Origin of the sequence: Paraburkholderia fungorum (assembly GCF_046026025.1) — a bacterium.
GTDB lineage: Bacteria > Pseudomonadota > Gammaproteobacteria > Burkholderiales > Burkholderiaceae > Paraburkholderia > Paraburkholderia fungorum_E.
The window spans coordinates 57,672-114,148 of record NZ_JAQQFL010000022.1 but is presented as its reverse complement, the minus strand read 5'-3'; the positions used below and the strand labels follow the sequence as shown (position 1 = coordinate 114,148).

Below are 56,477 nucleotides of genomic sequence, written 5' to 3'. Positions count from 1 at the left end.
CGCCGCGTGCTGGCGGTCAAATGCGGATTTGAACTGACGGACTTGCAGGTAACGCGACTGGAGAAGATTTTGCAGCGGCTCGGCTATTCGTCGGAGTAGCAAAGCCGCTGCGGCGGCGGTTTATTCGTTACCGCCACCGTTGCCACCATGATTGCCGCCGCCATGGTTGCCACTGTCGCCGCCACCCGTGCCGAACAGACGCCGGCGGCGCGTTACCACTACCGGACCGTCGGACGTGCTGCCGCTACGATCAGGCGCGGGGCGATCCGAGGCCGGCGCGCCGTACGACTCGCGCGGTTCACGCGGTTCGCGTGGCTCACGGTGGTCGCGCGGCTCACGCGAGCCGTGCGGGCCACGCGTGGTGTGCTCACCGTGCGAAGGTCGCCCGGCGCGCGGTGCCGGACGTGTACCGGTGTCGAGCTGGATCGTCGAGATCGCGCGCTTGTAGATGCCTTGCAGGCCAACAGGCGTGCGCAGCATCACCAGATACTGATCGAACGACTCGATGCACCCCGTCAGGCGAATGCCGTTGACAAGGTAGATCTCAACGCGCTTTCGTTCTTTGCGCGCAGCGTTCATGAAATCGTTTTGCGGATGCGATTCTGCGGAAGCCATGGACAATTCAGGTTAGTAAAACGGTTGTTCGCCGCGATTCTACCCTGTGTGGGGGCGGAACGCCTCGTCGGCCGAACTGCGTCCACTATAACGGCTTGCGCGCACATAAGCATCTGATAACTATTAGCTGTAACGTTGAGTTACGAATCTGCGGACGAATAACGTCGTCTTCGGCCACGTTCGAGCGCGTCCGGTGGGGATGGCGGAAAAAGAACGGCCTGCCGCTACCGTGTGTGGAATAAATCGCCGCCCGCGCGCGTTAATCCAGGCATGGCTGCACCGCATATCGCACGCGGCCGACCGGATCCCCGGCTCGCAGGCACCGGCCTCGCGCTCATCAGGAGACTCACCATGAAAATATCCAGGATCTTTTCCGCTGCTTTCGTGCTGTTGGCGCTCGCGCTCGGCTCGCTCACAACGAGCGGCTGCACCTCAGCGGCGACCGACAGCGGCGCCTCGGGCACGAGCGGTAACACAGGCAGCGGCGGCGGCTACTGAGCGTTGCCGCGCCGGGTGAATTTCGAAGCCGAAGTGATTTCGTGGCTCCCGCAGCTGCGCCGCTACGCGCGTGCACTGACGGGCGACCGCGCCTGGGCCGACGACCTCGTGCAGGATACGGCGGAGCGCGCGCTCGCTCGCTGGGCGGCGTTTCGTCCGAACAGCAACCTGCGGGCGTGGCTCCTGACGATCCTGCGGCACCTCTACATCGATCAGTTGCGCGGCCGTCGCGAGATTGCCGTCGACGACGAAAGCGCGCCGTGGCGCAATCTCGAAGCGCCGCATGGCGAGGTCGACGGTCTGGTGTTGCGCGATCTTCAGCGCGCGCTGTATTGCCTGCCGGTCGAACAGCGGGAAGTGCTGCTGCTGGTTTGCGTGGAGGAACTGTCTTATCAGGAAGCGTCGAAGGCGCTCGGGGTGCCGATCGGCACGGTGATGTCGCGGCTGTCGCGCGCGCGGGAACACATGCGCGTGCTGATGACGGAGGGGCCGCTCGAAGGGGGCGCTGTGGGGTTGGCGCGTAAAGTCCCGCCGCTGAAAGTAGTGAGAAATCCGTGATGAATAACGACCACGATTCCAGCCTGCCTGAGGGGCCCGATCTGCGAGCGCTGTCAGCGTTCGTCGACGGCGAGTTGCCGCCTGCCGAACACGCCTCGATCGAGGCGCAACTGACCCGGCAACCGGAAGCCGCCGCGCGGGTAGCCGCGTGGCGCGCGCAGAAAGCGGCGCTGCGGGCGTTGTGCGGGGCGTCGCCGGGCAATCGCGAGCGCGGCGGGCGTGAGGGGACTACGGAGCAGAGCGGCGCCGGCGAGCCGGCCTTCATCGTGGTGCGGCGGTCCACACCGTGGTGGCAACGCGTCGGCCTCGCGGCGTGCTGGCTCGCGGCCGGCGCGGGTCTCGCGCTCGCCTTGGGGCCGCTCGCACCGCGTCTGACGGGTGGGGCATGGAGCGGGCTGGGCGGCCAGCCGCCGAGCTTTGCCCAGCGCGCCGACATTGCCTACGCGGTCTACACGCCCGAGCGGCGTCATCCCGTTGAAGTCGCCGCGAACGAGGAAGAGCATCTGGTCAGCTGGCTGTCCAAGCGGCTGAACCGGCCGCTGTCGGTGCCGTCGTTGCAGGAGTACGGCTACTCGCTGGTGGGGGGGCGGTTGTTGCCCGGCGAAGCGGGACCGGCCGCGCAGTTCATGTACGAGAATCGCGGCGGCGAGCGGCTTACGCTGTATATCACGGGCATTTCTCGCGACGAAACCGCCTTCCGCCTGTTCCGCGACGGTAACCGCCGGACCTTCTACTGGGTCAACGACCGCATGGGTTACGCCTTGTCCGGGCCGATTGCGGAAGACAAGCTGCGCTCGATCGCCATCGAGGTGTGCAGCGCACTGGGCGGCAAACCGGAGACCTGGCAGTAGCGCCGGAAGCACGGCAGGCGCTTCGTCCCGGCAAAAGGCCCGCTAGACGATCTCACGGCAACACGCGGTAACACAATCGCCTTGCACTCGCGTGCGGCGTCGGAATAGCACCGCGCGGCGTTTCGTTTACTCGTTGCCGGACCCTGTTCTCCCGCGCTCGCATCTGCGCCGGGACGGCACGGTCTCGTGCGAGGCGAACCGACGGGGTCTTTACGGTGTCGACGCGCATCTTGCGAGTCGTAACGCCGGCGCGTCGAGGTAGCGAAATCATGCGTACTTTTCATCAATCCGGCGCCAGGCTGTGTTCCGGCGTAGCGTGTCTGTGCGTGTGCGCCGTTTGCGCGGTGCCGGTCGAGGCGCAAACGGACGCGAATGCGCCGTTGAACGATGCTTCGACGTGCCGCTTCGTCGTGGGCCAGACAGAGATCGACGGTGTCGTCCAGCAGGTCGGCGGCCGGGCGTGCCTGCAGCCGGACGGCAGCTGGCAGATCGTCGAAGACGATACCGGCGCGCTGGCCTTCGGCCCGGCTCCGGTGTATTACTACGATCCATGGTACTGGGGGCCGCCGGTGTTTTTTGCTGCCGGTGTGTCGATCATATTCGTCGACCGCTTCCATCACTTTCATCACATGGACCACGTGCGTTATGGACACGGATCATTTGGAACGGGGGCACACGGAAACTGGCATGGCGGCACGCCGATGCACGTGTGGAGCGGCATGTCGCACGGCGGCATGGGTGGCGGTGGCATGCACCGCTAGCCTGCCGTTGCCGACCTGCGTGCCCGCAAGGGAGACATCTTGACGCGCAACCTGCCGCCGAAAGTGTCTGCCGCCGGGTTCGATCGTGCGCTGGCCGCCTGGCGCTCGATTCTCGGTGAGCCGCAGGTGATCACCTCGGCCGCCGGGCTCGCCGCGTATCTCGATCCGTTCGCGCCCGGCGAGCGCGAAGCGTTTTCGGCGTCCGCCGCGCTGCTGCCCGCATCCGTCGACGAGATTCGCGCGGTATTGCGGATTGCCAATCAATTTCGCATTCCGCTATGGACGGTCTCGACCGGACGCAACTTCGCGTACGGTGGCGCGGCGCCGCGACTGGCGGGTTCGGTGGTGCTCGATTTGCAGCGCATGAACCGCATCATCGAGGTGAACGAGACGCTCGCCTACGCGCTGGTCGAACCGGGTGTCAGCTACTTCGATCTCTACGCGCATCTGCGCGAACACGGCTACAAGCTCTGGGTCGATCCGCCCGCGGCGGGTTGGGGCAGCGTGGTCGGCAACACGCTCGAACGCGGCTTCGGTTATACCGCGTACGGCGATCATGCGGCGGCGCAGTGCGGCATGGAGGTGGTGCTCGCCAACGGCGACGTGCTGCGCACCGGAATGGGCGGAATCGAAATCGGCACCGCGTGGCAGCTTTATCAACCGGGCTACGGGCCTTCCTTCGACGCGATGTTCATGCAGTCGAACTACGGCATTGTCACCAAGGTCGGCGTCTGGCTGATGCCCGCGCCGCCCGCCTATCTGCTCGGCGAAATCCAGTTTCGGCACGAAGCGGATCTCGAAGCAATTGTCGATATCTTGCGGCCGTTGCGGCTCAACGAAACGATCCGCAATCACGCGGTGATCGAAGGCGGTTTGCGCCGGGCCGCGGGTTTGTCGGCGCGTCAGCAATGGTATGAAGGCAAAGGCGCGATGCCCGAGACCGCGGTGGCGGCGATGCTCGAAAAACTGAATGTGGGCCGCTGGAATCTGCATTTCGCGCTGTACGGCGCGCCCGAACTGGTCGACGCGAACTATGCGATCGTCCAGCGCGCATTCGCCCGTGTGCCGCAGGCGAAACTTTCGGCCGCTCGTCATGCGGGCGATGCGCAACCCACCGCGGGTGGCGATCGCAACATGGCCGGCATTCCGGCGATGAGCGCGTTTCGCATGCTCGACTGGCGCGGCGGCGCGGGCGCCCATGTGGACTTCGCGCCGGTGTGTCCGGCGACCGGACGTGACGCGCTGCGCCAGTACACGATGGTCAAGACGCGCGCGGCGGAATACGGCTTCGACTACTACGGCGGCTTTACTGCGGGGGTACGTCATCTGCATCACATCTTCGCGGCGATTTTCGACCGCGACGACGCGAACCAGGTCGAGCAGGCGGGCGCATTACTGCGTTCGCTGATGAGCGACGCGCGCGCCGCGGGCTACGGCGAATATCGCGCGCATCTCGCCTATATGGATTTCGCCGCGGCGCAGTACAGTTTCAACGACGGCGCGTTGCTGCGGCTCTCGGAAACGATCAAGGACGCACTCGACCCGAACGGCATTCTCGCGCCGGGCAAGCAGGGCATCTGGCCGGCGGCGTGGCGCGACCGGCGGGGTTATACCTGAGACCATGGACCGACGCGCTTTCATGATGACCGGCGCATGGCTTTCGACCGCGGCCGGCGGGGCGTGGCCCTGGCTTGCGCATGCAGCCGCTCGCCCCGATACGCTCGCCGTGATCGATCCCACCCTCGCGAATGGCCCCGCATTCGCTAACTACGTCGCACAGATGAAGCTGCCCGTCTTCGAAACGGGCGACGACATCGGCGTGCTCTGGTACACCACACTGGCGCTGCGTCTCAGGCAAACGCCGGCGCAATCGTGCGCGTCGCTGATCGGTCTCACTCGGCCATCCGATTACTTCGTGCTCAGGGAACTTGCCACTCGCGTAGGCCACATGGTCGAGCACAGCAGCGAGCAGGGCGCGGGGCCCGTTGCGCATGTCGCCTTCGCGCTGACACCGCGCCCTGTCCGTTTGCGCTAGAACTTATAGGCTTTGTTGTTGGGATCGAAGGTCGAATCGTCGAAGGTTTTCGGCGTGATGCTTTCGAAAACAATCTTCTCGAAGAGCTTGCCGTCGTTGTTATAGGACTCGACCGTGCGGAAGTACGGATGCCGCAGATCGAACCCGAGGGTTTCTTTCTTCGCATAGAACTGCGGCTGGCCGGTCGGCGTTTCGAAGGTGAAGGCCACCACGCGCACGCCGTCGATCGTTTTCACTTCCACCTGGGTCGAGCGCGGCAAGCCGGCCTCGATGTACTTCCTGCCTTCGGAAAGATACTGGCCGGCAATGTACTCGGTGCCGAGATCGCGCACCTGGTGGTTCGATTGCGCACGGGCGAGCGCGCCGTTGAGCGAGGTCCACAGCGGCATCACGTTCATGATGCCGCCGAGGTGGCCATACATTTCGTCGGTGCGCCTGGATTCGTCGTAGATGATTTCCTGACCGGCGTGCGCGCCGTCGGGCAGCCACTTCGCGTAGATTCGCAGCGGATCGTGGGCGATGCGCACCAGCATGTGATCGGGCTTGTCGGGCCACTGGCCGTGAATGCGTTCCGAGCGCGACATGACGAACTCGTAGGAGGGGTAGCCGTTCGGTCCTTCCTTGATATAACGCGGCAACGCGAGCGGGTCGAGCGACTGGAACAGGGCGACCAGTTGCGCATCGTCGAGCTTCTCCATGGCGCCGCTTTGTTGCGCGGCGCGCAGCCACTTGACCTGCTGATCGAGCGTGAGCTTGCCGACCTGCGAGGACGGCGTGGTGGGGGCCTTCACGGCCCTGGCGGTGTCGGGAGCGGGCGGCGTGTCGTCGTTCTGCGCGAACGCCGGCGTCGCGAACGTAGTGACTCCGGCAACCAGCGCGCCGATCAGCAGTCCGCGCGATGAACGCGCGCGTAATGAAGCAGTCAGGGACACACCCCATGTTGTGGTCGCCGACGCAAAACGGGCAAGACGCATGAAGGCCGGTGGGCGGTTCGAATCTGCGGACATGCTGTGCTTCATGAATCTCTCCGAAAGATGGCGCCGCGTGTGGTATCGCGCGCCTTGCCTGTCAGGCAGGTTTTTGCTTCGCGAGTTCCTCGTCGCGCAGCGCGCGGCGCAGAATCTTGCCGACATTGGTTTGCGGCAGCTCGTCGCGAAACTCGACGAGCTTCGGCACCTTGTACCCCGTCAGGTTCTTGCGGCAATGGGCGATCACCTGTTCCGCGGTGAGCGACGGATTGCGCTTGACGATAAAGACCTTTACCCGCTCGCCTTGCGCCGCGTCGGGCACGCCGATTGCGGCGACTTCGCGCACGTCCGGAAGCGTTGCGATCACGTCTTCGACCTCGTTCGGATAGACGTTGAAGCCCGACACCAGGATCATGTCTTTCTTCCGGTCGATCAGTCGGATGAAGCCGCGCGAATCCATCACGCCGATGTCGCCGGTGGCAAGCCAGCCGTCGTCGTCGATCACCTTGGCGGTTTCTTCCGGGCGATTCCAGTAGCCTTTCATCACCTGTGGCCCCTTCACGCACAATTCACCCGCTTCGCCGATGTTTGCCCACGTGCCATCGTCTTTCTTGAAGCGCACTTGCGTGGACGGCGCGGGCAAACCGATCGAGCCTTCGAAGTCGCGCAGATGGGTCAGATCCACCGGATTCATCGAGACGATCGGCGAGCACTCGGTCAGCCCATAGCCTTCGATAATCGGCTTGCCGGTCACTGCCTTGAAGCGATCGGCGACCGACTTCTGGGTGGCCATGCCGCCTGCCATCGCGAGCTTCAGGTTCGAGAAGTCGCGCTTGCAGAATTCCTCGTTGTCGAGGAACGCGTTGTAGAGCGTATTGACCGCTGTCATGCCGGTGAATTTCTCGTGACGAATGATCATCATCACGCGCTTCATGTCGCGCGGATTGGCGATCAGAATATTGCGCCCGCCGAGTCCCATGAAGATCAACGCATTCACGGTCAGCGAATAGATGTGATAAAGCGGCAGCGGTGTGAGCACCGTTTCGATCTCGCCGCTCAACTGGCCCTCGGACCACGCCTTCGCCTGCAACAGGTTGGCGATGATGTTCTTGTGCGTGAGCATCGCGCCTTTGGCCACACCGGTGGTGCCGCCGGTGTATTGCAGGAAGGCGATGTCGTTGTGCGTGGGGTGCACGGGCGTCAGCGGCCGCGTGTAGCCGATCGAGAGCGCGTCGAGCAGCGGCACCGCTTTCGGCAGGTTGTACGGCGGCACCATCTTCTTCACGTGGCGCAGCATGAAGTTGAGCAGGCGTCCTTTCAGATTCAGGCCGTCGGCGAGCAGATCGCCCAGACCCGTCACGATCACGTTCTGCACCTTGGTGCCCGGCAGCGCGTCTTCAACGGTCTTCGCGAAGTTCTCGAACACGATGATGGTTTGCGCGCCGCTGTCCTTCAACTGATGCGCAAGCTCGCGCACCGTGTAGAGCGGATTGACGTTGACCACCACGCCGCCTGCCTTGAGCACGCCGAACAGCGAGACCGGATACTGAAACGTGTTTGGCAGCATGATCGCGACGCGCTCGCCGGACTTCACACCAAGGCCTTGCAGATAAGCGGCGAACGCAGCCGCCTTGCGGCCGAGTTCGCCGTACGTCATGTTCGCGCCGACGCTCACATACGCAATGCGCTCGCGGAACTGCGCAATGCATTCGTCGAAGAACTGCACGAGCGATTCGTACTGGTTGACGTCGATCTCACGCGGTACGTCGGCCGGATACGACTCGTTCCAGATGCCGTCCGTGTTGGGCGCGTGATTCACCGCCAGACCAGGCGTCTGACCAGGGGGCTGACCAGGGGGTTGGTCTGGCGCATTCGCGGGCGCAGCGGACACGGTGGCGGACGAAAACTGGGCTTGCGTGGGCTGGGTCATCGGTCGTCTCCTGAAGCCGGGGCTTCATCTGTTTGTGTGCTGGTTTTGCAGCCAGTCATGCAGTAATCAGAGCAGCAATCAATGCGGTCATTGCAGCAAGCTTCGAAACAAGGCATTCATTGACGCACGTGCAGTGCCATGTGCGACGCTCAGCGTTCCAGAATCTCAGCGTTCCAGAATCGCCACCACGCCCTGGCCGCCTGCCGCACAGATCGAGATCAGCCCGCGCGCGGTGCCGGCCGGTTTGTCGAGTTGCGCCAGCATTTTCGCGAGTCCGGCAACGATGCGTCCTCCCGTGGCCGCAAAGGGATGGCCGGTGGCGAGCGAGCTGCCGTTCACATTCAATTTTGCCCGGTCGATCGCGCCGAGCGGGCCGGCTATGCCAAGCTGCGTGCGGCAATATTCGTCATCCTGCCACGCTGTGAGCGTGCACAACACCTGCGCGGCGAACGCTTCGTGAATCTCGTACAGATCGAAGTCCTGCAAGCTGAGCCCGGCGCGCGCCAGCATGCGCGGCACGGCGTAAGCGGGCGCCATCAGCAGGCCTTCTTTTTTATCGAAGAAGTCGACGGCGGCGGTTTCGGACCAGCTCAGATACGCGAGTACCGGCAGCCCATGTCTGGCCGCCCATTCCTCGCTTGCCAGCAGGACGGCGGAGGCGCCGTCGGTCAACGGTGTCGAATTGCCGGCAGTCAGCGTGCCGGCGTCGCGATCGAATACCGGCTTCAGGCCGGAGAGTTTTTCGAGCGTCAGGTCGGAGCGCAGATTGTTGTCGCGCGCAAGGCCACGGTACGGCGTCATCAGATCGTTGAGGAAGCCGCGCGCATACGCCTCGCTGAGCTTGCGGTGGCTGTCGTAAGCGAGCACGTCCTGCGCTTCGCGCGAGATATTCCAGCGCTTGGCCATCAGTTCGCAGTGCTCGCCCATTGAAAGGCCGGTGCGCGGCTCGCCGTTACGCGGCAACAGCGGTTTGAAAAACATGCCTGGCCGCAGTTTGGCCAGCGCACCGACGCGTTGACCGGTGCTCCTGCCGCGATTCGCTTCGAGCAGGATCTTGCGCATGCGTTCGTTGACGCCGATCGGGGCATCGGACGTCGTATCGACACCGCCCGCAATGCCCACCTCGATCTGCCCGAGGGCGATCTTGTTGGCGACCAGAATCGCCGCTTCCAGCCCGGTGCCGCAAGCTTGCTGCACGTCGTAAGCCGGCGTTTCCCGTGCGAGCGTGGTGGACAGCACCGATTCGCGGGTCAGGTTGAAGTCGCGCGAGTGCTTGATGACGGCGCCGGCGGCGACTTCGCCGAGGCGTTCGCCGTGCAGGTTGTAGCGGTCGATCAGGCCTTGCAGCGTGAAGGTCAGCATGTCCTGATTCGACGCGGTCGCGTAAGCGGTGTTCGAGCGGGCAAACGGAATCCGGTTGCCGCCGACGATGGCGACGCGGCGCACGGCGGGCTGCGGGTTGGACATGCTCGGCTCCTTTGGGTCGTTCCCTGGTTATCGGATGGTGCGAATGATGCGTACGACACGGCCGGTGTGACGGGCCGGTAAGGTTTTGTTGCGTCGACGTGTCTGCAAATTCAACAACGATTCGCAGGCGGCTTCCATTCCATGCGGGGAGGAAAACATGCGCGTGCTTGTGTGCATCTGCGGATCGGTCATAGCAGCTTCCACTGCATACGGCCACGCAGATGCGGTTTTTCTCCGGCAATGTCACGTACCTCGATGTCGCGCTCGATCAACGAAGGCGAGGCGCTCCACAGCGACGCTTCGCCCGGCAGCAGCATCGGCAATTTGAACTCGGCGGACAGCGTGGCTTCGGCGAGCGGCTTTGGCGGTTGCAGCGCGGCCGCGGCGCGCGCCAGCGTCCACATGCCATGGGCAATGGCGCGCGGAAAGCCGAACACTTTGGCGGACAGTGCGCTCAGATGAATCGGGTTGTAGTCGCCGGACACGCGCGCATAGTCGCGGCCCAGTTGCGACGGCAATTGCCAGCGCGAGATGCGTTCCAGCGCGACGGGTCCGGGTTCCAGCGAATCGAGCAGGCTGCCGCTCGCCGGCACGCCGCGTTTCAGATAGATGCTGTCGCCGTCCCACACCGCTTCGCCGCGGCGGTACATGCGCGTGTGCAGCACGAACACCTGGCCCTTGTCATGGCGCAGCAGCGCGCCGAACTCCACCTCGACGCGCAACATGTCCTTGTAAGTGAGCGGCCGCCGCAGCCGCACGTGGTTCGCCAGATGCACGAGGCCAAGCGCCGGCCAGGGAAACGCCGGGTCGGTCAGCATCAGCAGATGCAGCGGGAAGGCGAGCAGATGCGGATACGTGAGCGGCACGCCGTGCTCGGGGATGAAGCCGCAGACCTGCGAGTAACGCCAGATCGACCCGGGGTCGAGGGCGACCGCGGGGCGCACGAGGCGTAACGCCGGCAGGTGCGTGTCGCGCCCGCGTTTGACGATGCCGGACAACGCGCGCCCATACAGCTTCGCCGGCGCGGGCAACGGCTCGATGACGACGGTCTTCGGACGGCCCGCGCTCGCGGCGTGAGCGCTCCGGAACGGATCACCCGGCTCAGCCATGCTCACGCTCCAATCAGGCTTTGTCCGCACACGCGCACGATCTGGCCGCTCACGCCCGCCGATCCCGGATGCGCGAACCACGCGATGGTCTGTGCCACGTCCACCGGCTGGCCGCCCTGGCTCATCGAATTCATGCGGCGGCCGGCCTCGCGGATGGTCAGCGGAATCTTCGCGGTCATCTGCGTTTCGATGAAGCCGGGCGCGACCGCGTTGATCGTGATGCCGCGCGCGCGCAGATGCGGCGCCATGCTTTGCACCCGGCCGACCACGCCCGCTTTCGAGGTGGCGTAATTGGTCTGGCCGAGATTGCCGGCAATGCCGCTGATCGACGACACCGCGATGATGCGGCCACCGTCGCGCAGGATGCCGGCCGCGAGCAGGGTGTCGTCGATCCGTTCCTGCGCGGACAGGTTGATGTCGATTACGCTTTGCCACGCGGCGTCGGTCATCTTTGCGATGGTTTTGTCCTTGGTAATGCCGGCGTTGTGCACGACGATATCCACGCCCTGTTCGTCGAGCGCCGCCGCGATCTGCGCGGGTGCCTCGGGCGCGGCGATGTCAAAGGCGAGGGCGGTGCCGTTCAACTGGCGCATGGTCGAATCGAGCGCTTCGCGCGCCGACGGGATGTCGATGCCGATCACGTGCGCGCCCTGGGCCGCGAGCACGCTCGCGATCGACGCGCCGATGCCGCGCGCAGCGCCGGTGACGACGGCGCGCCGCCCCGCGAGCGGCTGGTTCCAGTCGAACGCGGGCAGCGTAGTGGTATCAGCCCCGGTGCCGGCGAGCACGCCGACGCGCACCACCTGGCCCGACACATACGCGGAGCGCGGCGACAGAAAGAATCGCAGCGTCGCTTCGATGCCGTTCTCGGCGCCTTGTTCCACGTAGACGAGATTCGCCGTAATGCCGCGCCGCGCTTCCTTGCCGAGCGAACGCGTAAGGCCTTCGAGCGCGCGCTGCGCGGTCGATTGACGCGGGCTCGCGCAAGCTTGCGGCGGCCGCCCCAGCACGACGATGCGGCCGCACTTGCCGAGCGAGCGCAACGTGTCGTGGAAGAAGCCGTGCAGCGGTTCAAGCTGACTGCTGTCTTCGATGCCGCTCGCATCGAACAGCAGGGCGGCGAGCTTGCCGTGCGAACCGGGCTCCGCCGCCTCGAAACGGCCCGTCATCAGACCATGGCGATTCGCGAGCGGCACCCATAGCCCCGCGCTTTCATGCGCCACGCTGGTCATGCCCACGCTCGCCACGAGATTCGCGAGCGCGTCGAGCAGATGCGGTTCGCGGCCCGCTCCGATCGCGATCAGGCCGTCGAACTCGGGCTGGTCCGCGCGATAGCGGCGCAGTACCTCAGGCTTCGGTAAGCCCAGCGAGCGCGCAAGGCGCGCGCCGAAGGGCGAATTGACGAAGTTCAGATAAGAGTCGTTCATTGTTTTCGTTGCTCCGCTGGCCACGCCTGAAGGACGCCCACCTGAGGGACGTCGGACAGGTGTCAGTGTGCACCCAGTTTGGGGCATCTGCGTGTGCCCCGTCTGGATGTTTTTTTAAGGTATTCAGGCCGCGAGTTCCAACGTTTTTTCGAGCGCGTCCTTGCGCTTCTGCAAGTTGGCGAGCATGTCGAAGTCGGGTGGGAAGTCGTCGACCTGCACGACTTGCGCGCCATACCGTGCGTAGTCGTCCAGTACGCGGCGATCGTCGGCATCGATCAGGCCTTTCTGCTGGGCGGCTTCCGTCCACGCGGCCAGTTGCGGCAGGCTTTGCGGCATCGGTTCGAGCAGGCCTTGCTTGACCGCTTCACGCAGTTTCTGGTCGATCTGCGTGAAGCGCGGGTTCAGCTCGAACACGAGCTCGCCGTAGCCGAGCGCATCGACGTCCGGATGCGGCACGTACGAGTCGGACACGAGACGGTTGCGTGCCGCGCCCGGCGTTTGCATCAGTTCCGCGATCTCGGTGCCGAGACGATCGGACGGTTCGCGGTGCGGCAGACCGAATGGAAAGACGAGCGCGCGCACCAGACCCGCGGCGAGGCGGTTCGGATAGTTCGCGAGCACGCCGTCGAGCGCGTGTTGCGCCTTGTACAGCGAGTCTTCGACGCCCCAGCGCACCAGCGGCAGATCTTCTTCCTGACGGCCTTCGTCTTCGAAACGTTTGAGCGTCGCGGAGATCAGGTAGAGCTGCGAGAGCACATCGGCGAGACGCCCCGAAATACGTTCGCGCCGTTTCAGGTCGCCGCCGAGTACGAACATGGAGACGTCGGCGAGCAACGCGAACGCGGTGGAGATCCGGGTCGCCGCGCGGTAGTAGGGTAGCAACGGCGCATACGCCGTGCGCGGCTTCGCGATGAACGCGCCGCCGGTGACGCCATAAACGAAACTGCGCACCACGTTGGAAAGCGTGAAGCTGACATGGCCGAAGAAGGCGGCATCGAAATCGCGCAGCGCCTTGGCGCGATCCGTTTCGCGCGTGGCCTCCATTTCCTTCAGCACATACGGATGACAGCGAATCGCGCCCTGGCCGAAGATGATCAGGCAACGCGTGAGAATGTTCGCGCCTTCCACGGTGATCGCAATCGGCACCTGCTGATAGGCGCGCGCGAGAAAGTTCGACGGCCCCATGCAGATGCCCTTGCCGGCGGCGACGTCCATACCGTCGTTGATGACCATGCGGGCGCGTTCGGTGATGTGATACTTCGCGATTGCCGAAATCACCGAGGGTTTTTCGCCGAGATCCACCGCGTGCGCGGACAGGCGGCGCGCGGCGTCCATCACGTAGAGATTGCCGCCCATGCGGCCGAGCGCTTCCTGCACGCCCTCGAATTTGCCGACGGCGGTGCGGAACTGACGGCGAATCGCGGCATAGGCGCCGGTGCCGCGCACGGCGATTTTCGCCATTCCCACATTCGACGACGGCAGCGAAATCGCGCGGCCCGCCGCGAGACATTCCATCAGCATGCGCCAACCGTTGCCGACCTGGGCGCGGCCGCCGATCACCCAGTCGAGTGGAATGAAGACGTCTTTGCCCGAGTTCGGGCCGTTCTGGAACACCGCGTTCAGCGGCCAGTGACGGCGGCCGATGTTGACGCCCGGATGATCGGTCGGAATCAGCGCGCAGGTGATGCCGGGTTCTTCATTCGAACCGAGCAGGTGGTCGGGATCGAGCGCGCGGAACGCAAGGCCGAGCACGGTCGCGATCGGGCCGAGCGTGATATAGCGCTTGTCCCACGTGACGCGAAAGCCCAGCGTTTCGCGGCCTTCAAAGGTGCCCTTGCAGACGATGCCGACGTCGGGAATCGCGGCGGCATCCGAACCCGCGTAAGGGCTCGTCAACGCGAAGCAGGGGATATCGTCGCCGCGGGCGAGGCGCGGCAGATAGTGGTTTTTCTGCTCTTCGGTGCCGTAATGCATCAACAGCTCCGCGGGGCCGAGCGAGTTCGGCACCATCACCGAAACGGCGGCGGCCGAACAGCGCGTGGAGAGCTTCATGATGACCTGCGAATGCGCGTAAGCGGAGAACTGCTTGCCGCCGTACTGCTTCGGAATGATCATGCCGAGAAAGCCGTGTTCCTTGATGTATTGCCAGGTTTGCGGCGACAGGTCCTGCCACACCATGGTGGTCTCCCAGTCGTTTGCGAGATCGCACAGGTGCTCGCATTCGACGTCGAGGAACGCTTGTTCCTCGGCGGAGAGCGTGGCCGGGCCGTAGCCGAGCAGCGTGTCCCAGTGCGGGCGCCCGGAGAACAGTTGGGCGTCCCACCAGACGGTGCCGGCTTCGATGGCGTCGCGCTCGGTCGGCGACATCTCAGGCAGGATTTTGCGGAAGATGTCGAGTACGGGTTTCGTGAGCCATGTACGGCGCAGCGGTTTGAGCGTGAGGACAAGCGCGGGGAGCACGAGCACGATCGCGAGCAGCGTTGTCGCCACCGGACCTGCCGCTCCGCTGACATGCGCGGCCGCTACCCAGACGATCATGAAGGCAAGCCACCATGCGGCGCGCGCCTGAAAGTAGACGAGCGCGAGAGCGGCAATGACGAGTACCAGGTTGAACCACGACATGACGTTTCCTCCTGTTTCGATGGTGCGTGCGAACGCCTCCACGGGTCGCGGACGGCTCGCGTTCTATTGATCTTCCAACTGGCGGTGTTGCTGCTACGTCGCGTGCACGGGGCGCGTTCGCGTTGCGCCCCTGCTGCGTTTTTCGTGTCGTTTTTTCAGTTCGACAGCGTGACGTTGTTTAGGTGCGGGACTTGGACGTGCTGCTCGGCAATGCGCTATTCATTCATGTTTTTGCACGCGGACGGCCCATCGCGGCGCCGCCCGCATCTGCTTCAGCTCTATTCAGGCCGTGCCGTGCAACGCGGGCTGAAACGAACTCGCCTCAACGTCGCCACCGCGGCGCTCACCGTCCGAGACTGCCGGCGCCGACGCTTCGAATCCGCCAGATTCACTCGATCCGCCCGACGTCTGTTGCGTACCTGCAAACCCTGCAGCAGGATTTGGGCCTTCTGTCTGGCCTTCGGTTGCGCTATCGGTGGCGTCGCCCAGCACGGCGGCGAAGGTGGCCAGTTGCGAGCCGTCGGGCAGAGGCGCCTTCAGCGCGGCCACCATCAGCGAAGCGAGACGCGCGATCAGTTGCAGGTCGTTCATCGACTTGCCTTGCGAGAACTCGGAAATCAGGCTGTCGGTATCGGTGCCGGCCAGCACCCCGGACAGCGCGCCGATCGCGAAGTGCAGACGCCAGCCGAGCTCTTCACGCGGCAGATGCGGCAGCGCACGCTGGAAAGCATCGAAAAAGCGCACTGCCACCGACTCGTAGTGCGCATTCAGAAAGTCCCGAATAAACGCCGACGGATCGGTATAGGCGCGCCCCAGCAGGCGCAGAAACGCCTTGCCGCCGACGCGCGGATCGCGCGACAACCGCAGCGCGGGAATGAACATGGCGCCGAGCACATGCTCGCAGGTCAGACGCGTGCCGAGCATGGCGTCGAAGCGGTCGAGCAGCTTGAGCCGCTCCTGGTTGAGCCGGTCGAGCCGACGCGCCAGCATCGAGTGAATCAGGGATTCCTTACTGCCGAAGTGATAGTTGACCGCCGCGAGATTCACTTCGGCCCGCGAAGTAATCTGGCGCAAGGACATGGCCTCATAGCCGCATTCGATGAAGAGTGTTTCGGCGGCGTCGAGGATGCGGGACTTCGTGTCGCCGGCGTGCCGGCCTGTTGTGCGAACTGCCATTTTGCGTCTCCCAGTTGCCGGGCATCCGGCCCGCAAACAAGCGATTCAAATGACTATTTGAAACAGTCGTTTTTTTCAGGATAAAGAAGGATGAGGGCTGCGATCAAGAGCTCAATGTGGACTAACTCCTCTAGAAGACCTGACGAAGGTCCGTCTTTCCAATGCGCGCAGGCACGTCAAACCGCGCGGAAATAAAAAAGGCCGTTCCGATCGAAATCGGAACGGCCTCGTATTGCTTGCTACCTGTGTTGGCCTTGCGTTCTGTGTTGCCCTGGCGCCGCTCGTGGGCGGCGCTCATTTGCTCAGTGGCGGTTCGAGCCCGCCTTTGCGGCTATTGTGCCTGATAACGCGCCGGCGAAATAGCTGTTTAGTTCGAACGCTTGAAGCTACGCCGCGACCTGTTTCGCCGACTGCGTCATGTCGATGCCGCGGCGCTCACGACTGAACGGAATCAGCACCGCGATCGCCACTGCCACGATACCGATCACGACAGCCATGATCAGCGCGTAGTTATTGCCATGCGCTTCGGCGGCGCTCGCCTGCAGCGGGCCGTTGACCGACGCGATCAGATTGCCGAGCTGGTACACGAGGCCCGGGAACGTCGCGCGGATTTCATCGGGCGAGATTTCGTTCAGGTGCACCGGAATCACGCCCCATGCGCCTTGCACGGAGATCTGCATCAGGAAGGCACCCGCCGCGAGCAGCACGGGCGTCGTGGAGAAAGCCCACAGCGGCAACACCGGCAATGCGATCAATGCAGCGATAAAGATCGCGCGCTTGCGGCCGATCTTCTCCGAGAACCAGCCGAAGAACAGACCGCCGCAGATCGCGCCGATGTTAAGCGTGATCGTGATGAACGACACCGTATGCGCGTCGAATCCATGCTGCACGCGCAGGAAGGTCGGATACAGATCCTGCGACCCGTGCGAGAAGAAGTTGAACGCCGTCATCAGCACGATCGCGTAGAGCGACAAGCCGATGTTCTGTTTGAGCGTAGCCACGAGACCCAGACGCGTCTTCTTCTCGAGCGTCTTGAAGGCGGGCGACTCCGGCACATGCGCCCGCACGTACAGCACGAGCAAGGCCGGCAGCACACCGACGAAGAACATGCCGCGCCAGCCGATGTATTGATAGAACACACCGAACACGACCGAGGCGAGCAGGTAGCCGCTCGGATAGCCGGCTTGCAGGAGACCCGAAACGATGCCGCGCGATTTCGGCGGCACGGTTTCCATCGTCAATGCGCCGCCCACGCCCCATTCACCGCCCATGGCGATACCGAACAGGGCGCGCAGCACGAGCAGGGTGGTCAGGTTGGGCGAGAAGCCGGACAGCAATTCCAGCAGCGAGAAGCACGCGATGTTGACCATCAGCGTGGGACGACGGCCGTATTTGTCGGCGAGCCACCCGAAAATCAATGCGCCGACCGGGCGCATGATCAGGGTCAGCATAATGCCGAAGGCGACCGTGGGGATTTTTGTATTGAACTCCGCCGCGATATCTTTCAATACGAACACCATTAGAAAGAAATCGAATGCGTCCAGAGTCCAGCCTAGATAGGCCGCGATCGTGACGTTTCTCTGTTCCCGTGTCCAGCTCATTGATTGTTCTCCTGAGTCTCCAATAACCCGTGTTTGACGACGGGTGGCTCTGCAGCCCCATGTGCCCTGTGCTGTGGGCTTCGAGCGAGTGTACGCCGAGCGTTAAACGCTTGCATGATTGAACCCGCATTTATCCGTATTAATCCCTGGAGCGAATTTCAGGCTGAATGTCGCTGCATGGGAAATGTTTGCTAAATGTAATTATTGTATTAATTGCGTCTGAATCGATGTCGGTTATTTGTAATATAAATTCAGTACCCACGAGCCCTAGTCCATTCAATCTGATTGGCCGATTTCGAGTGCGGGTGAGTGCGGATAGAGGCGGCCCTCGCGGGATTCAGGTTGGCGACGGCGGATGCCGGCAGGTATAACAGCGGCTCGCGGCATTCGCGCCGCGCATACGGGGAGACCGAAGAATGACAATTCCGCATCTGTGCCTGCTCATCGTGGTGGTGCTACCGTTCCCGTGGATCATGCTCGCGAAGGTCAGCAAGCGCTACGACAACGGCACGCCGCGCACGTATCTCGCCGGCCTCGAAGGCTGGCGCGCGCGTGCTTACGCCGCGCATCAGAACGCGTGGGAAGCACTGGCGATGTTCACCGCGGCGATCGTGGTCGCAGGGCACGCAGGTGGGACGAGCCCGTGGATCAACTGGCTGGCGATGACGTTTGTTGTCGTGCGCGTATTGCACGGCGTGCTGTATGTGGCGAATCTGGCGTCGTTGCGCTCGCTGGTGTGGTTCGTTGGTGTCGCGTGTGTTGTGTCGATGTTTTTCGTATCAGTGAACTAAGGGAAGGCGAGCAGCGGGGCGGCGCCGGCGGACGCGCGCCGTCGGCTTGCACGATTCCGATAGCTTCAGGCGCTTAGGGTTTTCGCTGCGGGAGCTGGATGCGCGCAACATATGCAAATAACGCATTAGTCGAGCAGAAAAATTAATTGGATTCATGTTGCGGCGCGGAATAAGATGACTGCCATCCCATTAATGTCGCCGGTCCCGACGCGCCATGTCACTCAAATCACTCATTTCAGCGCCTGTACGGCGCGCGCAAAAACCGCTTGCGGCAATGGCCGTGGTCACGTTGCTGACCGGCATTGGCGCCGGTCTCGGCGGAATGTTGCTCGCCTTGCTGCTGCACGGCATTCAGCACCTTGCCTACGGCTACAGCGCGACGCACCTGATCAGCAGCGAAAGTTTTCTGCAAGGTGTCACCGGAGCCGAGCCTGAACGCCGCCTGCTTGTGCTGACGCTATGCGGTCTCGCGGCGGGGCTGGGCTGGTGGGCGTTGTATCGCTTCGGGCGGCCGCTCGTGAGCATTCGCCAGGCCGTCAAGTCCGACGATCCGCGTATGCCGATGCTGAGCACGATCGTGCATGCGTTGCTGCAGATCGTGACCGTGGCGCTCGGCTCGCCGCTCGGACGCGAAGTCGCGCCGCGCGAGATCGGTTCGGTGCTGGCCGGGTGGCTGTCGTATCGCGCGGGCTTGTCGGTCGAGCAGAGCCGGATCATGGTCGCATGCGGCGCCGGTGCGGGTCTGGCCGCCGTCTACAACGTGCCGCTCGGCGGCGCGGTGTTCGTGCTCGAGGTCCTGTTGGGCACGTTCGGCTGGAAGGCATTGGTGCCTGCCGTGGTGACTTCGGCGGTGGCGGCGCTGGTCGCGCAATCTGGCCTTGGCAACGAGCATCAATATCTGGTGCCTTCGCTGACGGTAAGTACAACGCTGATCGTCTGGGCCGTGGTGTGCGGGCCGATTTTCGGGACCGCGGCGTGGGGTTTCACTGAAGTGACGAAGCGCGCGCGTGCCCAGGCGCCGAAGGACTGGCGTTTGCCGGTGTTGTCGCTATTGAACTTCGCGATCATCGGCGTGCTGGCGATGCACTTTCCACAGTTGCTCGGCAATGGCAAAGGGCCTGCGGGACTGGCGTTCGATGGCAACCTGACGATCACGCTCGCGGCCATGCTGCTGGTGCTGAAGGTGGTGATTACCGTGAGCAGTTTGCGCGCGGGGGCTGAGGGCGGTCTGCTGACGCCAGGGCTTGCGAATGGCGCGTTGCTGGCGATCGTGCTCGGCGGCGTCTGGAGTCTGTTCTGGCCGGGGGCTTCGTTGGGCGCGTTTGCCGTTGTCGGTGCGACGGCGTTTCTGGCCGCATCGATGCAAATGCCGATCACAGCCGTGGTGCTCATGTTTGAATTTACCCGGGTGGGCCACGAGTTCCTGATTCCGGTTCTGTTTGCCGTCGGCGGCGCCGCGTTGAGTTTTCAGGCGTGCGTGAAGTGGGTGCCTGCGCTGCAGTTGGGCTCTGGTTTCAATTGGGGTGGGGCGGGCAAAGCCCGCTAGACCTTCTTCGCACCTGCTGCAAAGAAGAGATCGCACGATGGATGGTCAGGCAGCGTGTTACAAGGGACCCTCAGCGTGAGTCCCTTGCAGGGCTCACCGAACCAAAAAGCTGATCGAGCTCGTACATCAGCAGGAACGTGCACCCGGTCATGCTGCGGAATCCTCGCTCGATCGTTCCCGTTTCCGCCACGCCGACGCATCCGCACGCGAGCAGCCGGCCGTTCCAGGTCACTTCGCCCTCCAGCACATAGATGAACTCCGGACCCGTGTGAAGGTGATCGGGAAACGCCGCGCCGGGTGAGAACCTCACGAGCTGCATTGCGCGGCCGTTCGCCTTGCCCAGGTTTTTCACTTCAACGCCCTTCGCGAGTCTTGACGGGTTCCACGGGACGTCGTTCGAATCGCTCCAGCGAAATTGTGGTCCTGCCGATGGATCATGAGTCATGTCGTCTCGCCTTTCCGCCTGCGTACGCACAGTTATATGCGGAAACGATGCAGGAAAACACCAGGGTCGCGACCGACGCTCGCCAGTATACTGGCCCACTGCCAGACGCCATCACTTCAGGAAAGCCGGAACGCGTCAGGTGAAGCGCCGTTCGTCGGACTCAACTGGAGGAAGGCAAAAATGAAGCGCGTCGTTTCCCACTATCTGGTTGCACTGGCAACGTTCGTTGCCTGTTCATTCACAGGCGTGGCGCACGCGGATGCCGCGCATCCCGTCGTCGCGTTGCTGCCGGGTGTCACCGATCCTTTCTACTTCACGATGCATCGAGGCGCCGAGCGGGCCGCGAATGAAGAGCACGTCCAGTTGTTATTCCAGGTGCCCAAGGCATGGAACACCACCGAGCAGGTGCCGATCCTCAAGGCGTTCATCGCCAAACGCCCGGACGTCCTGCTGGTTTCGCCGGTCGACAAGCAGCAATTGATCGGACCACTGAAAGAAGCGGCTGACGCAGGCATCAAGATCATCACGGTCGATACCTATATCGGCGATGGTCACTATCAAACCGGCAAGGGAGACGCTGATTTCCCGCTGTCCTACATTGCTTCGGATAACCTGGAAGGCGGACGCGTGGCGGCGCGCGCGCTCGCCAAGGCCATCGGCGACAAGGGGACGGTCTATTGTGAAAACAACAAACCCGGCATCTCCAGTACCGACGCGCGCGCCGAGGGTTTCCTCGATGAAATGAAGAAGCATCCGAACATCAAGGTGCTGCAAACGCAATATAACGAGGACGACGCGAACCGCGCCGCCTCTCACGTTGCCGCCGTGCTCGCGCGCAACCCCGACCTTGCCGGCGTGTTCGGCGCCAATACCTTCTCCGGCAGCGGCGCCGCCCAGGGCGTCAAGGCGGCCGGCAAGCAGGGCGTGGTCAAGGTCGTCGTGTTCGACGCCGTGCCAGGCATCGACCAGCAGATCAAAAGCGGTCTGGTGGATATCGCGATCGCGCAGCGTCCGGATGAGATCGGCTATTACGGCGTGAAGTTCGCGGCGGACCTGATTCGGGGCAAGAAGATTCCGGCACTCAAGAGCACGGGCTTCGTGGTGCTCGACAAGACCAACATCGACCAGCCGGATATGAAGCAGTACATCTATTCGAACTAGGCAAGCGCTGTTAAATGAGGACAACTCCCCGTGCGCGCGGCTGCGCGCACGCGGGCGCCACGCCCGATCACTGCCGATTTCCCGGACGATTCGATGGACAACTCACGGCTCGACAGGCTCGCACTGGTCAGCAAGGTCTGGCCCTGGCTTTTCCTTTGCGCGTTACTGGTGTTTTTCGAAGTCTGGGCGCGAATCTCGGATCATCGCTCGTTCATCTTCAACGCCTACAACCTGCAGTCGATCGGACTTGCTGCTAGCGCGCCACTCCTGCTCGCGATCGGGCAGACCTTCGTGATCATCACGGCGGGCATTGATCTGTCGGTGGGATTCGTCATGGGACTGGCCGCCGTGTGTGTCGCGCAATTTACGCTATTGGGCAGCGGCTCGCCGTGGGTCCTGCTGTTTTCCATTCCACTGACTGTCGCGGTATGTGCGATTCCCGGGTTCGTCAACGGCGTGCTGATCGCGCGGCTCGGCGTACCGGCCTTTATCGGCACGCTCGGCATGTATGGTGTCGCCCGGGGCGCGGGCTTTCTCGCGGCCGGCAGCGGCATGACCGTGGCGGTGGACAATGCCGGACTCGTCTGGCTCGGCCGCGGCTGGACGCCGGTGGTGTTGACCGCCGTGTTGCTGATCGTCATGCATTGGGTGCTGTCAAAGACGCGATTCGGCCAGTACACCTATGCAATCGGCGGCAATCCACAGTCGGCGATTCGCGCCGGAATCAACGTCAGACGCCATCTGCTGGTGATCTATCTGATCGCCGCCGCGTTTGCCGCGATCGGCGGCATCGTCTATACGGCCCGCTTTGCCGCGGGCGCCGCGAACGCCGGGGAGCCGATGCTGCTCGACTCGATTGCCGCGGTCGTGATCGGCGGGGCGAGTCTGTTCGGCGGCACCGGCAATGTGATCGGCACGCTGATTGGCGCGTTGATCATTGCGGTGATCGAGTTCGGACTGGTATTCATCGACGTCAACGCGTTCTGGCAATTTATTGTGGTCGGCATTGTCATCATCATGTCGGTGCTGATCGATCAATATAAGGAACGTCTCGGAGGCGCGCAATGAGCACGCCGATCCTCGCGGCGCGTGACATCTCGATCCGCTTCGGCGGCGTGGAGGCGTTGCGGCGCGTTTCGTTGCAACTGATGGCGGGCGAAGTGTTGGCGCTCGCGGGCGACAACGGCGCGGGCAAGTCAACCCTCATCAAGATCATCTCCGGTGTCTATCACGCTGACGCCGGCCACTTGCTGTTCAACGGCACACCCTTGCAGTTGCGCGATCCGCAGGACGCGCGTACCCAGGGGATTGAGACGATCTACCAGGATCTCGCGCTCGCCGACAATCTCGATGTCGGGAGCAACATCTTTCTCGGGCGCGAACCGACGCGCCGCCAATTCGGCCTTCAGGTGATCGACCGGCCGCACATGGCGAAGGTCGCACGCGAAGTGCTCGAGCGTCTCGATATCGTGATTCCCGAGCGCAAGCTCAGCGCGCCAGTGAAGATGCTCTCGGGTGGCCAGCGCCAGGCGATCGCGATTGGCCGCGCGATTTACTGGAATGCGCGCGTGCTGATCATGGACGAGCCGACCGCCGCGCTCGGCGTACCCGAACAACGTAAGGTCATGGAATTGATCGCCGGGCTGAAAGCGCAGGGCGTGTCCGTGATTCTGATTTCGCACAATCTCCACGACATCTTTGCGATTGCCGATCGCGTGGTCGTGTTGCGGCGCGGGGAGGTGGCCGGCGAACGGCTCGTGGCGGACACTAACGGTGACGAGATCGTGCATCTGATGGTGGGCGACACCTACGCGAACGCGCGCGGATCGGCTCACTGAGCGCCACGTCCGACCAGGGCCAGAGCCGGGGTCGGCATGGCGGCTTGCGCGTGTGCATCCGGGCAGGTCCGCCGCTGCCGCTCAGGCCGTCCGTGCAAACTGGTTGACCGGATAGTCGAGCCCGAGATGCTCGCGCAGCGTCGCGCCTTCGTAATCGCGCCGATAGGCGCCGCGCTCCTGCAGGAGCGGTACCACCTTCGCCGCGAAGTCGGTGAATGCCGTTGGCGTACCGCCGCGTACGATGAAGCCGTCGGTCGCACGCGCCTCGACCCACGCCTGCAGTCCGTCGGCGACCTGCTCGGGCGTGCCGGAGAAACTCGGTCGCGGCGTCGCCGCTTCGAGCGCGACTTCACGCAACGTCAGCCGACGCTCGTAGGCGCCGCGTTTGATCGCGTCGGTGGTGCTGCGGAACTGGTTGCTGCCGAGTTCGCCGAGGTCGGGAAACGGCGCGTCGAGCGGATACTGCGAGAAGTCGTGGTGATCGAAGTAGCGGCCGAGATAAGCCAGCGCGTTGTCGATCGTCACCAGCCGCGCCGTTTCCTGGTAGCGCGCCTCGGCGTCGTCGGCCGAATCGGCGACGATCAGACTGATTCCCTGGAACACTTTCAGACTGTCCGGCGCGCGACCGTGCGCGGCAAGCCGCTTCTGCACGTCGGCATAGAACGCCTGCGCGAGCGGAATCGTCTCCTGGCGCGTGTAGATCGCATCCGCATGCTCGGCCGCCACGGCCTTGCCGTCCTCGGACGCGCCTGCCTGGAACAGGATCGGGCGACCCTGGCGCGAACGGCCGATGTTGAGCGGCCCCGCGACCGAGAAGAACTCGCCGCTGTGGTTCAGCGTGTGGAGCTTGTCAGGGTCGAAAAAAACGCCGCTCGCCTTGTCGCGGACGAACGCGTCGTCTTCCCACGAATCCCACAGTCCCTTCGTTGCGCTAAGGAATTCTGACGCGATCCGATAGCGCAGCGCGTGCTCAGGATGTTGGTCGCGCGAGAAATTTTTCGCGGACCCTTCCAGCGGCGACGTGACGACGTTCCAGCCGGCACGGCCGTCGCTCAGATGGTCTAGGCTCGAAAACTGGCGGGCGACCGTGAACGGATCGCTGTATGACGTCGACAGCGTGCCGACGAGGCCGATCCGTTCCGTGATCGACGCGAGCGCCGACAGCAGCGTCAGCGGTTCGAAGCGGTTCAGAAAGTGCGGAATGGATTTCGCGTTGATGTGCAGGCCGTCCGCGACGAACAGCAGATCGAACTTCGCGGCTTCGGCCTCGCGTGCGAGTTGCTGGACGAAACGCACGTTGATGCTTGCATCGGCGACGGCGTCCGGGTGCCGCCAGGCCGACATGTTGCCCGATGCGCCCTGGATGATCGCGCCGAGATGAAGCCGGCGCGGCGACGCGGTGGTGGAGGACTGGCTCATGATGGACTCAGGGGGAGAAGAGTGGGGGCGTTACGCGAGTGCCGCGTGCGGCGCCCGCTCGGGAAGACTCGGCAGCGCGTCGAGCAGCGACGCGGTGTACGGATGCGTGGGCGCGCTGAACACGCGCTCGACCGGCCCGGTTTCGACCACGCGGCCGTGCCGCATCACGATGATCCGGTCGGCGACGTGATGGACGACGCCGAGATCGTGCGAGATGAACAGCATCGCGGTGCCGTGTTCGGCCTGCAGGTCCGCCAGCAGATCGAGCACCTGCGCCTGGATCGACACGTCGAGTGCGCTGACCGGTTCGTCGGCGACCAGCAGCGCCGGGTTCGGTGCGAACGCGCGCGCGATCGCGACGCGCTGCCGCTGGCCGCCTGACAGTTCGCGCGGATAGCGGTCGTAGCAGCCGGGGCCGAGCCGCACTTCATCGAGCAGTTGCAGCACGCGGCGGCGGCGCGCGTCGCCACGCACGCCGGTGGCATCGAGGCTCTCGCCGATGATCTGGCCGACCGTGTAGCGCGGATCGAACGAACTGTAGGGGTCCTGTGCGATCAACTGGAGACCGGCGCGGCGACGGCGGCGTGCGGATTCGGACAATGTGCTCCACGCTTGGCCGTCGAGCGTGACTTGTCCGCGGTCCGGCGCGAGGAGGCCGAGCACGATTCGCGCGACGGTCGACTTGCCCGAGCCGGATTCACCGACGATGCCGAGCGTCTCGCCTTTCGCGAGGGTGAACGACACCTCGTCGACCGCGGCGGGCGCATCGGGCTGCGCGCCGTAGCGTTTGGTCACCGCTTCGACTGACAGCACCCAGGCTTCCCGGGCGATCCGTTTTTGCGGCAGCGGAATTCGCTCGGCGGCCGGCGGGTTGTCGGCGGACCGGGTGTCGGGCGCGAGCCGGAAGCCGCGCGACGCGGGCCCCGGGATCGCGGCCAGCAACTGCCGCGTGTACGGATGCGTGGGCGCGCTCAGCACCTCGTGCGTCGGTCCCTGCTCGACCACACGGCCCGCGCGCATCACCAGCACGCGGTCGGCAAGGTCGGCGACGACCGCGAGGTCGTGGCTGATCAGCAGCAGCGCGTCGCCCGCATCGCGGCGGGCGCGCAGCAGCGCCAGGATTTGCCGCTGGACAGTCGTGTCGAGCGCGGTGGTCGGTTCGTCGGCGATCAGCAGCGAGGCCCCGCCGGCGATTGCGGTGCCGATCAGCACGCGCTGCCGCAGCCCGCCCGACAACTGATGAGGATATTGCGGCAAGCGGCGCTGCGGATCGCCGATGCCGACCGAGCGCAGGAGCGCGGCGCTGCGCTCGCGGACCTCGCGCGCCGGTACGCCGCGCTGCGCTTCGGCGACCAGATCGCGAACCCGCCACAGCGGATCGAGCGAGACGAGCGCGTCCTGCAGCACGTAGCCGATCTGGCGGCCGCGGATGGCGCGCCAGTCGCGCTCGCGATAGCGGCGCGCGTCGTTGCCGGCGATCTCGAAGCGCTCGGCATGCCATTCGGCGTTCGCACCGTTCAAGCCCACCAGGCTGCGTGCGGTAACCGACTTGCCGGAGCCCGATTCGCCGACGAGCGCGACGCATTCACCCGCATACACGCTCAGGTCGAGCGGACCGACAACGGGCTGCGTTGCGTGCCGGCCGCGAAAGCCGATGGTCAGTTTGTCGATCCGGACGACGGGCTCGCCGCGCGTGCGCACGCTCGTGGCCGCACGCACAGAAGCGACGGGCGGCGCAGAAATAACGGTGGAACTCATGCGGCCTCCCGGCGTTCGAAGCGTGCTTGCCAATAGCCGCCTAGCGCGTTCACGGCGACCACGGCGAGCGTGATCGCAACGCCTGGCCAGACGGCGATCCACCATGCGTTGTAGAGATAATTGCGGCCCTCGGCGAGCATCAATCCCCATTCGGCGGTCGGCGGTTGCGGCCCCATGCCGAGGAAGCTGAGCCCGGACGTGCCGATGATCGCGGTGCCGAGCCCGATGGTCGCCAGCACGGGCACCTGGGCAATCGCATGCGGCAACACGTGCCGCCAGACGAGTACCCACGGCGCGAGGCCGAATGTCTTTGCCTGTTCGACGTAACCGGATTCGGCGACCACGAACGTCTGCGCACGCACGACCCGCGCGAAACGGGGCACCGAGGCGACGCCGAGCGCGAACAGCAGGTTGACGGCGCCGGGGCCGGTGAACGAGATCAGCATGAGCGCGAGCAGCAGGTCCGGGAACGCCGACACGACGTCGAGGAAACGGGTGATCAGTTCATCGAGCCAGCCCCGCGCGAGCCCGGCGATCAGGCCGAACAGGGTGCCTGCAAACGTCGCGACGGCAATCGCCGCGGCGCTGATCGACAGTGAGTAGCGCGCGCCGTAAACGACCCGGGCGAAGATGTCGCGGCCGAGCTGGTCGGTGCCGAGCCAGTGCTCGGCGCTGCTGCCGAGCTGCGCGGACACCGGGTCCGCCGCGAGCGGATCGTAGTGGGTCAGCCACTCCGGCGCGAATACCGCGACGACATTGAGGATCAGGTACACCGCGGCCAGCGCGAGGCCGGGATGGCGCCACACCCAGCCGGCCGCGCGCAAACCCGCGTGCGCCCGGTAGGGCAATTCGAGAGGAACGGACATAATGGAACTCCGGTTCAGCGACGCGTGCGCCGCTCGCGCAGGCGCGGATCAATCAGTAGATAGAGCAGGTCGACCGCTGTGCTGAGCGCGACATAGATCGCGGCCGACAGGATCGCGATCGCGAGAATCACGGGCATGTCTCTCGCGAGCACGGCGTCGACGGTGATCTTGCCGAGACCCGGGCGGCCGAACACCTGCTCCGTGATGACGGCGCCGCTCAGGAGTCCACCGACCAGCCAGCCGGCGAGCGTGACGGCGGGCAGCGCCGCGTGCCGCAGCGCATGCCGCACGCGCAGCGCGAATTCGCCGACGCCCCACGAACGCACGGTCAGCGCGAACGGTTCGTCGAGCGCGCGCTCGATGCCCTTGCGCAGCACGCGGCCGATCACGGCGCCCTGCGCCAGTCCGAGCGACAGTGCCGGCAGTACGATCGACGAAAAACCCCGATCGCCGGCGACGGGGAACAGCTTCAGCGTGAAGCTGAAAACGAACAGCAGCATGATCCCGAGCCAGAACGACGGCGTCGACGCGAGCAGCAGTTCGAGGCCGGACGCGGCGCGGCTGCCCCAACGGCGGCCGGCGCTCAGCACCGCGAGGCCGACCGCGAACACGATCGTCACGACGAGCGCGGCGCCGGTCAGCTTCAGCGTCGGCCACAACTGGCTGATCACGAGCGGCGTGACCTCGGTGTTGAGGATGTACGAGCGGCCAAAATCGCCGTGCAGGATGCGCCACAGGTAGTGCAGATACTGCAGGTAGAGCGGCTCGTCGAGCCCCCACTCCTGACGGATCGCCGCCTGGATCGCGGGCGTGCTCAACTGTTCGCCGATCAGCAGGCTGACGATATCGCCGGGCGCGAGCTGCACCGCGGCGAACGACAGCGTCACGGCCGCCCACAGCACCAGCACGCCGGTGACGAGGCGCGTCGCGACCGGCGAGCGCAGCCACGGTCTGCGCGACGCGCGGGTGGCGCTGGGCGAGGTGATGAGCGAGGCGGCCGGTGTGCCGGCGCCGGGCTCGGGAAGGAGGGTCGGGATGGTCGGATGCGTCATGGTCGGATTACCTCATGCTTGCGATGCCAGGCAGGCGGCGTCAGTGCGGGTCGAGCCACACGTCGTACGGCGTTTCGGGCATCTGCTTGAAACTGCGGAACGACAGCCCGTGCACCCGCGTGCTTGCCGCGATCTGGTCCTCGGGCTGATACAGCGGAACGGCGTAGGCTTCGTCGACGATCACCGTTTGCTGCAACTCGCTGTAAAGGTGCCCTCGGGCGGCGTCGTCGCGCGTGCGCGCTGCCGCATGAAGCCAGTCGGCGAGGCGCGGATCGGCAGTGCGGCTGTAATTGATCACGCCGCCGCGCTCGACCGGAAGATAGTGGTTCTCCGTGTCGATGCCGTCGGTATCCGTGTTCGAATTCGGGATCGCACCGAAGCGCCCGCTGTTGCGCGCGTCCACGTAGGTGCCCGCATCGACGTAGCGGATTTTCAGCTCGACGCCGAGCCGCTGCCGCGCCTGCGCCTGCACGCCCTGCAGCAGCACGTCGCGCTGGTCGCGCACGGTGGCGAGCGCCTGGACGACGTCGATCGAGAGCCGGCGGCCGTCCTTCGTCCGGTAGCCGGCTGAGTCGCGCGCTTGCCAGCCGGCCTGGTCGAGCAGCCGGTTCGCGAGCGCCGGATCGTTGCCGTAACGGTGCTCGATGCCGCGGTCATACAGGGGATCGACGGGGGAGGTGATGCCCCACGCGCGCGTGCGCTTGCCGCGATAAATCGCGGCGACGAGCGCGTCGAGATCGAGCGCCTGCAGGAGTGCGCGGCGCACGAGCGGATCGCTCGTCGGCGGCTGGGTGACGTTCAGATAGAGCGAATAGGGCGAGCCGGTGTTGAGCGCATGGAGGTAGCGCAGGTTCGGCTGTTTCTCGATCAGGCCGGCATCGTTGCCCGAGATGCCTTCGATCACGTCGACCTGCCCGGACAGCAGCGCGCCCGTCCGTACCGAGGATTCGGGCAGAAACCGGTAGACGACCCGATCCAGGTAGGCGGGACCCTGATGGCCGGTCGTCGCGGCCGCCCAGCGATAGTCCGGATTGCGAACGAAATCGGCCTCTTGCCCCTTGCGGTACGACGCGAGGATGAAGGGGCCGGTGCCCGCGACGTCGTGGCCACCCGATTTCAGTTGCGGCGATGCATACGCGGCGGGCGAGATCAGCTTCAGCGCGGCCGCAAACGACAGGAACGGGGCATACGGTTCCCGCAGCGTCAACTGGACCGTATGCGGATCGATCGCGCGCGCCTCGGCGAGGCGTGTTGCGATTCCGCAGATGCTCGATCCCGCACAGTACGACGGGTCGCGGACCTGCTCGAAGTTCTTCACCACGGCGGCCGCGTCGAACGGCGTGCCGTCGGTGAACTTCACGCCGTCACGCAAGGTGAAGGTATAGGTCTTGCCGTCGGCGGACACCCGATAGCCGGTCGCGAGCCACGGCACATAGCTGCCGTCCGGCTTGCGCGCGAGCAGCGATTCGAAGCTCGCGCGCAGGATCAGCTCGGCCTTCGCCTGGCCGTTCAGTTGCGGGTTGAACGTGGTCGGTTCGGTTTCGACGCCCCACGTCAGCGTGCCGCCGGATGGCGGCGCGGCGAATGCGCTGCTGGTGCCCGCGGCTGTGGCTGCCGCTGTTGCTGCCACCAGCGCGCCGGCCACCAGCGCGCGGCATACGAAGCGTCCGGCTGCCGATGTACAGCGCCCAGCCGGGGTTCGGTTCTCGATGACGGGACGTGTCACGGCTTATTTCTTCAGCCAGATGTCGTAGGGGTTCTCGGGCATCTGCGCGAACGAGCGGAAACGGATGCCCTGCACGGCCTTCGCGGCGGCAATCTGATCTTCCGGCTCGTACAGCGGTACCGCGTACGCCTGCTGGTTGATCGCGAAACGCTGCAGTTCGCCGTACAGCTTCTTGCGTTCAGCGAGGTTCTGCGTCTGCGCGGCCGCCTGGAGCCAACGGCTCAGTTCGGGCGCTGGCGCGCGGCTGTAGTTGAGCGCGCCGCCGTGATCGACCGGCAGGTAGTGGCCTTCGATGTCGATCCCGTCGGGCGGCGTGTTCGAGTTCGCGATCGCCCCATACTTCCCGCTCTTGCGGCTGTCGACGTACGTGCCGTCGTCAACGTACTGGATCTTCAGATCCACGCCGAGCCGCTGGCGCGCCTGTGCCTGCAGCGCCTGCAACAGCACGTCCCGCTGGTCGCGCACTGTCGCCTGCGCCTGGACCACCGTGATCGTCAACCGTTCGCCCTGTTTCGTCCGGTAGCCGGCCGGGTCGCGCGCACTCCAGCCTGCCTCGTCGAGCAGCGCGTTCGCGAGCTTCGGATTGTTGCCGTAAGTGTGCTCGACGCTGCTGTCGTACAGCGGATCGATCGGCGAGGTGATGCCCCAGGCGCGGGTGCGTTCGCCGCGGTAGATCGACTGGATGATGCCCGTCACGTCGAGCCCTTCGAGCAGCGCGCGGCGCACCGTCACGTCCTGCGTGGGGCCATACGTGACGTTCAGGAACAGCGAGTAGGGCGTGCCGGTGTTCAGCGCGTGCTGATAGGTGAGATCCGGATTCTTGCGAATCAGCGCGGCGTCATTGCCCGATACGCCCTCGATCACGTCGACCTGTCCGGACAGCAGCGCGCCTGTACGCACCGACGACTCAGGCAGGAACCGGTAGACGACGCCGTCCAGGTACGAGGGGCCTTGATGACCAGCCGTCGACGGAGCCCAGCGATAGTCAGGATTCTTGACGAACTCGATGTCCTGGCCTTTTACGTACTTACGCAGGATGAACGGTCCGGTGCCGGCGATATCCGGGCCGCCCGCCTTAAGCGAAGGCCGGTCGAACGCGTTGGGCGACAACAGCGGCAGGCGCCCGGCGAACGTGAGAAACGGTGCATACGGCGCGTCGAGCGTGATCTCGACGGTATGCGGGTCCGGTGTTTTCACTCCGCTGACGTGCGAGATCAGCCGCGACAGGTTGCTGCCGGCCGAGTACGTGAGGCTGCGCGCATTGAGAAAGTTACGGGCCACGGCCTGCGCGTCGAAGGGCGCGCCGTCGGTGAACTTGACGCCGTCGCGCAGCGTGAACGTGTACGTCTTGCCGTCGGCGGATACCTTGTAGCCTGTCGCGAGCCACGATACGAAACTGCCGTCGGGCTTCTGGACGAGCAGACTTTCGTACGCGTTACGCAGCAGCAGCTCGACCTTGTCCTGTCCGTTCAGTTGCGGATTGAGCGTGCGCGGTTCGGTTTCGACGCCCCAGGTGAGCGTGCCGCCGGACACGGGCGTGCCCTGCGCGAACGTCAGGTGAGGCAGCGCAAGTGCGAGCAGGACGGCGGCCGATGCGGCGCGTCGCGATGCCCGGTGGGCTGACTGCAGCGCCGGAAACGGAAAGTTCATGGATCGAATGCCTTCAGGAAACGAGTAGGAAACAGGGGATGAAAAATGGTGTCGCGCCGCGTACCCGGAATGACGCGTCTCCATGGGCGCGGGGCGTTGGTATCGCTTAAGCCGCCAGCGTGTCCTGATAGAGGTTGGGGAGCAGAATCTTGCGCAACCAGACGAGCGGCGTACCGAGTGCGTTGGTCGAACGATGGAACGGCACGTATCCGTGCCGTTCGTAATACGGTTTCAGCCACGGGTGCTCGACGGCCGTCGCGAGATAGGTCGCCGGCGCCTTGACCTGCGCCTTCAGGAACGTTTCCTCGACATGTTCGAGCAGCGTGTTGCCGAGCCCCTGTCGCTTGTAATCGGGCGCAACAGCGAACCAGTGGATGAACGGATGCGGCGTCAGATGCCGGTCTTCCGGGGTCCACGGGAAGCGGACCGTCAACGTTGCGGCAAGCGCCTTGCTGCCGTCCACCGCCGACTCGCGTTCGAGCACGAAGGTGGTGTGGCTCGCAACCGTGTGCTGAACCCGTTCGACCGGCGAGCGGGCGATCGTGAAGTGGACGCCTTCGCGAGCGAGCGGCGCATAGGCTTGTTGAAGCAGGTCGTACAGGGCCGGTACGTCGTCCGCGCCGGCGATGCGAATGGTGTCGGTCATTTTTCGGCCACAGCCAGGGAATGATGGGCGCGCGCCGGGTTTGCGTCCGTTGCGGTGTGCGTGCTGTCGTGGCCGCTGTGGTTGCCAGCGTCGTGGCCGCCCGCGAGCAGGCGGATCGACGCGATGCGCGGCGCGGCCTCGATGACCGGCGTATCGACAATGAACTCGGCGGGGCCGTAGCGGCGTTGCAGTTCGCCGAGTTCGCGCAGCGCGTCGTCGCGCGTGCCGTGGACGATGTAGGTCTCGCGTTCTTCGATCCGATGCGCGCCGCCACCCGACTGGCGAACAAACGCGTGGGCCTGTTCGAGACTGCCGACGTTAACGGCCTGGGCGTCGCCGACCTGCACGCGAAAGCGCCGGAAACCATCGGCGAGCCGGGCGGCTTCGGCACGCGTGTCGGCGACGACCACCGAAATCGCGAGCAGCGGCGCGCGTCCGCCGGAAGCGGACCGGTAGTGGTCGAATGCGCGCTCGATGTCCGCGGGCGCGGCGTTGATGTGCGCCGCGTAGACGAAATCCCAGCCGAGTTGCGCCGCGAGTGTCGCACTGTCGACGCTCGCGCCCAGTAGGAACGGGTGTGCCGATTCTGGCGGCAGGGGTGTTGCGCGCAGCACGGCTTCGTTGTCTTCGCCGTCGGCTGCCGGTGGGTCGGTCGCGCGCAGGTACTGGTTCAACGCGGACGCCAGTTCCGTGAAATCGCGCCGGTGTGACGGATCGTTCGTTCCTTGCAGCGCGCGCGTGGACAGCGGCAATCCGCCAGGCGCCTTGCCGATACCCATATCGACGCGGCCGGGCGCGAGCGCCGCGAGCAGATTGAAATTTTCCGCGATCTTGTACGGACTGTAATGCTGCAGCATCACACCGCCTGAGCCGACCCGGATCCGGTGCGTGTGCGCAAGCACGTGCGCGATCAGGATTTCGGGCGTTGGGCAGGCGAGCGCGCTCGTGTTGTGGTGCTCGGCGAACCAGTAGCGGTGGTAGCCCCACGTTTCGGCGGCACGTGCGAGGTCGACGCTGCGCGCGAGCGCGTCGGCCGCGCTTTCGCCAAAGGCGATCGGACTCTTGTCGAGAACGCTCAACCTGAAAGCCGGTTTCGCAGCGGCGTGATCGGGCTGGCTGGCTTGATATGTCATTGCATGGGAATCGAATATGGGACAGATAAATCGAAATCGGCGATTCGATTCGGTATCCGACATTATTTTTCGCAGCGTATCGAGCGGTCAAACAATCAAGAAGAATATGGAAAGCCGAAAATATTTGTTCCGGGCGGTAGGGTGCGTTGAGGTATGGTTGGCGAATCAATAAGGAATCCCTATGCATGAGAGAAAAGAGCTGCGGCGCGGATGCCGTGGCGGCCGCATCGTGATATCGACGTTTGCGGCGCAGTGCCGCTCGAACGGCGGGAGCGCAGCATGAGCGTCGCGCGCAGGCGATTGAAGACGCTGGTCGGCGCGGGCAACGTGCTGTACGCGAGCGGCGACGCGGACCTCGCGCAGGGCATTCGCCGCGCGGCTGCGCTGGCGCGCACCGCGGAGGCGCAAAAGATCACGGGTCTTTTTACAGCGGACCTGCTGCAGGCGGACCCGGCCGGATTGGCGGGCAGCACCGGTAGCCAGGAGCCGATCGTGGCACTTGCCGCGCTGAGTCAGGCCACATCGCATATCGGGCTCGTCGCGACCGTATCGACCACTTACCATCATCCGTACAACATTGCGCGGCTGATCGGCACACTCGATCACGTGAGCGGCGGCCGCGCCGCGTGGAACGCGGTTACGTCGTCGGTCGGCGAGGAGAATTTCGGCGACGGCACGCTACCCGATCCGGAGCGCCGGTATGCACGCGCAACGGAGTTTGTCGAAATCGTCAACGCGCTGTTCGACGCGAACGATCCGGCAGCCTCGCGGCGCACGGCGTCAGGCTCGGTATCGGTCGACCCGAGCAAGCTCGGCACGATCGACTATCGCGGCGAGCATTTCCAGGTGCAGGGGCCGCTCAACGTGCCGCCGCCGCCGCAAAGGCGGCCGGTGCTGTTTCAGGCCGGACAGTCGGCGAGCGGTGTGACGCTCGGCGCGCGTTACGCCGAAGTCGTCTACACGTCGCAACCCGCACTCGACGACGCGCACGCGTTTGTGACGGAATTGCGGCGGCAGGCGGTTGGTTTTGGCCGCGCGAACCGATTGCCGTTCGTGATGAACTCGTTTCACTCGGTGATCGGCGAATCCGACGCGGACGTCGCGCGGCGGCTGCGCGAGAAGCACGAGCGGATCGACTATGAACAGGGGAGGCTGAAGCTCGCCGACATGCTCGGCGGCGGCATCGATCTGAGCGGGCTGGCGCTCGACCGTCCCCTGCCCGAAGCACTGCTGCCGGCGGTCGACAGCGTGAACCGGCGGCGCGGGCGTGTCGCGATTTTCCTCCGTTATGCGTCGCAGGGGCTCACGTTACGCGAGCTGATCATTCGCGCGCAGGAAACCGGCCACTGGTCTGTCGCGGGCACACCGGAGCAACTCGCCGATGCGATCGAGGAACGGTATCGCGCAGGGCTGGTCGACATCGTGTCGCTGCATGGACTCGGTCAGCCGGACCAGGAAGATTTGCTGCTGAACGGGCTGTTGCCGGAACTGCGCCGACGCGATCTGATCGACACCGATTATCGTGGCGACGATCTGAGATCGAATCTCGAGCTTCCACCGCTGCAGACAGTCTCAACCGAATCAACTGACGACAGGCGGCACGCAGCGATTGCCGGTTGAGCTGGAGTTGTCGTGAGCGGGTTGAAGAATCGCACTGGCATGGGCTGGTGCGCTGTCGCTCGACCGGGTGGGCAAAATCCGATTGAACCGTGTGGTGTCCCGGCCCGTTCGGCGATGTGGAATGCGATGTGAAATGCGATGTGGATTGAATAGCGCCCGGCGCCCGGGTGCATGACCCCGGGCGCCGGGCGTTGTTTTTGTCAGGCTGCCTTGGCGGCGGCTCGCGATGATTGCGCCGCGGTCTCTTTGCCTGCTTTCGACGCGGCGGCCGTGGCTGCCTCGAAATTGCTTTCTGCAATTTCGACTGCCTGCCGGGTTGCCTTGTTAGCGGTGTCGTAAGCGGTAAAGGCTGCAGTGATCGTCGACTTCAAAAGGGCCACTGCGCCTTCCGAACCAGCCGGTGCGTTCTTTGCCACGCTATCGACAAAGTGTTGCGCGTTCTGGTTGTATTCGGCAAATTGTGTTTCGGCAAACTTAAGAAATTCGGCATGCGTTGCCGAGAGGATTTCATAGGCGTGACGGCTGTATGCCCGGGTTTTTTCGGCAGCGGGCTGCGCGAGAGCGTTCTGAAGCTCGAGCAGATCCTGCGGGTCTTTTCCGGCCAAAGCTTTCTCAGTCGTATCCTGAGTTTCGGCAATGATCGACTTCGCAGCCTGCAGGTTCAGGGTGGTCAGTTTTTCGAAGCCGTCGAAGACCTTGCCTGTCAGGCCGAAGAACGTCTCGACATGGTGCTTTTGTGCTGCGGCGAACTGTTCCTGAGAAAACTGGGTCATCTCTATACTCCCGGGTAGACCTGCACTGGTGGTGACTTCGGAAACATGGTGCGAACGTCGCGAACGTGATATGCCGCAACACGAGGTTCATTCTTGTTGCCGAGAGTAGCGAAGTCAAATGACTTATTCGTGATAGCAAATGTGGACCTGCATCTAACCATTCACGCTACCCCGAATATTGCGCGGCTAGCGCGCCGGGCGGTACCGCCCGCCGCTTTTTTCCGATCGCCGTGGCGGATCACGAAAAAAATGCAAAGCTAATGAAACTTGCTTGTTTTTCGAACCTTTCGAAACGCCTTAGTATCCTTAATTTTTATAATAAACAGGATACCTATGAGCTTGAAGAACAGGCTGCGGGGAAGTATTTTCGGCGCGTTGTTCGCGACCACATTGATGTGCGCCGGCCCGGTACCCGCTCTGGCGGCACCCGGTCACGGCGGAACCCTGACATGGATCGTCACACCGGAACCGGCGTCGATCATTCCTTTGACGACCACCGCCGGGGGTAACGCGGAGATCGGTCCCAAGGTGGTCGAGGGCTTGCTGACCTACGACAAGGACCTCAATGCGAAGCCGCTACTGGCGACCGCATGGTCCGTCAGCAAGGACGGGCTTCAGTATCGCTTTACCTTGCGCCAGGGAGTTAAATGGCACGACGGCAAGCCCTTTACATCCGCCGACGTGGCTTTTTCGATCCTGACGCTAAAGCAGGTCCATCCGCGCGGCCGAAGCACGTTTGCCAACGTGACCGATGTCAAAACGCCAGACCCTTACACAGCGATCATCGAATTGTCGAAGCCGGCGCCGTTTCTGCTGACTGCGCTTTCGGGTTCCGAGTCGCCGATCATCCCGAAGCATCTGTACGAAGGCACGGACATCGTTACCAATCCGTACAACAGTGCGCCGGTCGGCACGGGTCCATTCGTTTTCAAATCGTTCGTGCACGGCAGCTACATTCTGCTGGAGCGCAATCCGGACTACTGGGACAAACCCAAGCCATACGTCGACAAGGTCATCGTGCGCTTTCTCCCTGACGGTGCGGCCCGGGCGGCGGCGCTCGAATCAGGCGCCGCGAACCTTGGCGACCAGGCCATCCCCTTATCGGATGTGAAGCGTTTCAGCGCGCTGCCGAACTTCAATGTGGATACCACCAACTGGCCCTATGTCAGCAATCACCAGCAGTTGATCTTCAATCTGGATACGCCGGTTCTGAAGGACAAGGCGGTGCGCAAGGCGATCTCCCAGGCGGTCGACGTCAATGCCTTGAACCGGGTTGTCTGGTACGGCTACGGCCAGGTGTCGGCGGCCGCGATCGGCGCGGCGAATACGAAGTATCACGATGCCGGCATCCATTATTTTCCGTACGATCTGTCTCAGGCCAATGCCGCACTGGACGCAGCCGGTTTGAAGCGCGGCGCGGACGGCACGCGTTTCAAGCTGCGGCTCCTCTTCAATCCCTTCCAGGACCCTCGTGCAGCGGATTTTGTGCGCCAATCGCTGGCGCGTGTCGGGATCGATGCCGAGATCGAGAGCTACGACTTCGCGACCTACGTGAAGAAGGCATACACCGATCGCGCTTTCGACATCACGCTCGAAGCGCTCGCCAACGTGTTCGATCCGACTGTAGGCGTACAGCGCGTTTTCTGGTCGAAGAACTTCAAGATCGGTCTGCCGTTCTCGAACGCGGCGCACTATTCGAACCCGGAGGTCGACCGTCTGCTCGAAGCGGCCTCGGTGGAGACCGATGAAGCAAAGCGCCGTCAGCTATTCATCCAGTTTCAGCAGATTGTCCACGACGATATTCCGTCGATCGAGTTCGGTGCGAACCCCAACATCACCATTGTCTCGAAGAAGGTGAAGAACTACGCGCCGACTGGCGAAGGTCTGCGCGGCAATTTTGCCGATCTGACCATCGAGCCGTAGCGCACGGCAACCGCGTGCGTTGTGCGCGCTGCGCGTGCCGTGCTTTAAGCCTACGCGCAGCGGGTGAGAACCGTCCGCTCGCTGATGACGTCGAGGCCTGCGGCCGGTTCGCCGGCGATGAGATTCACGTTGCCGTCCGACGCGGTCCTCTAGAACGGCCGGCTGCCCGACAGGCTGATGCGCTTGAGCACGCGCCGTAGCGACGGATCGAATTCCGTGCGCGCATGCAGCGTGGCCTGGTTGTCCCAGTAGACGATGTCGCCGGCCTGCCAGCGGTGCGTGTAGAAGAAGCGGGGCGAACTCAGATGCGCGCGCAACTTCTCGATCAGCGCGGCACCGGCCACCGGGTCGTAGCCGACGATCTCGACTTCGGTGCGCGCGCCCAGATACAGCAACCGCTTGCCGCTTTGCGGGTGCGTGCGCACCAGCGGATGCACCGTCCACGGCTCGAGCGGGGTGATGTCCGGCGTGCGGTAAAGGGGGGAGCCGCTTGCCAGCGGGAACCGGCGGCGCAGGAACGGGTTGTAGGTGATCAGTTTCAGGTCGTCGATCTGGGCACGCGTCGCTTCATCGAGCGCCTCATAGGCGGCCACCAGGTCGTACCAGCTCGTGTCGCCGCCGTCCCCGGGAATTTCGAGGGCATACAGCAACGATCCGGATGACGGTTCGGGCGTCCAGTGGTGATCGGAATGCGCGGGCAAGTCCAGGTTGCCGAGCAGGCCGTCGTCGACATTCGATACGACGACGATGTCCGGCACGATGCCGGATGCATCCGACCCGAGTACGGGCGCATTGCGCGGCGGCGTGTAGACGGAACCGAAATAGGATGCAAGCCGCCGGAACTGGGTGTCGTCCAGTTGCTGGCCGCGAAACACGAGAATGCGATGATCGAGCAGGCCTTGTTTGAGCGCGAGCACCTGCTGCGCGCCGAGTTCGTTGGCCGCGTCGAGCCCGGTGACCTGCGCGCCGAGCGCGGCGTCGAGGCGTTTGACGGCAAAGGGAGCGCGTGCCGACGCGGATGATGTGTTTTCGTCGCGCGTGTGGGCAAGGCTGAAGCGTTCGTTGGGCGGCGCACCGTTCAGATGGAATGCGCCGATCGCTTTTTCGCGCTGAATGGCCGGGTTATGTGAGGCAATCACGCGAGCGTTACGCCAGTGACGATCGAGCCGCAGCCGCTCGCTGGTGGCCGAAGCACCGCCTACTTCGAAGAGCAGCGTGGTTGCTTCGAGCACGTGCCCGATCACGATCTGTTGCGCCTGATAGGCCTCGATGTCGAGCGCGACGTAATCGGCGTCGGTGGTGGTGCCCGCTGCACGCGCCTGATAAATCCGCTCCAGACTGGCCGAGACGGCGTTGACCACGCTTTCCGCCGCGTAAGCCAGACTCGCGAGCCGTCCAATCACGCGTTGCACCAGCGGGTTGTCGCGCGGACTCGACTGCCCGGGTACGCCGAAGGTGCGTGTGTGGTTGCGGGCAAAGGCGCTCGCATCGCGTAACGCGGCGCGAGCGATACCGGCGAGCGTTGCGATGTGCACCGTCTGATAGAACGCGCTCTGGAACGTGTTGCGCCGCGGTTCCGACGAGCGATAGCGAAACAGGATCTGGTCGTCCGCCACGTCGACGTTGTTGAAACGGGTTGTCCCGCTTGCCGTCAGGCGCTGGCCGAAGCCGTCCCAGTCGTCGATGCGTTCCACGCCGGGGGCGTCGCCGCGGACCAGCAGATTGACGTCGTCTTCGCCGTCATGGGCGGCCACATTGATCCAGTCGGCGTAGAGCGAGCCTGTGCTGTAGTACTTCTCGCCGTTCAGGCGCCAGCGGCTGCTGTCGTGCGGATCGCGCGTGAGGGTGACGGAGTTGTGGGTCGAACCGGTCCGCTCGGAAATGGCCGCGCCGACCAGCACACCATGGGCGACGAGCGTGAGCCAGCGTTCACGGGCCGCTTCGTCGCTGCTTTCGAGCCGGGTTTCGATAAAGCCGAAATTGAGCCGCAGAATTTGCGGGAGATTCGAATCCGCTTCGCCCAGCCGGGTCAGCAGCCTGAAAAATTGCGGCAGCGTGACACCGCCGCCGCCGTAACGCTGTGGCACGCGCAATGCGGTAAAGCCGGCGTCGCGCAGCCATTGGACCGCTTCGTAGGCGAGCTCGCGGTTCTGCTCGCGCTCGACAGCGCCTGCCGCGATGCGCTCGAATATCTCGCCGAAGCGCGCCTGCAGAGCGGCATCGGCATCGGCGCCGCGGTGGGTGTCAGCGGCGGAGTTGAACGTGGAGACTTCGGCGTAGTGCTTGGGCAAGGTCGACATGCTGATCGGGGGAAGGGTCGTGGTAACCCGATACCTTAGGCATTGCAAACTGCTTGATCAAACAACGAAACGCCATATGCATATCGGCGCTGCGCGGCGAAGGCTGTTTGAGCGGCGAATCCTGGGTGATAGCGTGGAAAGCCCTGGAAGGTGCCATCGCGTGCTGGGGATCCTACGCTTCTTCAATGCTCAACGCTGTGTTTGCCGTTATGCACCCGACTGCTAAGCATAGTTAAAACGCTCGCTTATCCGTGCGAACCGGCGTTGCTACGATCACAGTTTTATCGTCTCTGATCAGACTGGAATTTCGAGCCGTGACCTTTTCTATCTTTCGTTGGCTCGCGCGCGCGGTGCTGACTTCGCTGCTCGCCGTGAGTGCCGCTCACGCGCAGACTTCCACCAACGCTCCGGCTCCGGTGAAACTACGGATCGGCTATCAGAAGTCTTCAACGCTCATCACCGTCCTGAAGGCGCGTGGCTCGCTCGAGCAGGCGCTGGCGCCGTTGGGCGTGAGCATTACGTGGAATGAATTTGCCAGCGGCTTGCCGCTGACCGAAGCGCTCAATGCCGCCGCGGTCGACTTGAGCGCCGATGTCGCCGATACGGTCCCGGTGTTCGCCCAGGCGGCTCATGCGCGTTTTGTGTATGTCGCGCAGGAGGCGCCTTCGCCGGGAGCCCAGGCCATTATCGTGAAACGCGACGGGCCGCTGCATACGCTCGCCGACCTGAAAGGCCAGCGCATTGCGGTCACCAAAGCGGCCGGCAGCCACTATCTGCTGCTCGCCGCGCTCGCCAAAGCGGGTGTCGCACCGGCTGACGTGCGCATCAGCTACCTGACGCCTGCCGATGGACGTGCCGCCTTCGAGCGCGGCAGCGTGGATGCATGGGTGACCTGGGACCCGTATGTCGCGTCGGTCGACAAAGCGCCGGACGTGCGCATCCTCGCCAACGGCGAAGGCCTCGCTTCCTATCAACGGTACTACCTGGCGTCCAGCAGCTTTGCCGCTGAGCACCCCGATGTGATCGGCACCGTGTTCGCACAGCTGACGTCGGCGGGCAGTTGGGTTCGCGCCCATCCCGACGATGCGGCGAAGCTGCTTGCGCCGATCTGGGGCCTGGATGCGGCGACCATCGAGCGTGCCAATGCGCGCCGCAGCTATGCGGTACGCGCCGTTGATGCGCAGAATTTTGGCGAGCAGCAGAAGATCGCGGACACCTTCTATCGAGCGGGTCTTCTGCCGGCGCCGGTCGATACGGCCACGGCGCAACGCTGGAACTTCACCACGAAGCGGGCCGAAACGGCGGCCGCTTCAAACACCGCTTCTGGTGGATAGGCTGGCGGACGGGCGCTAGCGCTGCGCCGGTCCGCTCTGCCTGAGCATGTCCACTTCGCATGCCCACTTCGCATGTCCACTTCATTAAGCAATCGGCTCGTTAATTTTGGGGAAATCTGCCATGACGGACAACGCGGGAAAAAACCAACGGCCACCCGTGACGGCGTCGGACGGCGCAGTCCGGCATGAGGCGGACGTACTCGTGATCGGCGGCGGTCCGGCCGGCGCGTGGGCTGCGATCAGCGCGGCCGCTAACGGCGAGCGCGTGGTATTGGCGGATAAAGGCTTTTGCGGCACTTCCGGCGCGACCGCACCGGCTGGCACGGCAGTCTGGTACGTGCCGCCTGGCGAGGACGCACGAGATCGTGCAAAAGCGAGTCGTTTCGAGTTGGGCGGCGAACTTGCCGAGCCGGCGTGGATGGATCGCGTCCTCGAGCAGACCTGGATCAATGCGCAGCAACTGGCCGAGTGGGGCTATCCGTTTCCCGTCGATGAAACCGGCGCGCAGCGGCGCACGTCATTGCAAGGGCCCGAGTACATGCGGCTGATGCGCAAACGCGTCAAGGAAGCCAAGGTGCGCATACTCGATCACAGCCCGGCGCTCGAACTGCTCGTCGACGAGCAGGGCACCGTCGCGGGGGCGGCCGGCGTCGACCGTCAGGCGGACGAGAGGTGGATCGTGCGCGCGGGCGCGGTGGTCATCGCGACGGGTGGGTGTGCGTTTCTCAGCAACGCGCTCGGCTGCAACGTGCTCACCGGCGACGGCCAGTTGATGGCCGCCGAGGTGGGTGCGGCCTTGTCGGGCATGGAGTTTTCGAATGCCTATGGCCTGGGGCCGGCGTTTTCATCGGTGACGAAATCGCTGTTCTATAAGTGGGCCTCGTTCTATTACGAGGACAGATCGGTGATCCCGGGTGCTGGCTCCGCGCATGGCCGCGGCGTGATCGCCCGCACCCTGCAGACCCAACCCGTGTTTGCCTGCCTCGATCGTGCCGATGAACAGATTCGAGCGTGGATGCGTACCGCACAACCGAATTTCTTCCTGCCGTTCGATCGGCTCGGCATCGACCCGTTCACGCAGCATTTCCCGGTCACCCTGCGTCTTGAAGGGACCGTGCGGGGAACGGGCGGCCTGCATCTGGTGGACGAGACCTGTGCGACGTCCGTCGAAGGCCTGTATGCGGCCGGTGATGCGGCCACGCGCGAACTGATCTGCGGCGGCTTCACCGGGGGCGGCAGTCATAACGCGGCGTGGGCGATGTCGTCCGGCTTCTGGGCCGGTGCGGGCGCGGCCGACTACGCCCGTTCGCGCGGACGCGCAGGCCTGCGGGGCCGGCTGTTACGGGCGGGCGGCGGCGATGCTCGCCACCTCGCGCTGGATGTATCGCAGCGCGCAGCAACGGACCGAGACACGCGGAATGCATCGACGGCACGAGCACGCCGCGCTCGATCCGGCGCAGAGACATCGCCTGTTGAGCGGCGGTCTGGATGAAGTCTGGATCGACAGGCTGGCCGTGCGGCCATCCGCTACCCGTACCGAAGGAGTGACGGCATGATCGAGATTGTCGACGCTGTGCGCTGCACGGGCTGTAACATCTGCGTGAGGGCATGCCCCACCAACGTGTTCGACATCGTGCCGGGGAGCCCGCCGCGCATTGCCCGGCAAGGGGACTGTCAGACCTGCTTCATGTGCGAGTTGTATTGTCCCGAAGACGCGCTATTCGTGGCGCCTCAGGTGGCGCCGGCGCGAATCGGCGGCTTCGATGCCGACCCTCCGGTCCTCGGCAACTACCGGCGCGCGATCGGCTGGGGCCGCGAGAGAGCGTCGACCGCGAGCCAGGACGCGAGCTATGAGTTGTTGACCCGGACCCATTGAGGGATCCGCGTGATGCGGGCGTGGCCGACTCACGCCTGGCCCTGATTTATTCTCACATCGTTATTCCGCAGCGGAACACAGACGCGCCTGCGCTGCCCGCGACGCGTTAAAACATCGGGTTTATCACTCCAGCAGATAACCGTATCGGATTTGCTTCGTTGTCGCCGTGCGCGCGCGCCGGTAGATTTGTCTGACTTCGCCTTTGCCGGCGTCCTTCGAACAGATTCGACGACGAGTTTCCCGTGACCACTGCCTTTGCATCCACCGCCGCCAGCGCCGCTGACCCTGTCAATCAAGCCCGGCACATCGAAATTCGCGCGTTCGACGGTCCTGTCGGCGCGGAAGTTCTGGGTCTCGATCTCAGCAAGCCGCTCGCTCAGGACGATTTCGCACGCATTCACCGTGCGCATCTGGACCATCACGTGCTGGTGTTTCGCGATCAACGCATCACACCGGATCAGCAGATTGCGTTCAGCCGCCGCTTTGGCCCATTGCAGATTCACGTGTTGCATCAATTCCAGTTGCCGGACTATCCGGAGGTGCTGGTCGTCTCGAACATCGTCGAGAACGGCCAGCCGATCGGTCTCGGCGACGCCGGTCATTACTGGCATTCCGATCTGTCGTACAAGGAGAAGCCGAGCCTCGGTTCGATGCTGCATGCGCAGGAACTGCCCTCGGAGGGCGGCGACACGCTGTTCGCCAACATGCACCTTGCGTGGGACACGTTGCCGGCGCATTTGCGCGGCGCGGTGCAAGGGCGTTCAGCGGAGCACACGTATCTCGCGAAGTACGCGGAATTGCAGAAGCGCAGCCCGTGGCGGCCGAATCTGTCGGCGGAGCAGATTGCCGAGGTGAAGCCGGTGGTGCAGCCGATCGTGCGCACGCATCCTGAGACCGGGCGCCGCGCGCTCTTCGTCAGCGAGCATTTCACGACCCGTGTGATCGGCTTGCCGGAAGACGAGAGCAAATCTCTACTCGAGGAGATCTTCGCGCATAGCGTGCGCCCCGAGCATCTGTACCGGCATCAATGGGCCGAACACGACATGGTGTTCTGGGACAACCGCTCATTGATGCATCTGGCGGCCGGCACACCCGATCACCTGCGCCGAAAACTGTATCGCACGACGATTGAAGGCGACGTGCCGTTCTGACGGCAACGCCGCCCGCCTCAACCACACCCGCACGCCTACACATTCACATGCTGACCGGAGTTCCAATGCTTGCCAGGTTTCACCCGACCGCCGCGCGGTTGTCTTTCTCCCGCCGTCTGACTGCCACGCTGCTGAGTTTGTCGGTGGGCGTGGCCGGCTTCGGCGCAAGCATGCCCGCGCATGCCGAAGGTCAGATCCGCATTGCCGAACAGTTCGGCGTCGTCTATTTGCTGCTGAACGTGGCGCGCGACCAGCAATTCGTCGAGAAAGAAGGGCGTAAGCAGGGACTCGACATCAAGGTCGACTGGGTGAAGCTTTCGGGTGGCGCCGCCGTCAACGACGCGCTGCTTTCCGGCGCGGTGGATATCGCGGGCGCGGGCGTCGGCCCCTTGCTGACGATCTGGGACCGCACGCACGGCAAGCAGAACGTCAAGGGTGTGGCGTCGCTCGGTAACCTGCCGTATTACCTCGTCAGCAACAATCCCGATGTCAAGACGATCGCCGACTTCACCGGGAAGGACCGCATCGCGGTGCCGGCCGTCAATGTGTCGGTGCAATCGCGGGTGTTGCAGTACGCGGCGGCGAAGCGCTGGGGCGACAAGGATTACAACCGCCTCGACAAGTTCACGCAGGCGCTCCCGCATCCCGACGCAGCGGCGGCAATCATCGCGGGCGGCACGGAAATTACCGGACACTTCGGCAATCCGCCGTTTCAGGAGCAGGAACTGGCCGGCAATCCGAAGGCGCACATCGTGCTGAGTTCGTACGACGTGCTGGGCGGCCCGAGTTCGGCGACCGTCCTGTACGCGACGGAGAAATTCCGTGACAACAATCCGAAGACCTATCGCGCATTCGTCGATGCGCTGGCGGATGCCGCACGTTTTATTTCCGCGAATCCCGACGCCGCTGCCGATATCTACATCCGGACGAATCAGTCGAAGATCGACCGTAATCTGCTGCTGAAGGTCATCAAGGATCCGCAAGTGCAGTTCAAGATCGCGCCGCAGAACACGCTCGGACTCGCGCCGTTCATGTATCGCGTCGGAGCGATCAAAAACGAGCCCAAATCGTGGAAGGATTATTTCTTCGACGACCCGGCAACCGCGGCAGGAAGCTGAGCATGATTTTCTTCGCGAGCTTCGCCGGCAACTCATCGGTCCGCGCATCGGTCCGTGCATCGACCCACGCAGTCGGCCTGCAAGGAGTGATCTGATGGTGGCCAATCCTACTTTGCTGTTTCCGAACGACGGTGTTGAAGAGGCCACGCCCGCGACCAGCGAAAGGCTGCTCGCGGTCGAGAACGTCAACCTCGAATACCGCACACGCGACCGGATCGTTCGCGCGACCCACAACGTGAGTTTCGACGTCTACGGCGGCGACCGCTTCGTGCTGCTCGGACCGTCGGGTTGCGGCAAGTCGACCCTGCTCAAAGCGGTAGCCGGATTCATCCAGCCGACGTCCGGCAGCATCGCGCTCGACGGTGAAATCGTGCGAGGTCCCGGTGCCGATCGTATCGTCGTGTTCCAGGAGTTCGACCAGTTGCCGCCGTGGAAAACGGTTCTGCAGAACGTCGCCTTTCCGCTGCGTGTCGCGAGAAAACTGTCGCGCGTGGAAGCCAACGAGCGTGCGCTGCATTACCTGGAGAAGGTCGGGCTCGCATCGTTTGCCAAGGCCTATCCGCATACCTTGTCGGGTGGCATGAAGCAGCGCGTCGCGATTGCCCGCGCGTTGGCGATGCAGCCGCGCGTGCTGCTGATGGACGAGCCGTTCGCCGCGCTCGACGCGCTTACGCGCCGCAAGATGCAGGAGGAACTGCTGCACCTGTGGGAAGAGGTGAACTTCACGCTGCTGTTCGTCACACATTCGATCGAAGAGGCACTGGTGGTCGGCAATCGCATTCTGTTGCTGTCGCCGCATCCCGGCCGCGTGCGCGCGGAGCTCAACAGTCATCAGTATTCGCAGGACAGTTTCGGGCGCAGCGATTTTCAGCGCAGCGTCGCGCGTATTCATCATCTGCTGTTCGAAGAGACGGAGGCCGTGCAATGAGTTCTCCCGCTACGCTGTTGCCGCCGGTTCGCGAAGAGTACGAACGTCCGCTCGAACCGCTGGGCGAACTTGTCCTCGAAGCGCCGCTGCCGCTCGGCAAGCGCATCTTCGAGCAAGGCTGGTTGCGCAAGACACTGGTGGCACTGGTGTTGATCGTGATATGGGAAATCGCCGCGCGCATAATCGACAACGATCTGCTCCTGCCGACTTTCGGCGCGACGTTCAGCGCGTTCATACAAGGGGTGTGGTCCGGCGAACTGCTGCAGAAAACGGCGGTGTCGATGTCCGTGTTGCTGCGCGGCTATCTGCTCGGCGTCGTGCTCGCTTTCGCGCTGACCTCGCTCGCCGTGTCGACGCGTCTGGGCCGTGATGTCCTGTCGATGCTGACGGCAATGTTCAACCCCTTGCCTTCCATCGCGCTCTTGCCGCTCGCGTTGCTCTGGTTCGGCCTGGGTACCGGCAGCCTGCTGTTCGTGCTGGTCCATGCGGTGCTGTGGCCGCTGGCGCTGAACACTTATTCCGGATTTCAATCGGTGCCGGCAACGCTGCGCATGACGGGGCGCAACTACGGGCTCACGGGCATGCGCCATGTGCTGCTGATTCTGGTGCCGGCGGCATTGCCCGCGATTCTCGCCGGCTTGCGGGTAGGCTGGGCCTTTGCGTGGCGCACGCTGATCGCCGCCGAGCTCGTATTCGGCGCGAGTTCTGGCAGCGGTGGGCTGGGGTGGTATATCTTTCAGAATAGGAACGAGTTGTACACGGATCGCGTTTTTGCAGGGCTGGCCGCGGTGATCGTGATCGGCTTGCTGATCGAACATCTGGTGTTCGATACGCTCGAACGCGTGACCGTTCGGCGCTGGGGCGTGCAGCACTAACGGCCGGTTGTCCGCGACAACGGGAGTGTGGAAACGCGCTTAAGTACGACGAAATGCGAGACGCGCGAAAGTTGGCGAAACATCCGGTTGCGCACGCCGTTGCCGGCCTTGAACCCGATCGACAGGAGTACCACGTCATGGGAATGCGCCCAGATCCTACGTTCCACGCATCGCCGAAACTCGCGATGGATGCGCCCGTGGAAGACTTCGCCTACACCTTGCTGCTCAGCCCCGATTTCTCGCAGCCCGACGCGCTCGCGGTCATCGACGTGAAGCCCGGATCGCCGACCTACAGTCAGGTGGTTCATACGGTGCCGGTGCCGAACAAGGGCGACGAGTTTCATCACTTCGGATGGAATGCCTGCTCTTCGTCGCTGTCGCCGCTGACCGGCCACGCTTTCCTCGAACGGCGCTATCTGATCATTCCGGGCATGCGCTCTTCGCGCATCTACATCGTCGATACGCAGCCCCATCCGACCCAGGCGCGAATTCACAAGATCATCGAACCCGAGGAAATTTTCCGCAAGACCGGTTACTCGCGTCCTCATACGGTTCACTGTGGACCTGAAGGAATCTACGTCAGCACGCTCGGTGGCGCCGGGAAAGATGGCACAGACGGGCCACCTGGCATCTTCATCATGGACTGCGAAACGTTCGAGGTTCTCGGCCGCTGGGAGATCGACCGCGGGCCGCAGGAGAAACACTACGATTTCTGGTGGAACCTGCCGCGCGACTACATGGTGTCGAGCGAGTGGGCGTTGCCGCCGCAATTCGAGAATGGGATCGTCCCTGAAGATCTTCTGTCGAACAAGTATGGCCACCGCATCCACTTCTGGGATCTGCGGGCGCGGCGCAACGTGCAAACGATCGATCTCGGCGCCAACCACCAGATGGCGCTCGAAGTGCGGCCCGCGCACGATCCGAGCCGTGAGTACGGCTTTATCGGCGTGGTGGTCGACACGACCAACCTTGAAGGGTCGATCTGGACCTGGTGGCGGGAGGGCGGAAAGTTCCACATTGAAAAGACCGCGACCATTCCGCCCGAGCCCGCCGCCACGGAACTGCTGCCGCCGTTGCTTCAGGGATTCGGCGCGGTGCCGCCGCTCGTCACCGACATCGATCTCTCCATCGACGACAAATTCCTGTACGTCGCCTGTTGGGGAACCGGCGAGATGCGCCAGTACGACGTGACGGAACCCCGCAAGCCGAAACTCACGGGATCGGTCCACATCGGCGGGATCGTACGGCGCACGCCTCACACGAACGGTCAAACTTTTGCGGGCGGTCCGCAGATGATCGAGATCAGCCGGGACGGCAAGCGCGTCTACTGGACCAACTCCCTCTATTCGACGTGGGATAACCAGTTCTATCCGGACGGTGTACCCGCGGCACAGGTGATGGCACGGGCCGAGCCTGATGGTGGCCTCACGCTGGCCGACGACTACTGGGTCGCCTTTCCCGACGGCTACCGGGCTCACCAGATCCGGCTCGAGGGCGGCGATTGCTCGACCGATTCGTTCTGCTACCCATCGGTGGGGACTTGATTGGGGGCGGCTGGCCGCAGACCGGGCTCTGGTTGGCCGTCGCGGCGAGCGGTCTTTATCACGGGCTCAACCCGGCAATGGGCTGGCCGCTTGCCGTCTCGAGCGGGCTGATGGACAGGCGTGCGCGGGCGCTGTTCTCCGCGCTCCTGTATCTCGCGGCCGGGCACGTAGTGGCGATGTTCGTGGTGATGGTGCCTTTCGCCATGCTGGCGATCCTGCTCGCCTGGCAGCGCGAGATCCAGATCGGCGCGAGTGTGCTGGTGATTGGTTTTGGCGCGTGGCTTCTGATCTGGCGGCGTCATCCGCGTGTACTCGCGCGGATTCCACCGTCGCGGCTCGCGCTCTGGTCGTTCGCCGTGGCCATCGCGCACGGCGCGGGGTTGATGCTCGTGCCGGTCTACCTGGGCCTGTGCCGGTCCTACGACATCGATCAGGGTCATCGGGCCGCGCGGGCCCTGATCGATGCCAATCTGGGCATGGCGCTGCTTGTCTCCGGCGTGCATGCCACGGCCATGATCGCTGTCGGCGGACTCCTCGCGTGGTTGGTCTACCGCTACCTGGGGCTGAAGTTCGTGTCGCGGAGCTGGTTCAATCTGGACGCGGTCTGGGCGGTGAGCCTTATTCTGGTGGGCACGCTTTCGTTGGTGTTCAACGCTGCGGTACCAGCCGGCGAGGGGTGATATCGGCCGAGCCGATGGTGTGGCGCGTGCCGCTCTCGTCGAGATACTGGAACAGGTCGTGCCCCGGCAGTTCCGCGCAGCGCCGTACGATGCGCTTGACGCGCGGATGGTCCACCGCGACATCGTGCTCGATACCGCTCTTGCCGCGGAACTTCAGGCGCAATTGGCCTGCTTCGATCTTCACATGCTTCTTGCGCAGCGTCGTCAAACCGTACGACTGGTTATCGCGCGCGTATTCGACACTGCCGACTCGGATGAGCGTCGTGTCGAGCAACTGCACGATTGCGGCAATGACCTTGTCGCAAGGCATCCCTGGCAACTTCAGATCGCGTGCGACGCGCGCGCGGATTTTCGGCAACGCGCGGGCGAAAGCGGCCATGCGCTCGTATTTGTCGGTGTCGCGCGTTTCGCGCCAGCGCGGGTGATAGCGATACTGTTTGCGGCCGCGCGCGTCGCGGCCTGTCGCCTGTAGATGGCCCCGTGCGTTCGCGCAGATCCACACCTCTTCGTAAGCAGGCGGAATCGCCAGCGCCTCGATGCGGGCAATTTCGTCGCTGTCGGTCATGCATTTGCCTGCCACGTCGAAGTACGCGAAGCCGTCCTTGTCCCGCTTGCGGGTGTAGCCGGGCTGGGTGTCGTCTGTATACCGCAGCCCCGGCGCCATCGTGACGGAACCGGGCTGGAGCATCGTGTTGTCAGAGCGGCGCTGGAGCGGGTGGGTGGTGGCTGGCATCGTGGTGAGTAAAAGTTCTGGACGGGAGCACGCGGATTGAGCCGGTGTCCCGCTAATAGCAAAGCCGGTGCCTGACGCACGGGCGGTCTTGCCTTCGGGATGGCGTCGTTCAGGCACGCCGCATGCGAGTGGACCCCTGAACGCTGCTGCCGCATGAAAAGTGCGGCGGCGAATCTCACGATCGACGAAACCTGGAGGTATTGAATGGCTACGAACGTTGTTTCTGTGCTGAATGATCTGGTCGAAACGTCGAAGGACGGCGAGAAGGGCTTTCTCAAGGCCGCCGAAGACGCACATGACCCGCAACTGAAAACCCTGTTTCAGTCGCGGGCAACCGACTGCGCGCGCGGCGCGCGTGAACTGCAGGATGCGGTTCAAGGCATGGGCGGTAAACCCGAATCGCACGGCAGTGTAAGCGGCGCCTTGCATCGCGGCTGGGTCGATGTGAAGTCGGCGGTCGCGAATCGCAGCGATCACGACATCCTTGCTGAATGCGAAAAGGGCGAGGATGTCGCCAAGAAGCGCTATCACGACGCGCTTGAAAAGGAATTGCCGCCGGACGTGCGCGGGATTGTCGAGCGCCAGTATCAGGGCGTGCTGCAAAACCATGACCGCGTACGCGACCTGCGTGATCAGTACGCTGCGGCAAAGCCTTAATTGACAGAGGCGGGGGTATCGCTCGATACCCCCAGCAGCGCCCGGGCTGCAGTGATATTGCATCTGGGCGCGCCTATGCCGCCAACGCAAGGGGTATCTCCATGGCAGGAAAACCCGGCGCCCGTCCGCCCGCTACACCGGCTGACGGCAGCAAAACGCAGGACCTCGAACCGTTTCGCGTCAGTCCGGGCGGTGCGTCGCTGGCGCAAACGGTACCGGCATAACGTAAGGATAGTTAAGGAATTAGAAATGGTGCGGCATAAGGCGGATGTTTCCGACGGCGACTTCGAGATCTACACGACCTATCACGGCACGAGCGACGGCCGGTACGTGGGCGGCCTCAGGGTCATCAGAAAGTCCGACCGCAAGATCCTGTTTCCGTTTGAAGGCGCGCCGCAGATCGGACCTTATGCGACGCCGGCGCAAGCACGTGAGGCGGCCGTGGAGTATGGCCGCCAGATCATCGCGACGGACCGGGCAGCGCCCGAGAAGTAATGATGTTGCCAGGGCAAGGCGTGCGGCTGGATGCCCTGGTAAGTTTGCGAACGTTGGTTTAAAACCCGTGCCGCACAGAAAACGTCGCGCCCGTGCTGTGTGAGTGGAGAACCGCGACACGCGCTGTTGCAGAAAAAGCCCAGTCGTTGACGACCAACGACAGCTTTCGCTGCGGTTGTGCACCGAGCGTCAGAGTCGCGTTCGGTATATCGACCATGGAGAGTTGTGGCGCCGTCGACGGGCCCAGAGAGAGGTAATCCGACGTCTGCTGCGGCACCGCCCCAGGCGTTGGCGCCCGCGTCCCGGCGCCGAACCGGAAGTCGTGCGTTACCGGTGTGCTATAGAAATTCTCGATTTGCGCGTAAGAGAGATTTGCCTGATCCGACTGGTATTCAAATTCATAACGTTGCGGTTCCGGAATGGGCGGAACGACCTTCACCGACGGCGGCGCGATACTCGCAACGGTCATCTCTTCGCGCGAATCGATGGCAAGGTCGCCCGCGAACGCATGCCCGCTCAGCAAAAAAATCATTGCGCCGGCAATTCTTTCGCATGGGCAGCGCATGGCATGCCTCCGATGAAGGAATTGAAACGTCACTCTACTGACACGCGATGTCTGAACCGGACCGCCTTCACATTCCTGCTTGCATCCACATATTGTAGTCAGTCCTTCGCGTATGGCTACCCATCTCTGTAGCGTCCGGCGCTGAGGAACAGCGCTTGCTGCGCACCAGAATGCCGCCAGGCAATCCGGTGCAAACCGCAAATTGCGCAAGCCCTGGGCGGGCTTTTTTTGCTGGTCTCACAAGGAGCATGAGCATGGAAACCATGACGGTGGAAGAACGCATCAGGACCCGGGCCTACCATTTGTGGGAGCGGGCGACCGAACCCAGGGGGACACCTGAGGAATACTGGGAACAGGCACGCGCCGGGATCGAGGATGAAGACGCGCATGCCGACGCGTCGGGCGTGCCCACGGAACCACCCGGAACGCTGTGAGGGTAGTCGGCGATTCATTGCCCGTACGGTTTCGGCGAACGCGGCCCGCGTGAATGGGAGCAGCAGAATGAATCCGCTCGAAAGCCCGGGTTTACCCGTTTCCTGCAAGGCCGCGGCGGTAGGCGTGCCACGGGTTTCAGCGTCGGCGTTAAGCGGATCCTACCCGGCGCGGCGTTCGTTTGATATTCCTTGTGGATACGCTCAAAGTACCCTCAAAGCAATAGAACGCTCATGACCGCCGCCACTACCAGCGTACCGGCGGCGGCTACCAGCGAACTGGAGAAGGTGTGGCTTTGCGCATGGAGTGCGTTAGCCGCCATCGGCCCGGCGATCTGTCCGATACCGTAGACCACCGTCATGATCGCCATCAGGTTGCCTCGAACCTTGCTCGCCACGCGCTGCGCCGCGGGCATGGCAATGGTTACCGTTCCCATGAACGTTCCGCCCACGAGCAGTGCGCTGAGCAGATACCCGGCCGCGGATTGCGCGATGGTTGGCAGAGCGACCCCTGCTGCCTGGATGATCAGGTTTATCAGTAGTGCTGCACGTGTTCCGAGCCGCTCGTGAATACGATGCCACAGGAAGCAGGAGGGCGCGGCGCCGAGCCCGAAGACCGCCCAGACGTGGGCGGCATCTACATTCGGCAAGCTGCTCCTGACCAGCAGCGGCAAGTAGGTGGCAGTGACGATGTAGCCCAGGCCCGCGAGACCATAGATCGCCACCAGCGGCCAGGGTTTGACTGCTTTCTGCTTGCCGGATGTGGACCCGCTCGCTGAACCGAGCGTCGCGGAACCATGGGCAACCAGCCCCGGCGTGGCAGCCAGCCCGATGATCAGGCTCGTCACGCCGAGCAACAGCCAAAGCCCTTTGCTGTGCAACCCGGCATGGGCGCCCGCCACCAGAAGTTCGGCGGACACCGCAATGCCGATGCCCACACCCGCATAGAGCAGGGGCGCCCGGTGAAGCAGCCGGCGATGTTCGAGGAGCCAGAGTGAGGCGGCGACCATCGCGAGCGCACTGAATACGCCGGCGATGCCGCGGACCGCCACAACCATCCACGTCGAGTCGAGGACGCACAGAACGGCCAGGCAAAGCGCGGTGCCGGCCATGGACCAGAGGCACAAACGGTGCGCACTATGAGCCTGGGCCCGGATCGCCAGCAAGGCGCCGAGCAGGTAGCCTGCGTAGTTTGCGGACGCCGCCAGGCTGCCTCCATGCAGACTGAGCAAGCCCTCTTCCACCATGTGCGGATAGATGGCGGTGAATGCGAAGCGACCAAAGCCCATGCCGACGGCCATGATCAAGGCTGCGTCGATAGCCGGGCGCAGGCTGGCGCCGGTCCGTGCTGCAATGCTGCTCATCGTTCAACTCTCTTCAATTGATTCAGCAGATTCTGGAAGGCTGGAACGTCATAGCCCGAACGCCACAGCAGACAGGTTTCGACTTGCCCGGCCGGCAGCGTCTTCAGATCAGCGGGAACCTTGGCCAGTTCAAGGACGCTCTTCGGCAGCACCGTGACGCAGGCTCCGGCAGCAACGCACGCGATCATGGCGTGGTACGAGCCCATTTCCTGGACTTGCCAGCCAGGTGAATCAGGGATGCCGAGCAGCGCCTCCGCGATGGCGCGGTAGGAACAACCCTGGATGAACGCAGCCAGCGATCGCGTCCGGATTTCCCGGGCGCTGCCGGCGGACGCTTCGCTGGCGGGTGCCAGCAGCAGCAGTTCTTCGAGCCATGCTTTTTCGGCGACGAGACCCATGTCCGCCAGTGAGGCGTCGTCACCCGCTGCCGGCGGCAAGGCGAGGAATGCGCAGTCCAGTCTGCCGGTGCGGACCTGTTCCAGTAACTGGCGTGAGGGTCCTGTTGTGACCTCGAGCCGTGTGGTCGGATAGCGAGCATGATATGCAGCGAGCACGGCGGGCAGACGGCTGGCGGCCGTACTTTCCATACAGCCCATGCGCAGGACGCCGCCATCCAGACCGCCCGTGACCACGTGCCGGGCTTCTTCTTCCAATGCCAGCAAGCGCTTTGCGTAGTCGAGAAAGCGCTCGCCGGCCGTCGACAGGCTGAACCGCTTACCGCTGCGCACAAAAAGCTCCACGCCCACGTCGGCTTCCAACTGCTGAATCCGCGTGGTCACGTTGGATTGCACCCTGCCAAGGCGGCTTGCCGCGCGTGTGATGCTCAGTTCCGCCGCCACGACGCAGAAGATGGTGAGCGATTCCAGATCCATGTTGTTCTCTAATAAGAAATGATAGAATGAGTTTATTCTCAAATAGAGAATTTGTCATCTTCACCGTTCAACCCGTTCCAGAACAGGAGTTGCCATGAATTCGCTAAACCCCTTCATTGCACGACTCGGCATTGAGTTCCCCATCATTCAGGCGCCGATGGCGGGCGTCTCCACGCCGCAGCTGGCGGCGGCGGTTTCCAATGCCGGCGGACTGGGCTCCCTCGGTATCGGTGCGAGCACGGCTGACCAGGCGCGCAAAATGATCGAGGAAACGCGCAGTCTGACGCGTGAACCGTTCAATGTGAATGTGTTCTGTCATGCGCCTGCAGAGCGCGATGCGGCGCGCGAAGCGGCGTGGCTGCAATACCTGGCGCCCCTGTTCGCCGAGGCGGGTATTGAAGCTCCGGCCGTGCTCGATGAGATCTACAAGACGTTTCTTTATGACGATGCGGTGTTCGAGTTGCTGATCGAGCAGCGTCCGTCCGTTGTCAGTTTCCACTTTGGTCTGCCGTCCGTGGATCGCATCAAGGCATTGAAGGACGCAGGCATCACGACGTTGGCCAGTGCCACCAGCCTGCGTGAAGCAGCGCTCATCGAGCAGGCCGGCGTCGACGCGATCGTGGCGCAGGGGATCGAGGCCGGCGGCCACCGCGGCATGTTCGACCCGGATGCGATCGACGAGCGGTTGAGCACGGCTGTGCTGGTCCGATTGCTGGTGCAGCGAACGAAACTACCCGTGATTGCTGCGGGCGGCATCATGGACGGCCAGGGAATCAAGGCGGCGCTGGACCTCGGGGCCGCGGCCGCGCAACTCGGCACCGCTTTCGTTCTGTGTCCCGAATCGGCGGCCAATGCCAGCTATCGCGCCAATCTCAGGAGCGGGCGTGCGGCGGCCACCAGGCTGACGAGCGTGCTGTCCGGTCGGCCGGCGCGTGGCATGACCAATCGCCTCATCGCGTTCGGTGAATCGTTGGGAAGTCCGCTGCCCGCGCCTTACCCCGTTGCCTACGACGCCGCCAAGCAGTTGAACGCGGCCGCGGCGAAACTCGGCAACCACGAATTTGCGGCACAGTGGGCGGGGCAGGGTGCGCCTTTGGCGCGCGAGTTGCCTGCCGCGCAACTGGTCCAGACTCTCGCTCAGGAATGGCAAGGCTGAAGGATCTGCAGCGATGCGTAGGACTTCAGATTAACCAGAGCTGGCGTCTGGCCAGCGGTGCCACTCATGGCATGCCCGGTTCGCGCACATGATTCAGATAGGCCGCCATATCAGGCGTGCCCGTCTGGTACGCGTCATGGAAGCGATCGACATCACGCGCCTGCTGTCATCGCTTCGTTCACACGGAATACGGCCACCGCTTCGCCCAGTTGCCGGCTCTGCTGTTCAAGTGAGGCAGCAGCGGCCGACGCTTCCTCTACCATCGCCGAATTCTGCTGTGTCATTTCTTCCATCTGGGTGACGGTGTGGTTGACCAGTTCGATACCGGTCGTCTGCTCGCTGGACGCGAGGCTGATTTCGGCCATGATGGCCCTTACCCGGCTGACGGCCTGGACGACTTCCTCCATGGTCGTGCCGGCGCGAGCAACGAGTG

Annotated in this window: 50 protein-coding genes and 5 pseudogenes (2 of these 55 cut by a window edge); 29 read left to right on the top strand and 26 right to left on the bottom strand. The window is 63.9% G+C overall.

All coding sequences use genetic code 11. The features are described 5' to 3' along the window. Nucleotides 1-99: the 3' end of a hypothetical protein gene (locus PQR67_RS23250; RefSeq protein ID WP_408464460.1), read on the top strand. The gene continues 129 nt to the left of window position 1, outside the view; the window shows 99 of its 228 coding nt (coding positions 130-228); the start codon falls outside the window, past its left edge; the stop codon is at nucleotides 97-99. Nucleotides 100-120: 21 nt separating this feature from the next. On the opposite strand, the gene hfq is transcribed toward PQR67_RS23250, so the two are convergent. Next, entirely contained in the window at nucleotides 121-615 is a 495-nt protein-coding gene (gene hfq, locus PQR67_RS23245) for an RNA chaperone Hfq (protein ID WP_408464458.1), read from the bottom strand. A 351-nt stretch (nucleotides 616-966) separates the two neighbouring features. Between hfq and PQR67_RS23240 the strand changes: the two genes are divergently transcribed. From PQR67_RS23240 to PQR67_RS23215, 6 genes are all read left to right on the top strand, one after another. Further along, a complete protein-coding gene (locus tag PQR67_RS23240) occupies nucleotides 967-1,113 on the top strand; it encodes a hypothetical protein (protein ID WP_408464456.1) in 147 nt (48 codons plus the stop codon). Between the two features lie 15 nt (nucleotides 1,114-1,128). Continuing rightward, nucleotides 1,129-1,671: an RNA polymerase sigma factor gene (locus PQR67_RS23235; RefSeq protein WP_120344091.1), complete on the top strand. Its 543-nt coding sequence runs from the start codon at nucleotides 1,129-1,131 to the stop codon at nucleotides 1,669-1,671. Beyond that, entirely contained in the window at nucleotides 1,671-2,522 is an 852-nt protein-coding gene (locus tag PQR67_RS23230; RefSeq protein ID WP_408464454.1) for an anti-sigma factor, read from the top strand. Before PQR67_RS23235 ends, PQR67_RS23230 begins: the two co-directional genes overlap by 1 nt. Before the next feature lie 269 nt (nucleotides 2,523-2,791). After that, nucleotides 2,792-3,283 carry a hypothetical protein gene (locus PQR67_RS23225; protein ID WP_408464452.1) on the top strand — a complete coding sequence of 164 codons (492 nt, stop codon included), beginning with the start codon at nucleotides 2,792-2,794 and terminating at the stop codon, nucleotides 3,281-3,283. 39 nt (nucleotides 3,284-3,322) lie between these two features. Continuing rightward, nucleotides 3,323-4,900: an FAD-binding oxidoreductase gene (locus PQR67_RS23220; protein ID WP_408464450.1), complete on the top strand. Its 1,578-nt coding sequence runs from the start codon at nucleotides 3,323-3,325 to the stop codon at nucleotides 4,898-4,900. Nucleotides 4,901-4,904: 4 nt separating this feature from the next. Continuing rightward, nucleotides 4,905-5,318, top strand: coding sequence for a hypothetical protein (locus tag PQR67_RS23215; protein WP_408464448.1), 414 nt, complete (start codon nucleotides 4,905-4,907; stop codon nucleotides 5,316-5,318). Here PQR67_RS23215 and PQR67_RS23210 read toward each other — a convergent pair. The 8 genes from PQR67_RS23210 to PQR67_RS23175 all read right to left on the bottom strand — a co-directional run bounded on the left by PQR67_RS23210 (nucleotide 5,315) and on the right by PQR67_RS23175 (nucleotide 17,618). Then, nucleotides 5,315-6,292 carry a DUF1571 domain-containing protein gene (locus tag PQR67_RS23210; RefSeq protein ID WP_408464522.1) on the bottom strand — a complete coding sequence of 326 codons (978 nt, stop codon included), beginning with the start codon at nucleotides 6,290-6,292 and terminating at the stop codon, nucleotides 5,315-5,317. The genes PQR67_RS23215 and PQR67_RS23210 overlap by 4 nt on opposite strands. A 94-nt stretch (nucleotides 6,293-6,386) precedes the next feature. Then, nucleotides 6,387-8,216, bottom strand: a complete 1,830-nt coding sequence (locus PQR67_RS23205; protein ID WP_408464446.1) for an AMP-binding protein — start codon at nucleotides 8,214-8,216, stop codon at nucleotides 6,387-6,389. A gap of 165 nt (nucleotides 8,217-8,381) precedes the next feature. Continuing rightward, on the bottom strand, nucleotides 8,382-9,683 hold the full coding sequence (locus PQR67_RS23200; protein WP_408464444.1) for an acetyl-CoA C-acetyltransferase: 1,302 nt from the start codon (nucleotides 9,681-9,683) through the stop codon (nucleotides 8,382-8,384). A gap of 188 nt (nucleotides 9,684-9,871) precedes the next feature. Beyond that, a complete protein-coding gene (locus PQR67_RS23195; protein ID WP_408464442.1) occupies nucleotides 9,872-10,792 on the bottom strand; it encodes a MaoC family dehydratase in 921 nt (306 codons plus the stop codon). 2 nt (nucleotides 10,793-10,794) lie between these two features. Then, nucleotides 10,795-12,219, bottom strand: coding sequence for a 3-oxoacyl-ACP reductase (locus PQR67_RS23190; RefSeq protein WP_408464440.1), 1,425 nt, complete (start codon nucleotides 12,217-12,219; stop codon nucleotides 10,795-10,797). Nucleotides 12,220-12,342: 123 nt separating this feature from the next. Continuing rightward, nucleotides 12,343-14,841: an acyl-CoA dehydrogenase gene (locus tag PQR67_RS23185; protein WP_408464438.1), complete on the bottom strand. Its 2,499-nt coding sequence runs from the start codon at nucleotides 14,839-14,841 to the stop codon at nucleotides 12,343-12,345. A gap of 282 nt (nucleotides 14,842-15,123) precedes the next feature. Then, a complete protein-coding gene (locus PQR67_RS23180) occupies nucleotides 15,124-16,017 on the bottom strand; it encodes a TetR/AcrR family transcriptional regulator (protein WP_408464436.1) in 894 nt (297 codons plus the stop codon). A 386-nt stretch (nucleotides 16,018-16,403) separates the two neighbouring features. Then, complete coding sequence (locus PQR67_RS23175) at nucleotides 16,404-17,618, bottom strand: MFS transporter (RefSeq protein ID WP_408464434.1); 1,215 nt, start codon at nucleotides 17,616-17,618, stop codon at nucleotides 16,404-16,406. Between the two features lie 416 nt (nucleotides 17,619-18,034). Between PQR67_RS23175 and PQR67_RS23170 the strand changes: the two genes are divergently transcribed. Next, a complete protein-coding gene (locus tag PQR67_RS23170) occupies nucleotides 18,035-18,409 on the top strand; it encodes an MAPEG family protein (RefSeq protein ID WP_408464432.1) in 375 nt (124 codons plus the stop codon). 214 nt (nucleotides 18,410-18,623) lie between these two features. Continuing rightward, entirely contained in the window at nucleotides 18,624-19,955 is a 1,332-nt protein-coding gene (locus PQR67_RS23165; protein WP_408464430.1) for a chloride channel protein, read from the top strand. Nucleotides 19,956-20,025: 70 nt separating this feature from the next. Here PQR67_RS23165 and PQR67_RS23160 read toward each other — a convergent pair whose 3' ends face one another. After that, nucleotides 20,026-20,400 (bottom strand): cupin domain-containing protein, encoded by a 375-nt coding sequence (locus tag PQR67_RS23160; RefSeq protein WP_408464428.1) that lies wholly within the window; start codon nucleotides 20,398-20,400, stop codon nucleotides 20,026-20,028. A 180-nt stretch (nucleotides 20,401-20,580) separates the two neighbouring features. Between PQR67_RS23160 and PQR67_RS23155 the strand changes: the two genes are divergently transcribed. The 3 genes from PQR67_RS23155 (at nucleotide 20,581) to PQR67_RS23145 (ending at nucleotide 23,399) form a co-directional block, all read left to right on the top strand. Further along, nucleotides 20,581-21,561, top strand: a complete 981-nt coding sequence (locus tag PQR67_RS23155; RefSeq protein ID WP_408464426.1) for an ABC transporter substrate-binding protein — start codon at nucleotides 20,581-20,583, stop codon at nucleotides 21,559-21,561. A 93-nt stretch (nucleotides 21,562-21,654) separates the two neighbouring features. Beyond that, nucleotides 21,655-22,629 (top strand): ABC transporter permease subunit, encoded by a 975-nt coding sequence (locus PQR67_RS23150; RefSeq protein WP_408464424.1) that lies wholly within the window; start codon nucleotides 21,655-21,657, stop codon nucleotides 22,627-22,629. Then, the gene (locus PQR67_RS23145; RefSeq protein WP_408464422.1) at nucleotides 22,626-23,399 is read left to right on the top strand and encodes an ATP-binding cassette domain-containing protein; all 774 of its coding nucleotides are present in this window, start codon (nucleotides 22,626-22,628) and stop codon (nucleotides 23,397-23,399) included. Before PQR67_RS23150 ends, PQR67_RS23145 begins: the two co-directional genes overlap by 4 nt. Before the next feature lie 81 nt (nucleotides 23,400-23,480). Here PQR67_RS23145 and PQR67_RS23140 read toward each other — a convergent pair whose 3' ends face one another. The 8 genes from PQR67_RS23140 to PQR67_RS23105 form a co-directional block, all read right to left on the bottom strand. Continuing rightward, entirely contained in the window at nucleotides 23,481-24,818 is a 1,338-nt protein-coding gene (locus PQR67_RS23140; protein ID WP_408464420.1) for an LLM class flavin-dependent oxidoreductase, read from the bottom strand. A 30-nt stretch (nucleotides 24,819-24,848) separates the two neighbouring features. Continuing rightward, a complete protein-coding gene (locus PQR67_RS23135; protein WP_408464417.1) occupies nucleotides 24,849-26,576 on the bottom strand; it encodes a dipeptide ABC transporter ATP-binding protein in 1,728 nt (575 codons plus the stop codon). Next, nucleotides 26,573-27,442, bottom strand: coding sequence for an ABC transporter permease (locus PQR67_RS23130; RefSeq protein WP_408464415.1), 870 nt, complete (start codon nucleotides 27,440-27,442; stop codon nucleotides 26,573-26,575). Before PQR67_RS23130 ends, PQR67_RS23135 begins: the two co-directional genes overlap by 4 nt. A 14-nt stretch (nucleotides 27,443-27,456) precedes the next feature. Next, entirely contained in the window at nucleotides 27,457-28,494 is a 1,038-nt protein-coding gene (locus PQR67_RS23125; RefSeq protein WP_408464413.1) for an ABC transporter permease, read from the bottom strand. A gap of 40 nt (nucleotides 28,495-28,534) precedes the next feature. Beyond that, a complete protein-coding gene (locus tag PQR67_RS23120) occupies nucleotides 28,535-30,220 on the bottom strand; it encodes an ABC transporter substrate-binding protein (protein WP_408464411.1) in 1,686 nt (561 codons plus the stop codon). A 3-nt stretch (nucleotides 30,221-30,223) separates the two neighbouring features. Further along, the gene (locus PQR67_RS23115) at nucleotides 30,224-31,870 is read right to left on the bottom strand and encodes an ABC transporter substrate-binding protein (RefSeq protein WP_408464409.1); all 1,647 of its coding nucleotides are present in this window, start codon (nucleotides 31,868-31,870) and stop codon (nucleotides 30,224-30,226) included. Nucleotides 31,871-31,976: 106 nt separating this feature from the next. Continuing rightward, a complete protein-coding gene (locus PQR67_RS23110) occupies nucleotides 31,977-32,516 on the bottom strand; it encodes a GNAT family N-acetyltransferase (RefSeq protein WP_408464407.1) in 540 nt (179 codons plus the stop codon). Beyond that, on the bottom strand, nucleotides 32,513-33,649 hold the full coding sequence (locus tag PQR67_RS23105) for an MsnO8 family LLM class oxidoreductase (RefSeq protein WP_408464405.1): 1,137 nt from the start codon (nucleotides 33,647-33,649) through the stop codon (nucleotides 32,513-32,515). The genes PQR67_RS23110 and PQR67_RS23105 overlap by 4 nt, the downstream gene beginning before the upstream one ends. A 279-nt stretch (nucleotides 33,650-33,928) precedes the next feature. Here PQR67_RS23105 and PQR67_RS23100 point away from each other — a divergent pair, with 279 nt between their 5' ends. Beyond that, the gene (locus tag PQR67_RS23100) at nucleotides 33,929-35,269 is read left to right on the top strand and encodes an NtaA/DmoA family FMN-dependent monooxygenase (protein WP_408464403.1); all 1,341 of its coding nucleotides are present in this window, start codon (nucleotides 33,929-33,931) and stop codon (nucleotides 35,267-35,269) included. Between the two features lie 200 nt (nucleotides 35,270-35,469). On the opposite strand, the gene PQR67_RS23095 is transcribed toward PQR67_RS23100, so the two are convergent. Beyond that, a complete protein-coding gene (locus PQR67_RS23095) occupies nucleotides 35,470-36,042 on the bottom strand; it encodes a phasin family protein (protein WP_408464401.1) in 573 nt (190 codons plus the stop codon). 333 nt (nucleotides 36,043-36,375) lie between these two features. On the opposite strand from PQR67_RS23095, the gene PQR67_RS23090 reads away from it, so the two are divergent. After that, nucleotides 36,376-37,965, top strand: a complete 1,590-nt coding sequence (locus PQR67_RS23090) for an ABC transporter substrate-binding protein (protein ID WP_408464399.1) — start codon at nucleotides 36,376-36,378, stop codon at nucleotides 37,963-37,965. Between the two features lie 149 nt (nucleotides 37,966-38,114). On the opposite strand, the pseudogene PQR67_RS23085 reads toward PQR67_RS23090, so the two are convergent. Together PQR67_RS23085 and PQR67_RS23080 are read right to left on the bottom strand one after the other, a co-directional pair. Further along, nucleotides 38,115-38,897: pseudogene (locus PQR67_RS23085) on the bottom strand (TauD/TfdA dioxygenase family protein); the annotation flags it as partial. 96 nt (nucleotides 38,898-38,993) lie between these two features. After that, nucleotides 38,994-40,265 (bottom strand): annotated as a pseudogene (locus PQR67_RS23080) (acyl-CoA dehydrogenase family protein); the annotation flags it as partial. Between the two features lie 314 nt (nucleotides 40,266-40,579). Between PQR67_RS23080 and PQR67_RS23075 the strand changes: the two are divergent. The 10 genes and pseudogenes from PQR67_RS23075 (at nucleotide 40,580) to PQR67_RS23030 (ending at nucleotide 49,771) form a co-directional block, all read left to right on the top strand. Beyond that, on the top strand, nucleotides 40,580-41,599 hold the full coding sequence (locus PQR67_RS23075) for an aliphatic sulfonate ABC transporter substrate-binding protein (protein WP_408464397.1): 1,020 nt from the start codon (nucleotides 40,580-40,582) through the stop codon (nucleotides 41,597-41,599). 121 nt (nucleotides 41,600-41,720) lie between these two features. Then, nucleotides 41,721-42,353: pseudogene (locus PQR67_RS23070) on the top strand (FAD-dependent oxidoreductase); the annotation flags it as partial. 604 nt (nucleotides 42,354-42,957) lie between these two features. Beyond that, nucleotides 42,958-43,155, top strand: a complete 198-nt coding sequence (locus PQR67_RS23065) for a hypothetical protein (protein ID WP_408464395.1) — start codon at nucleotides 42,958-42,960, stop codon at nucleotides 43,153-43,155. After that, nucleotides 43,152-43,475, top strand: a complete 324-nt coding sequence (locus PQR67_RS23060; RefSeq protein ID WP_408464393.1) for a 4Fe-4S dicluster domain-containing protein — start codon at nucleotides 43,152-43,154, stop codon at nucleotides 43,473-43,475. Before PQR67_RS23065 ends, PQR67_RS23060 begins: the two co-directional genes overlap by 4 nt. Before the next feature lie 242 nt (nucleotides 43,476-43,717). Then, nucleotides 43,718-44,626 (top strand): TauD/TfdA dioxygenase family protein, encoded by a 909-nt coding sequence (locus PQR67_RS23055; protein ID WP_408464391.1) that lies wholly within the window; start codon nucleotides 43,718-43,720, stop codon nucleotides 44,624-44,626. 65 nt (nucleotides 44,627-44,691) lie between these two features. Next, a complete protein-coding gene (locus PQR67_RS23050) occupies nucleotides 44,692-45,744 on the top strand; it encodes an ABC transporter substrate-binding protein (protein WP_408464389.1) in 1,053 nt (350 codons plus the stop codon). A 94-nt stretch (nucleotides 45,745-45,838) separates the two neighbouring features. Continuing rightward, nucleotides 45,839-46,672, top strand: a complete 834-nt coding sequence (locus tag PQR67_RS23045) for an ABC transporter ATP-binding protein (protein WP_408464387.1) — start codon at nucleotides 45,839-45,841, stop codon at nucleotides 46,670-46,672. After that, nucleotides 46,669-47,547, top strand: coding sequence for an ABC transporter permease (locus tag PQR67_RS23040; protein WP_408464385.1), 879 nt, complete (start codon nucleotides 46,669-46,671; stop codon nucleotides 47,545-47,547). Before PQR67_RS23045 ends, PQR67_RS23040 begins: the two co-directional genes overlap by 4 nt. A 137-nt stretch (nucleotides 47,548-47,684) precedes the next feature. Next, a complete protein-coding gene (locus PQR67_RS23035; RefSeq protein ID WP_408464383.1) occupies nucleotides 47,685-49,091 on the top strand; it encodes a selenium-binding protein SBP56-related protein in 1,407 nt (468 codons plus the stop codon). Continuing rightward, complete coding sequence (locus PQR67_RS23030) at nucleotides 49,088-49,771, top strand: hypothetical protein (protein WP_408464520.1); 684 nt, start codon at nucleotides 49,088-49,090, stop codon at nucleotides 49,769-49,771. The genes PQR67_RS23035 and PQR67_RS23030 overlap by 4 nt, the downstream gene beginning before the upstream one ends. Here PQR67_RS23030 and PQR67_RS23025 read toward each other — a convergent pair. After that, a pseudogene (locus PQR67_RS23025) lies at nucleotides 49,770-50,459 on the bottom strand (DNA topoisomerase IB); the annotation flags it as partial. The gene PQR67_RS23030 and the pseudogene PQR67_RS23025 sit on opposite strands and share 2 nt — an antisense overlap. Before the next feature lie 249 nt (nucleotides 50,460-50,708). On the opposite strand from PQR67_RS23025, the gene PQR67_RS23020 reads away from it, so the two are divergent. The 3 genes from PQR67_RS23020 (at nucleotide 50,709) to PQR67_RS23010 (ending at nucleotide 51,656) form a co-directional block, all read left to right on the top strand. After that, nucleotides 50,709-51,161 carry a PA2169 family four-helix-bundle protein gene (locus PQR67_RS23020; protein ID WP_408464381.1) on the top strand — a complete coding sequence of 151 codons (453 nt, stop codon included), beginning with the start codon at nucleotides 50,709-50,711 and terminating at the stop codon, nucleotides 51,159-51,161. A 101-nt stretch (nucleotides 51,162-51,262) separates the two neighbouring features. Further along, nucleotides 51,263-51,385 carry a hypothetical protein gene (locus tag PQR67_RS23015; protein WP_408464379.1) on the top strand — a complete coding sequence of 41 codons (123 nt, stop codon included), beginning with the start codon at nucleotides 51,263-51,265 and terminating at the stop codon, nucleotides 51,383-51,385. A gap of 25 nt (nucleotides 51,386-51,410) precedes the next feature. After that, entirely contained in the window at nucleotides 51,411-51,656 is a 246-nt protein-coding gene (locus PQR67_RS23010; protein WP_408464377.1) for a DUF6723 family protein, read from the top strand. 58 nt (nucleotides 51,657-51,714) lie between these two features. On the opposite strand, the gene PQR67_RS23005 is transcribed toward PQR67_RS23010, so the two are convergent. Next, entirely contained in the window at nucleotides 51,715-52,254 is a 540-nt protein-coding gene (locus PQR67_RS23005) for a hypothetical protein (protein WP_408464375.1), read from the bottom strand. A gap of 221 nt (nucleotides 52,255-52,475) precedes the next feature. Between PQR67_RS23005 and PQR67_RS23000 the strand changes: the two genes are divergently transcribed. Further along, complete coding sequence (locus PQR67_RS23000) at nucleotides 52,476-52,655, top strand: DUF2934 domain-containing protein (protein WP_408464373.1); 180 nt, start codon at nucleotides 52,476-52,478, stop codon at nucleotides 52,653-52,655. Nucleotides 52,656-52,867: 212 nt separating this feature from the next. Here PQR67_RS23000 and PQR67_RS22995 read toward each other — a convergent pair whose 3' ends face one another. Further along, nucleotides 52,868-54,016, bottom strand: coding sequence for a YbfB/YjiJ family MFS transporter (locus PQR67_RS22995; protein ID WP_408464371.1), 1,149 nt, complete (start codon nucleotides 54,014-54,016; stop codon nucleotides 52,868-52,870). Continuing rightward, on the bottom strand, nucleotides 54,013-54,888 hold the full coding sequence (locus tag PQR67_RS22990) for a LysR substrate-binding domain-containing protein (protein ID WP_408464369.1): 876 nt from the start codon (nucleotides 54,886-54,888) through the stop codon (nucleotides 54,013-54,015). Before PQR67_RS22990 ends, PQR67_RS22995 begins: the two co-directional genes overlap by 4 nt. 94 nt (nucleotides 54,889-54,982) lie before the next feature. Between PQR67_RS22990 and PQR67_RS22985 the strand changes: the two genes are divergently transcribed. Next, entirely contained in the window at nucleotides 54,983-56,044 is a 1,062-nt protein-coding gene (locus tag PQR67_RS22985) for an NAD(P)H-dependent flavin oxidoreductase (RefSeq protein WP_408464367.1), read from the top strand. Nucleotides 56,045-56,196: 152 nt separating this feature from the next. On the opposite strand, the pseudogene PQR67_RS22980 reads toward PQR67_RS22985, so the two are convergent. After that, nucleotides 56,197-56,477, bottom strand: a pseudogene (locus tag PQR67_RS22980) (methyl-accepting chemotaxis protein) (it continues 1,292 nt past the right edge of the window).

What these genes read in the sequence shown, in the direction of transcription:
- PQR67_RS23100 (WP_408464403.1), top strand. Translation starts at nt 33,929, where the DNA reads ATGAGCGTCGCGCGCAGGCGATTGAAGACGCTGGTCGGCGCGGGCAAC.
- PQR67_RS23135 (WP_408464417.1), bottom strand. Translation starts at nt 26,576, where the DNA reads ATGAGTTCCACCGTTATTTCTGCGCCGCCCGTCGCTTCTGTGCGTGCG.
- PQR67_RS22990 (WP_408464369.1), bottom strand. Translation starts at nt 54,888, where the DNA reads ATGGATCTGGAATCGCTCACCATCTTCTGCGTCGTGGCGGCGGAACTG.
- PQR67_RS23010 (WP_408464377.1), top strand. Translation starts at nt 51,411, where the DNA reads ATGGTGCGGCATAAGGCGGATGTTTCCGACGGCGACTTCGAGATCTAC.
- PQR67_RS23090 (WP_408464399.1), top strand. Translation starts at nt 36,376, where the DNA reads ATGAGCTTGAAGAACAGGCTGCGGGGAAGTATTTTCGGCGCGTTGTTC.
- PQR67_RS23160 (WP_408464428.1), bottom strand. Translation starts at nt 20,400, where the DNA reads ATGACTCATGATCCATCGGCAGGACCACAATTTCGCTGGAGCGATTCG.
- PQR67_RS23195 (WP_408464442.1), bottom strand. Translation starts at nt 10,792, where the DNA reads ATGGCTGAGCCGGGTGATCCGTTCCGGAGCGCTCACGCCGCGAGCGCG.
- PQR67_RS23015 (WP_408464379.1), top strand. Translation starts at nt 51,263, where the DNA reads ATGGCAGGAAAACCCGGCGCCCGTCCGCCCGCTACACCGGCTGACGGC.
- PQR67_RS23175 (WP_408464434.1), bottom strand. Translation starts at nt 17,618, where the DNA reads ATGAGCTGGACACGGGAACAGAGAAACGTCACGATCGCGGCCTATCTA.
- PQR67_RS23215 (WP_408464448.1), top strand. Translation starts at nt 4,905, where the DNA reads ATGGACCGACGCGCTTTCATGATGACCGGCGCATGGCTTTCGACCGCG.
- PQR67_RS22995 (WP_408464371.1), bottom strand. Translation starts at nt 54,016, where the DNA reads ATGAGCAGCATTGCAGCACGGACCGGCGCCAGCCTGCGCCCGGCTATC.
- PQR67_RS23150 (WP_408464424.1), top strand. Translation starts at nt 21,655, where the DNA reads ATGGACAACTCACGGCTCGACAGGCTCGCACTGGTCAGCAAGGTCTGG.
- PQR67_RS23110 (WP_408464407.1), bottom strand. Translation starts at nt 32,516, where the DNA reads ATGACCGACACCATTCGCATCGCCGGCGCGGACGACGTACCGGCCCTG.
- hfq (WP_408464458.1), bottom strand. Translation starts at nt 615, where the DNA reads ATGGCTTCCGCAGAATCGCATCCGCAAAACGATTTCATGAACGCTGCG.
- PQR67_RS23050 (WP_408464389.1), top strand. Translation starts at nt 44,692, where the DNA reads ATGCTTGCCAGGTTTCACCCGACCGCCGCGCGGTTGTCTTTCTCCCGC.
- PQR67_RS23065 (WP_408464395.1), top strand. Translation starts at nt 42,958, where the DNA reads ATGCTCGCCACCTCGCGCTGGATGTATCGCAGCGCGCAGCAACGGACC.
- PQR67_RS23170 (WP_408464432.1), top strand. Translation starts at nt 18,035, where the DNA reads ATGACAATTCCGCATCTGTGCCTGCTCATCGTGGTGGTGCTACCGTTC.
- PQR67_RS23045 (WP_408464387.1), top strand. Translation starts at nt 45,839, where the DNA reads ATGGTGGCCAATCCTACTTTGCTGTTTCCGAACGACGGTGTTGAAGAG.
- PQR67_RS23240 (WP_408464456.1), top strand. Translation starts at nt 967, where the DNA reads ATGAAAATATCCAGGATCTTTTCCGCTGCTTTCGTGCTGTTGGCGCTC.
- PQR67_RS23205 (WP_408464446.1), bottom strand. Translation starts at nt 8,216, where the DNA reads ATGACCCAGCCCACGCAAGCCCAGTTTTCGTCCGCCACCGTGTCCGCT.
- PQR67_RS23130 (WP_408464415.1), bottom strand. Translation starts at nt 27,442, where the DNA reads ATGTCCGTTCCTCTCGAATTGCCCTACCGGGCGCACGCGGGTTTGCGC.
- PQR67_RS22985 (WP_408464367.1), top strand. Translation starts at nt 54,983, where the DNA reads ATGAATTCGCTAAACCCCTTCATTGCACGACTCGGCATTGAGTTCCCC.
- PQR67_RS23105 (WP_408464405.1), bottom strand. Translation starts at nt 33,649, where the DNA reads ATGACATATCAAGCCAGCCAGCCCGATCACGCCGCTGCGAAACCGGCT.
- PQR67_RS23180 (WP_408464436.1), bottom strand. Translation starts at nt 16,017, where the DNA reads ATGGCAGTTCGCACAACAGGCCGGCACGCCGGCGACACGAAGTCCCGC.
- PQR67_RS23000 (WP_408464373.1), top strand. Translation starts at nt 52,476, where the DNA reads ATGGAAACCATGACGGTGGAAGAACGCATCAGGACCCGGGCCTACCAT.
- PQR67_RS23125 (WP_408464413.1), bottom strand. Translation starts at nt 28,494, where the DNA reads ATGACGCATCCGACCATCCCGACCCTCCTTCCCGAGCCCGGCGCCGGC.
- PQR67_RS23040 (WP_408464385.1), top strand. Translation starts at nt 46,669, where the DNA reads ATGAGTTCTCCCGCTACGCTGTTGCCGCCGGTTCGCGAAGAGTACGAA.
- PQR67_RS23145 (WP_408464422.1), top strand. Translation starts at nt 22,626, where the DNA reads ATGAGCACGCCGATCCTCGCGGCGCGTGACATCTCGATCCGCTTCGGC.
- PQR67_RS23230 (WP_408464454.1), top strand. Translation starts at nt 1,671, where the DNA reads ATGAATAACGACCACGATTCCAGCCTGCCTGAGGGGCCCGATCTGCGA.
- PQR67_RS23165 (WP_408464430.1), top strand. Translation starts at nt 18,624, where the DNA reads ATGTCACTCAAATCACTCATTTCAGCGCCTGTACGGCGCGCGCAAAAA.
- PQR67_RS23185 (WP_408464438.1), bottom strand. Translation starts at nt 14,841, where the DNA reads ATGTCGTGGTTCAACCTGGTACTCGTCATTGCCGCTCTCGCGCTCGTC.
- PQR67_RS23210 (WP_408464522.1), bottom strand. Translation starts at nt 6,292, where the DNA reads ATGCGTCTTGCCCGTTTTGCGTCGGCGACCACAACATGGGGTGTGTCC.
- PQR67_RS23020 (WP_408464381.1), top strand. Translation starts at nt 50,709, where the DNA reads ATGGCTACGAACGTTGTTTCTGTGCTGAATGATCTGGTCGAAACGTCG.
- PQR67_RS23190 (WP_408464440.1), bottom strand. Translation starts at nt 12,219, where the DNA reads ATGAACGACTCTTATCTGAACTTCGTCAATTCGCCCTTCGGCGCGCGC.
- PQR67_RS23225 (WP_408464452.1), top strand. Translation starts at nt 2,792, where the DNA reads ATGCGTACTTTTCATCAATCCGGCGCCAGGCTGTGTTCCGGCGTAGCG.
- PQR67_RS23060 (WP_408464393.1), top strand. Translation starts at nt 43,152, where the DNA reads ATGATCGAGATTGTCGACGCTGTGCGCTGCACGGGCTGTAACATCTGC.
- PQR67_RS23155 (WP_408464426.1), top strand. Translation starts at nt 20,581, where the DNA reads ATGAAGCGCGTCGTTTCCCACTATCTGGTTGCACTGGCAACGTTCGTT.
- PQR67_RS23140 (WP_408464420.1), bottom strand. Translation starts at nt 24,818, where the DNA reads ATGAGCCAGTCCTCCACCACCGCGTCGCCGCGCCGGCTTCATCTCGGC.
- PQR67_RS23035 (WP_408464383.1), top strand. Translation starts at nt 47,685, where the DNA reads ATGGGAATGCGCCCAGATCCTACGTTCCACGCATCGCCGAAACTCGCG.
- PQR67_RS23095 (WP_408464401.1), bottom strand. Translation starts at nt 36,042, where the DNA reads ATGACCCAGTTTTCTCAGGAACAGTTCGCCGCAGCACAAAAGCACCAT.
- PQR67_RS23200 (WP_408464444.1), bottom strand. Translation starts at nt 9,683, where the DNA reads ATGTCCAACCCGCAGCCCGCCGTGCGCCGCGTCGCCATCGTCGGCGGC.
- PQR67_RS23115 (WP_408464409.1), bottom strand. Translation starts at nt 31,870, where the DNA reads ATGAACTTTCCGTTTCCGGCGCTGCAGTCAGCCCACCGGGCATCGCGA.